51 protein-coding genes and 2 tRNA genes (1 of these 53 cut by a window edge) are annotated in these 57,539 nt (G+C 59.2%); 37 read left to right on the top strand and 16 right to left on the bottom strand.

All coding sequences use genetic code 11. The features are described from left to right. Positions 1–225 precede the first annotated feature (225 nt). From grpE to greA, 7 genes are all read left to right on the top strand, one after another. Positions 226–789, top strand: a complete 564-nt coding sequence (grpE, locus tag ACW55A_RS09380; protein WP_003313642.1) for a nucleotide exchange factor GrpE — start codon at positions 226–228, stop codon at positions 787–789. Between the two features lie 111 nt (positions 790–900). Then, positions 901–2,817, top strand: coding sequence for a molecular chaperone DnaK (gene dnaK / locus ACW55A_RS09375; RefSeq protein WP_003431542.1), 1,917 nt, complete (start codon positions 901–903; stop codon positions 2,815–2,817). A gap of 326 nt (positions 2,818–3,143) precedes the next feature. Next, entirely contained in the window at positions 3,144–4,286 is a 1,143-nt protein-coding gene (dnaJ, locus tag ACW55A_RS09370) for a molecular chaperone DnaJ (protein ID WP_002555138.1), read from the top strand. Between the two features lie 21 nt (positions 4,287–4,307). Then, positions 4,308–5,111, top strand: coding sequence for a 4-hydroxy-tetrahydrodipicolinate reductase (dapB, locus tag ACW55A_RS09365; RefSeq protein WP_003431540.1), 804 nt, complete (start codon positions 4,308–4,310; stop codon positions 5,109–5,111). Positions 5,112–5,327: 216 nt separating this feature from the next. Further along, positions 5,328–6,464 (top strand): glutamine-hydrolyzing carbamoyl-phosphate synthase small subunit, encoded by a 1,137-nt coding sequence (gene carA / locus ACW55A_RS09360; RefSeq protein WP_498810873.1) that lies wholly within the window; start codon positions 5,328–5,330, stop codon positions 6,462–6,464. Between the two features lie 136 nt (positions 6,465–6,600). Beyond that, positions 6,601–9,822, top strand: a complete 3,222-nt coding sequence (gene carB, locus ACW55A_RS09355; RefSeq protein WP_003431538.1) for a carbamoyl-phosphate synthase large subunit — start codon at positions 6,601–6,603, stop codon at positions 9,820–9,822. Further along, positions 9,819–10,295: a transcription elongation factor GreA gene (greA, locus tag ACW55A_RS09350; protein WP_003400161.1), complete on the top strand. Its 477-nt coding sequence runs from the start codon at positions 9,819–9,821 to the stop codon at positions 10,293–10,295. Before carB ends, greA begins: the two co-directional genes overlap by 4 nt. Before the next feature lie 78 nt (positions 10,296–10,373). Here the strand turns inward: greA and ACW55A_RS09345 are convergent, their stop codons facing one another. Further along, positions 10,374–10,685 (bottom strand): YhbY family RNA-binding protein, encoded by a 312-nt coding sequence (locus ACW55A_RS09345; protein ID WP_003340569.1) that lies wholly within the window; start codon positions 10,683–10,685, stop codon positions 10,374–10,376. Positions 10,686–10,788: 103 nt separating this feature from the next. On the opposite strand from ACW55A_RS09345, the gene rlmE reads away from it, so the two are divergent. The 16 genes from rlmE to ACW55A_RS09265 all read left to right on the top strand — a co-directional run bounded on the left by rlmE (position 10,789) and on the right by ACW55A_RS09265 (position 26,801). Beyond that, positions 10,789–11,439 carry a 23S rRNA (uridine(2552)-2'-O)-methyltransferase RlmE gene (gene rlmE, locus ACW55A_RS09340; protein WP_003313635.1) on the top strand — a complete coding sequence of 217 codons (651 nt, stop codon included), beginning with the start codon at positions 10,789–10,791 and terminating at the stop codon, positions 11,437–11,439. Positions 11,440–11,632: 193 nt separating this feature from the next. Then, on the top strand, positions 11,633–13,537 hold the full coding sequence (gene ftsH / locus ACW55A_RS09335) for an ATP-dependent zinc metalloprotease FtsH (RefSeq protein ID WP_003364143.1): 1,905 nt from the start codon (positions 11,633–11,635) through the stop codon (positions 13,535–13,537). A gap of 62 nt (positions 13,538–13,599) precedes the next feature. Next, complete coding sequence (folP, locus tag ACW55A_RS09330) at positions 13,600–14,397, top strand: dihydropteroate synthase (RefSeq protein WP_499140265.1); 798 nt, start codon at positions 13,600–13,602, stop codon at positions 14,395–14,397. 16 nt (positions 14,398–14,413) lie between these two features. Next, on the top strand, positions 14,414–15,757 hold the full coding sequence (gene glmM, locus ACW55A_RS09325; protein WP_003431534.1) for a phosphoglucosamine mutase: 1,344 nt from the start codon (positions 14,414–14,416) through the stop codon (positions 15,755–15,757). Positions 15,758–15,823: 66 nt separating this feature from the next. Then, positions 15,824–16,579, top strand: a complete 756-nt coding sequence (gene tpiA / locus ACW55A_RS09320) for a triose-phosphate isomerase (protein WP_058398017.1) — start codon at positions 15,824–15,826, stop codon at positions 16,577–16,579. A 4-nt stretch (positions 16,580–16,583) separates the two neighbouring features. After that, positions 16,584–16,964, top strand: coding sequence for a preprotein translocase subunit SecG (secG, locus tag ACW55A_RS09315; RefSeq protein ID WP_003313628.1), 381 nt, complete (start codon positions 16,584–16,586; stop codon positions 16,962–16,964). A 46-nt stretch (positions 16,965–17,010) separates the two neighbouring features. Further along, positions 17,011–17,096 (top strand) — tRNA-Leu (locus ACW55A_RS09310). Between the two features lie 96 nt (positions 17,097–17,192). Beyond that, a tRNA-Met gene (locus tag ACW55A_RS09305) sits at positions 17,193–17,269 on the top strand. Positions 17,270–17,399: 130 nt separating this feature from the next. Further along, a complete protein-coding gene (rimP, locus tag ACW55A_RS09300) occupies positions 17,400–17,858 on the top strand; it encodes a ribosome maturation factor RimP (RefSeq protein ID WP_002555126.1) in 459 nt (152 codons plus the stop codon). A 59-nt stretch (positions 17,859–17,917) separates the two neighbouring features. Then, positions 17,918–19,399 (top strand): transcription termination factor NusA, encoded by a 1,482-nt coding sequence (gene nusA, locus ACW55A_RS09295; protein ID WP_003364132.1) that lies wholly within the window; start codon positions 17,918–17,920, stop codon positions 19,397–19,399. Between the two features lie 27 nt (positions 19,400–19,426). Continuing rightward, positions 19,427–21,952: a translation initiation factor IF-2 gene (infB, locus tag ACW55A_RS09290; protein WP_003431531.1), complete on the top strand. Its 2,526-nt coding sequence runs from the start codon at positions 19,427–19,429 to the stop codon at positions 21,950–21,952. A 159-nt stretch (positions 21,953–22,111) separates the two neighbouring features. Beyond that, positions 22,112–22,528, top strand: a complete 417-nt coding sequence (rbfA, locus tag ACW55A_RS09285) for a 30S ribosome-binding factor RbfA (RefSeq protein WP_003364128.1) — start codon at positions 22,112–22,114, stop codon at positions 22,526–22,528. A 3-nt stretch (positions 22,529–22,531) separates the two neighbouring features. Next, entirely contained in the window at positions 22,532–23,449 is a 918-nt protein-coding gene (truB, locus tag ACW55A_RS09280) for a tRNA pseudouridine(55) synthase TruB (RefSeq protein WP_003431529.1), read from the top strand. Between the two features lie 159 nt (positions 23,450–23,608). After that, positions 23,609–23,878 (top strand): 30S ribosomal protein S15, encoded by a 270-nt coding sequence (rpsO, locus tag ACW55A_RS09275; RefSeq protein WP_002555121.1) that lies wholly within the window; start codon positions 23,609–23,611, stop codon positions 23,876–23,878. 175 nt (positions 23,879–24,053) lie between these two features. Beyond that, positions 24,054–26,159, top strand: coding sequence for a polyribonucleotide nucleotidyltransferase (gene pnp / locus ACW55A_RS09270; RefSeq protein ID WP_003431526.1), 2,106 nt, complete (start codon positions 24,054–24,056; stop codon positions 26,157–26,159). A 288-nt stretch (positions 26,160–26,447) separates the two neighbouring features. Then, positions 26,448–26,801: a BON domain-containing protein gene (locus tag ACW55A_RS09265; RefSeq protein ID WP_498810875.1), complete on the top strand. Its 354-nt coding sequence runs from the start codon at positions 26,448–26,450 to the stop codon at positions 26,799–26,801. A gap of 150 nt (positions 26,802–26,951) precedes the next feature. On the opposite strand, the gene ACW55A_RS09260 is transcribed toward ACW55A_RS09265, so the two are convergent. From ACW55A_RS09260 to ACW55A_RS09250, 3 genes are all read right to left on the bottom strand, one after another. Beyond that, entirely contained in the window at positions 26,952–27,290 is a 339-nt protein-coding gene (locus ACW55A_RS09260) for a DUF2845 domain-containing protein (RefSeq protein ID WP_003364124.1), read from the bottom strand. Next, on the bottom strand, positions 27,287–30,316 hold the full coding sequence (locus tag ACW55A_RS09255; RefSeq protein WP_498810876.1) for a DUF748 domain-containing protein: 3,030 nt from the start codon (positions 30,314–30,316) through the stop codon (positions 27,287–27,289). Before ACW55A_RS09255 ends, ACW55A_RS09260 begins: the two co-directional genes overlap by 4 nt. 78 nt (positions 30,317–30,394) lie before the next feature. Then, positions 30,395–31,411 (bottom strand): class I SAM-dependent rRNA methyltransferase, encoded by a 1,017-nt coding sequence (locus ACW55A_RS09250; protein ID WP_003431522.1) that lies wholly within the window; start codon positions 31,409–31,411, stop codon positions 30,395–30,397. A gap of 157 nt (positions 31,412–31,568) precedes the next feature. On the opposite strand from ACW55A_RS09250, the gene ACW55A_RS09245 reads away from it, so the two are divergent. Both ACW55A_RS09245 and ACW55A_RS09240 read left to right on the top strand, forming a co-directional pair. Beyond that, the gene (locus tag ACW55A_RS09245; RefSeq protein ID WP_054082182.1) at positions 31,569–33,152 is read left to right on the top strand and encodes an alkaline phosphatase D family protein; all 1,584 of its coding nucleotides are present in this window, start codon (positions 31,569–31,571) and stop codon (positions 33,150–33,152) included. Positions 33,153–33,259: 107 nt separating this feature from the next. After that, positions 33,260–34,201 (top strand): AEC family transporter, encoded by a 942-nt coding sequence (locus ACW55A_RS09240; protein ID WP_103735816.1) that lies wholly within the window; start codon positions 33,260–33,262, stop codon positions 34,199–34,201. Here the strand turns inward: ACW55A_RS09240 and ACW55A_RS09235 are convergent. From ACW55A_RS09235 to gatC, 6 genes are all read right to left on the bottom strand, one after another. Then, the gene (locus tag ACW55A_RS09235) at positions 34,198–34,581 is read right to left on the bottom strand and encodes a carboxymuconolactone decarboxylase family protein (RefSeq protein WP_455808418.1); all 384 of its coding nucleotides are present in this window, start codon (positions 34,579–34,581) and stop codon (positions 34,198–34,200) included. The genes ACW55A_RS09240 and ACW55A_RS09235 overlap by 4 nt on opposite strands. A 33-nt stretch (positions 34,582–34,614) precedes the next feature. Next, on the bottom strand, positions 34,615–35,646 hold the full coding sequence (locus ACW55A_RS09230) for a calcium/sodium antiporter (protein WP_003431514.1): 1,032 nt from the start codon (positions 35,644–35,646) through the stop codon (positions 34,615–34,617). Between the two features lie 78 nt (positions 35,647–35,724). Then, entirely contained in the window at positions 35,725–36,093 is a 369-nt protein-coding gene (locus ACW55A_RS09225) for a septal ring lytic transglycosylase RlpA family protein (protein WP_003307318.1), read from the bottom strand. 353 nt (positions 36,094–36,446) lie between these two features. After that, positions 36,447–37,892 carry an Asp-tRNA(Asn)/Glu-tRNA(Gln) amidotransferase subunit GatB gene (gene gatB, locus ACW55A_RS09220; protein ID WP_058398014.1) on the bottom strand — a complete coding sequence of 482 codons (1,446 nt, stop codon included), beginning with the start codon at positions 37,890–37,892 and terminating at the stop codon, positions 36,447–36,449. Between the two features lie 10 nt (positions 37,893–37,902). Continuing rightward, positions 37,903–39,354 carry an Asp-tRNA(Asn)/Glu-tRNA(Gln) amidotransferase subunit GatA gene (gene gatA / locus ACW55A_RS09215; RefSeq protein ID WP_004411689.1) on the bottom strand — a complete coding sequence of 484 codons (1,452 nt, stop codon included), beginning with the start codon at positions 39,352–39,354 and terminating at the stop codon, positions 37,903–37,905. A 14-nt stretch (positions 39,355–39,368) separates the two neighbouring features. Then, entirely contained in the window at positions 39,369–39,656 is a 288-nt protein-coding gene (gene gatC / locus ACW55A_RS09210; protein WP_002555109.1) for an Asp-tRNA(Asn)/Glu-tRNA(Gln) amidotransferase subunit GatC, read from the bottom strand. Between the two features lie 205 nt (positions 39,657–39,861). Here gatC and mreB point away from each other — a divergent pair, with 205 nt between their 5' ends. The 8 genes from mreB to tldD all read left to right on the top strand — a co-directional run bounded on the left by mreB (position 39,862) and on the right by tldD (position 51,138). Next, the gene (mreB, locus tag ACW55A_RS09205; RefSeq protein WP_002555108.1) at positions 39,862–40,899 is read left to right on the top strand and encodes a rod shape-determining protein MreB; all 1,038 of its coding nucleotides are present in this window, start codon (positions 39,862–39,864) and stop codon (positions 40,897–40,899) included. A gap of 129 nt (positions 40,900–41,028) precedes the next feature. Further along, on the top strand, positions 41,029–42,198 hold the full coding sequence (gene mreC, locus ACW55A_RS09200; RefSeq protein ID WP_499140268.1) for a rod shape-determining protein MreC: 1,170 nt from the start codon (positions 41,029–41,031) through the stop codon (positions 42,196–42,198). Next, complete coding sequence (mreD, locus tag ACW55A_RS09195; protein ID WP_003364106.1) at positions 42,191–42,682, top strand: rod shape-determining protein MreD; 492 nt, start codon at positions 42,191–42,193, stop codon at positions 42,680–42,682. The genes mreC and mreD overlap by 8 nt, the downstream gene beginning before the upstream one ends. Positions 42,683–42,749: 67 nt before the next feature. Then, positions 42,750–43,352: a Maf family protein gene (locus tag ACW55A_RS09190; RefSeq protein ID WP_455808420.1), complete on the top strand. Its 603-nt coding sequence runs from the start codon at positions 42,750–42,752 to the stop codon at positions 43,350–43,352. Then, positions 43,349–44,806: a ribonuclease G gene (rng, locus tag ACW55A_RS09185; protein ID WP_003364105.1), complete on the top strand. Its 1,458-nt coding sequence runs from the start codon at positions 43,349–43,351 to the stop codon at positions 44,804–44,806. Before ACW55A_RS09190 ends, rng begins: the two co-directional genes overlap by 4 nt. A 180-nt stretch (positions 44,807–44,986) precedes the next feature. Further along, complete coding sequence (locus tag ACW55A_RS09180; protein WP_498810877.1) at positions 44,987–48,802, top strand: YhdP family protein; 3,816 nt, start codon at positions 44,987–44,989, stop codon at positions 48,800–48,802. 48 nt (positions 48,803–48,850) lie between these two features. Continuing rightward, positions 48,851–49,696 (top strand): carbon-nitrogen hydrolase family protein, encoded by an 846-nt coding sequence (locus ACW55A_RS09175; RefSeq protein WP_498810878.1) that lies wholly within the window; start codon positions 48,851–48,853, stop codon positions 49,694–49,696. A gap of 2 nt (positions 49,697–49,698) precedes the next feature. After that, positions 49,699–51,138, top strand: coding sequence for a metalloprotease TldD (gene tldD, locus ACW55A_RS09170; protein ID WP_498810879.1), 1,440 nt, complete (start codon positions 49,699–49,701; stop codon positions 51,136–51,138). A 47-nt stretch (positions 51,139–51,185) separates the two neighbouring features. Here tldD and yjgA read toward each other — a convergent pair whose 3' ends face one another. After that, positions 51,186–51,707 carry a ribosome biogenesis factor YjgA gene (gene yjgA, locus ACW55A_RS09165; protein ID WP_003364101.1) on the bottom strand — a complete coding sequence of 174 codons (522 nt, stop codon included), beginning with the start codon at positions 51,705–51,707 and terminating at the stop codon, positions 51,186–51,188. 107 nt (positions 51,708–51,814) lie between these two features. Here yjgA and pmbA point away from each other — a divergent pair, with 107 nt between their 5' ends. The 4 genes from pmbA to ACW55A_RS09145 all read left to right on the top strand — a co-directional run bounded on the left by pmbA (position 51,815) and on the right by ACW55A_RS09145 (position 54,986). Then, complete coding sequence (pmbA, locus tag ACW55A_RS09160; RefSeq protein ID WP_003364100.1) at positions 51,815–53,161, top strand: metalloprotease PmbA; 1,347 nt, start codon at positions 51,815–51,817, stop codon at positions 53,159–53,161. Positions 53,162–53,749: 588 nt separating this feature from the next. After that, positions 53,750–54,211, top strand: coding sequence for a DUF2753 family protein (locus ACW55A_RS09155; RefSeq protein WP_044309009.1), 462 nt, complete (start codon positions 53,750–53,752; stop codon positions 54,209–54,211). Between the two features lies 1 nt (position 54,212). Beyond that, positions 54,213–54,824 (top strand): superoxide dismutase, encoded by a 612-nt coding sequence (locus ACW55A_RS09150; protein ID WP_003364098.1) that lies wholly within the window; start codon positions 54,213–54,215, stop codon positions 54,822–54,824. A 27-nt stretch (positions 54,825–54,851) separates the two neighbouring features. Next, on the top strand, positions 54,852–54,986 hold the full coding sequence (locus tag ACW55A_RS09145) for a hypothetical protein (protein ID WP_255301235.1): 135 nt from the start codon (positions 54,852–54,854) through the stop codon (positions 54,984–54,986). 24 nt (positions 54,987–55,010) lie between these two features. Here the strand turns inward: ACW55A_RS09145 and ACW55A_RS09140 are convergent, their stop codons facing one another. The 5 genes from ACW55A_RS09140 to ACW55A_RS09120 all read right to left on the bottom strand — a co-directional run. Next, a complete protein-coding gene (locus ACW55A_RS09140) occupies positions 55,011–55,283 on the bottom strand; it encodes an HPr family phosphocarrier protein (RefSeq protein WP_003364097.1) in 273 nt (90 codons plus the stop codon). 15 nt (positions 55,284–55,298) lie between these two features. After that, the gene (gene rapZ, locus ACW55A_RS09135; RefSeq protein ID WP_003364096.1) at positions 55,299–56,156 is read right to left on the bottom strand and encodes an RNase adapter RapZ; all 858 of its coding nucleotides are present in this window, start codon (positions 56,154–56,156) and stop codon (positions 55,299–55,301) included. Positions 56,157–56,158: 2 nt separating this feature from the next. After that, complete coding sequence (ptsN, locus tag ACW55A_RS09130; protein ID WP_003364094.1) at positions 56,159–56,623, bottom strand: PTS IIA-like nitrogen regulatory protein PtsN; 465 nt, start codon at positions 56,621–56,623, stop codon at positions 56,159–56,161. Between the two features lie 10 nt (positions 56,624–56,633). Beyond that, complete coding sequence (gene hpf / locus ACW55A_RS09125; RefSeq protein WP_002555091.1) at positions 56,634–56,942, bottom strand: ribosome hibernation-promoting factor, HPF/YfiA family; 309 nt, start codon at positions 56,940–56,942, stop codon at positions 56,634–56,636. 75 nt (positions 56,943–57,017) lie between these two features. Next, positions 57,018–57,539, bottom strand: the final stretch of a protein-coding gene (locus tag ACW55A_RS09120) for an RNA polymerase factor sigma-54 (protein WP_455808425.1). 972 nt of this gene lie beyond the right edge of the window; the window shows 522 of its 1,494 coding nt (coding positions 973–1,494); the start codon falls outside the window, past its right edge — the gene reads right to left on this strand; the stop codon is at positions 57,018–57,020.

The raw sequence follows: 57,539 nt of genomic DNA, 5'->3' as shown, positions 1-57,539 counted from the left end.
ATTTGTGGCTGACAATGCCCTTGCTTAGCTCGATTTGATCGGTCTGTAGTGGTTTTTAGTCCCTCTTGTGTCAAGTCGCCATTTTTTGTTGGGCTGGAATCCGGATTATTTGTCAGGGAATGCGTATCTCGATCACATGAAACCCTTGAAGCCGGAAAATCCGATCCCATATAGGTGGGCAGAAGCGCGAATCGGGATCGCGGACGTCTTTAGAGGAGAACATGTATGGCTGACGAACAGAATCTGGATGCGCAGGCGCAGGATCAGGCTGCCGAAGCGGGCGCGGGTGATGAACTGACAACTCGCGTGCAGGTGCTCGAAGAGCAACTGGCTGCTGCGCAGGACCAATCCCTTCGCGTGGCTGCGGATCTGCAGAATGTCCGCCGCCGTGCCGAACAGGATGTTGAAAAGGCGCACAAGTTTGCGCTGGAAAAATTTGCCGGTGATCTGTTGCCGATCATCGACAGTCTGGAGCGAGGCCTTGATCTGTCCAGTCCGGACGATGAAAGCATTCGCCCGATGCGTGAAGGCATCGAGCTGACCTTGAAGATGTTCCAGGACACCCTCAAGCGTTATCAGTTGGAAGCCATCGATCCACACGGTCAACCGTTCAGTGCCGACCAGCACCAGGCTATGGCCATGCAGGAAAGTGCCGACGTTGAGCCCAATACGGTGCTCAAGGTATTTCAGAAGGGTTATCAGCTTAATGGTCGCCTGCTGCGCCCGGCCATGGTCGTGGTCAGCAAGGCACCATCGCCTGCAACGCCGTCAATCAACGAGCAGGCTTGAAATCAGCTGTAAGGCCCCCATTTAAAGGTCAAGCGTTTAAGAGCTACCGCACGGTGTAAACGCACTGGCGGCAACCCAATCCAAGTTTTGCAAGTTTCGGGAGAGTCAAAGATGGGCAGAATTATCGGTATCGACCTGGGGACTACCAACTCCTGCGTCTCCATTCTGGAAAACGGTAACGTCAAGGTTATCGAGAACGCCGAAGGTACTCGTACTACACCTTCGATCATTGCTTATGCAAATGATGGTGAGATCCTGGTCGGTCAGTCCGCCAAGCGTCAGGCGGTCACTAACCCGCACAACACCCTCTATGCGGTAAAGCGTCTGATCGGTCGCAAGTTCGAAGAGGAAGTCGTTCAGAAAGACATCCAGATGGTCCCTTACAAGATCGTCAAGGCTGACAACGGTGATGCCTGGGTTGAAGTGAATGGCCAGAAAATGGCGCCTCCTCAGATCTCCGCTGAAATCCTGAAGAAAATGAAGAAGACTGCCGAAGACTATCTCGGTGAAGCGGTTACCGAAGCGGTCATTACCGTTCCGGCCTACTTCAACGACAGTCAGCGTCAGGCTACCAAGGACGCTGGCCGTATCGCCGGTCTGGACGTCAAGCGCATCATCAACGAACCTACCGCAGCTGCACTGGCTTACGGTATGGACAAGGCCAAGGGCGACCACACTGTCATCGTTTATGACCTGGGTGGCGGTACCTTCGACGTTTCGGTCATCGAGATCGCTGAAGTCGATGGCGAGCACCAGTTCGAAGTGTTGGCCACCAACGGCGACACGTTCCTGGGTGGTGAAGACTTCGACATTCGTCTGATCGACTACTTCGTCGACGAATTCAAGAAAGAAAGCGGCATGAACCTCAAGGGTGATCCGCTGGCGATGCAGCGTCTGAAAGAAGCTGCCGAAAAAGCCAAGATCGAGCTGTCTTCCAGCACCCAGACCGAAGTCAATCTGCCGTACATCACTGCAGACGCAACCGGTCCTAAGCACCTGGTAGTGAAGATCTCCCGCTCCAAGCTGGAATCGCTGGTTGAAGACCTGGTTCAGCGCACCATCGAGCCTTGCCGCATGGCGTTGAAAGACGCGGGTATCGATATCAGCAAGATCAACGACGTGATTCTGGTCGGTGGTCAGACGCGTATGCCGCTGGTGCAGAAGCTGGTGACCGAGTTCTTCGGCAAAGAAGCACGTAAAGACGTCAACCCTGACGAAGCCGTTGCCATGGGTGCTGCCATTCAGGGCGCAGTATTGGCCGGTGATGTCAAAGACGTTCTGCTGCTGGACGTCAGCCCGCTGACCCTGGGTATCGAAACCATGGGCGGCGTGATGACTGCGCTGATAGAGAAAAACACCACGATTCCTACCAAGAAATCCCAGGTGTTCTCGACTGCCGATGACAACCAGAACGCGGTAACCATCCACGTCCTGCAGGGCGAGCGTAAGCAAGCCGGTCAGAACAAGTCGCTGGGCAAGTTCGACCTGGCCGAGATTCCACCTGCTCCACGTGGCGTGCCACAGATCGAAGTGACCTTCGACATCGACGCAAACGGCATCCTGCACGTTGGCGCGAAAGACAAGGCCACCGGCAAGCAGCAGTCCATCGTGATCAAGGCCAACTCCGGTCTGTCCGAGGAAGAAATTCAGCAGATGGTTCGCGATGCTGAAGTCAACTCCGAAGAAGATCGCAAGTTCGAAGAGCTGGCCTCTGCCCGTAACCAGGGTGATGCGCTGGTCCACTCGACTCGCAAGATGATTGCTGACGCGGGTGACAAGGTCACTGCTGAAGAGAAGACTGCGGTAGAAGCTGCACTGGTTGCTCTGGAAGCCGCTATCAAAGGCGACGACAAGGCCGCCATTGAAGCCAAGGTTGAAGAGCTGTCCAAGGTTTCCGCGCCAATCGCTCAGAAGATGTACGCCGAGCAGGCTGAAAACCCGGACGCTGCGGCCAAGCCAGCTGAAGAAACTGCCAAGGCTGACGATGTTGTCGACGCCGAGTTTGAAGAAGTAAAAGACCACAAGTAAGCGCAGGCTCACTTGAAAGCCGGTTGACCTCTTTCGAGCGCTGACTGGTAGGATGTCGCCGCGCGGGAGCTTGCTCCCGCGTTGGCGTGTCTGGAACAAGCAAAAATTTCGGCGTGCGGAGTTGCTCCGCAAGCCACGTGGCAAGATCGCGACGCTCCTGCGTGGCGAATCATTCTGCCGCTTTCTCGGCCGGATGCATCTGGCTCTGAACGAAGACCAGGATCGTTGAATCGACGTGAGTTGGGTCCGGGCCTGTATGGGGCTCAACGAGTTTGGTGTGGCTCAGGAGAGCTTTCGCCGAACGTCCTCAAGAGTGCGGAAGAATTATGGCAAAGCGTGATTATTACGAAGTGTTGGGAGTGGAGCGAGGCTCCAGCGAGGCGGACCTGAAGAAGGCTTATCGCCGTCTGGCGATGAAGCATCACCCTGACCGCAACCCTGATGACAAAGCATCGGAAGAGCTGTTCAAAGAGGCCAACGAGGCCTACGAAGTGCTTTCCGACGCCAGCAAGCGCGCGGCCTACGATCAGTATGGCCATGCCGGTGTCGACCCGAGCATGGGTGGCGGCGGTGGTTTTGGTGGCGGTGCCGGTGGCGCCAACTTCTCCGATATCTTCGGCGATGTGTTCAGCGACTTCTTTGGCGGCGGCCGTGGCGGTGGCGGCGGTGGTCGTGGCGGCGCTCAGCGCGGCAGCGACCTGCGCTATACGCTGGAGCTGAATCTGGAGGAGGCAGTTCGCGGTACTAACGTGAATATCCGCGTTCCGACGCTGGTCAACTGCAAGCCATGCGACGGCAGCGGTGCCAAGAAGGGTTCTTCGCCTGTCACATGCCCTACGTGCGGTGGTATTGGTCAGGTGCGCATGCAGCAGGGTTTTTTCTCTGTGCAGCAAACCTGCCCGCGCTGCCACGGCCACGGCAAGATCATTTCCGATCCGTGCGATTCCTGCCATGGCGAAGGCCGCGTCGAAGAGTCCAAGACGCTTTCCGTCAAAGTGCCGCCAGGTGTCGATACCGGTGACCGCATTCGTCTGTCTGGCGAAGGCGAGGCGGGTACCCAGGGTGGCCCTACCGGCGACCTGTATGTCGTGATCAATGTGCGCGAACACGCGATCTTCCAGCGTGACGGCAAGCACCTGTTCTGCGAAGTGCCTATCAGCTTCACCGATGCAGCGCTGGGCGGCGAGCTTGAAGTGCCGACGCTCGACGGTCGCGTCAAACTGAAAATCCCCGAAGGTACCCAGACCGGCAAGCAGTTCCGCTTGCGTGGCAAGGGCGTCGCTCCGGTGCGTGGCGGCGGTGCCGGTGACTTGATGTGCCGTGTTGCAGTCGAAACCCCGGTCAACCTGAGCAAGCGCCAGCGCGAGCTGCTTGAAGAGTTCCGCACCTCGCTTGAAAACGACGAGTCTCACTCTCCGAAAGCCAGTGGCTGGTTTGAGGGTGTGAAGCGTTTCTTCGGCGATCTGTAAGGCTATCAACGGGAGCAGGGCATGCGACGTATTGCTGTAGTAGGCGCCGCCGGGCGTATGGGCAAGACCTTGATCGAGGCGGTTCAGCAGGCGCCGGGCGCCGGCTTGACCGCCGCTATTGATCGTCCTGACAGCACGCTGGTGGGCGCTGATGCGGGCGAACTGGCTGCGCTGGGTCGTATCGGCGTGCCGCTGTCGGGTGATCTGGCAAAGGTGGCGGACGAGTTCGACGTTTTGATCGACTTCACTCATCCTTCGGTGACGCTGAAAAATCTGGCGTTCTGTCGCAAGGCAGGCAAGGCGATGATTATCGGTACCACCGGTTTCAGTGCGGAAGAAAAGCTGCGTCTGGAAGAGGCGGGTAAAGACATTCCGATCGTCTTTGCTGCCAACTTCAGCGTCGGTGTGAATCTGTGCCTGAAGCTGCTCGACACCGCCGCGCGCGTTCTGGGTGATGAGGTTGATATCGAAATCACCGAGGCGCACCATCGGCACAAGGTCGACGCGCCGTCCGGCACCGCCTTGCGTATGGGTGAAGTGGTTGCCAATGCGCTGGGTCGTGATCTGGAAAAGGTTGCGGTCTACGGTCGTGAGGGGCAGACCGGTGCGCGTGATCGCCAGACCATCGGGTTTGCGACCATTCGTGCCGGTGACGTGGTGGGTGATCACACCGTGCTGTTCGCTGCGGACGGTGAGCGGGTCGAGATCACGCACAAGGCATCCAGTCGCATGACCTTCGCCAAGGGTGCCGTTCGGGCTGCAATGTGGCTCGACGGCAAGGCACCTGGGCTTTACGACATGCAGGATGTGTTGGGTCTGCATTGATTTCATACAGGGCCATTCGTGGCCCTGTCGCATTTCCCCGCATTTCAGGCTCATTGGTGGTAGACCAAAATGGGCCTTTTCTGTAAGCTACAGCTTTAGTGTGTCCACTAAAAGCGCGCAGATGATTCCATAAGAAAGCGGGGTGACGTAACTACGTCATTCCGCTTTTTTGCAGCCTGCGATCGCCCTTTCAGGTTTTATTTACGGGAGGTCTTCTTGACTAAGCCAGCCATACTCGCCCTTGCTGATGGCAGCATTTTTCGCGGCGAAGCCATTGGAGCCGACGGTCAGACCGTTGGTGAGGTGGTGTTCAACACCGCAATGACAGGCTATCAGGAAATTCTTACCGATCCTTCCTACGCCCAGCAGATCGTTACCCTGACTTACCCGCATATCGGCAACACCGGCACCACCCCTGAAGACGCAGAGTCGGATCGCGTCTGGTCCGCCGGCCTGGTCATTCGCGACCTGCCTCTGGTAGCCAGCAACTGGCGTAACAAGCTGTCCCTCGGTGATTACCTGAAAGCCAACAACGTCGTTGCCATCGCTGGCATCGATACGCGTCGCCTGACCCGCATCCTGCGTGAGAAAGGCGCCCAGAACGGCTGCATCCTGGCCGGTGATAACATCACCGAAGAGGCGGCCATTGCCGCTGCTCGCAGCTTTCCGGGCCTCAAGGGCATGGATCTGGCCAAGGAAGTCTGCACCAAGGATACCTATGAGTGGCGTTCCAGCGTCTGGGATCTGAAAACCGACAGCCACCCTGAAATCGCCGCGTCCGAGCTGCCTTATCATGTGGTCGCCTACGATTACGGCGTCAAGGTCAACATCCTGCGCATGCTGGTCGAGCGCGGTTGCCGCGTAACCGTGGTGCCTGCACAAATGCCTGCCAGTGAAGTGCTCGCCTACAAACCGGACGGCGTTTTCCTGTCCAACGGCCCAGGTGATCCGGAGCCGTGCGATTACGCCATCAAGGCGATCAGGGAAGTGCTGGAAACCGACATTCCGGTGTTCGGCATCTGCCTGGGCCACCAGTTGCTGGCGCTGGCCGCGGGTGCCAAGACCGTGAAGATGGGCCACGGCCACCACGGTGCCAACCATCCGGTCCAGGATCTGGACACCGGTGTGGTCATGATCACCAGCCAGAACCACGGTTTTGCGGTGGATGAGGCGACCCTGCCGAGCAACGTTCGCGCCATTCACAAGTCGCTGTTCGACGGCACCCTGCAGGGTGTCGAGCTGACCGACAAGAGCGCATTCAGCTTCCAGGGTCACCCTGAAGCGAGCCCGGGCCCGAACGACGTCGCGCCTTTGTTCGATCGCTTTATCGAAGCCATGGCCAAGCGCCGCTGACCGGTTGCCTTGAGACGGTAATACGCAGGTGCCCAGGGCGGCCCCGGACTCAATGTCCGGTCGCTGCCGCCCAGGCCACCTCAGACAAATGTTCAAGACGGCTTGCCGACTGACCTGCGGATTTGAGTGACAACCCATGCCAAAACGTACAGATATTAAAAGCATCCTGATTCTCGGCGCCGGCCCCATCGTGATCGGCCAGGCCTGTGAATTCGACTACTCCGGCGCCCAGGCCTGCAAGGCTCTGCGCGAGGAGGGTTACCGCGTCATCCTGGTGAACTCCAACCCGGCCACCATCATGACTGACCCGGCCATGGCCGACGCCACCTACATCGAGCCGATCAAGTGGCAGACCGTTGCCAAGATCATCGAAAAAGAGCGTCCTGACGCACTGCTGCCAACCATGGGCGGCCAGACGGCTCTGAACTGCGCACTGGATCTGGAGCGCGAAGGCGTTCTGGAGAAGTTCGGTGTCGAAATGATCGGCGCCAACGCCGACACCATCGACAAGGCAGAAGACCGTTCGCGTTTCGACAAGGCGATGAAGTCCATCGGCCTGGCGTGCCCGCGCTCCGGTATTGCGCACAGCATGGAAGAAGCCAACGCGGTGCTTGAAAAGCTCGGCTTCCCTTGCATCATCCGTCCTTCGTTCACCATGGGTGGTACCGGCGGCGGCATCGCTTACAACCGTGAAGAGTTCGAAGAAATCTGCGCCCGTGGTCTGGACCTGTCGCCAACCAAGGAGCTGCTGATCGACGAATCGCTGATCGGCTGGAAAGAGTACGAAATGGAAGTTGTCCGCGACAAAAAGGACAACTGCATCATCGTCTGCTCGATCGAAAACTTCGACCCGATGGGTGTGCACACCGGTGACTCGATCACCGTGGCGCCTGCACAGACCCTGACTGACAAGGAATACCAGATCCTGCGTAATGCCTCGTTGGCAGTGCTGCGCGAGATCGGCGTAGAAACCGGTGGTTCCAACGTTCAGTTCGGCATCTGCCCGAACACCGGCCGTATGGTCGTGATCGAGATGAACCCGCGTGTATCGCGCTCCTCGGCGCTGGCCTCCAAGGCGACCGGCTTCCCGATCGCCCGCGTTGCCGCCAAGCTGGCCGTCGGCTACACCCTCGACGAGCTGTCGAACGAAATCACTGGCGGCAAGACCCCGGCTTCGTTCGAACCGTCGATCGACTACGTCGTCACCAAGCTGCCGCGCTTTGCCTTCGAGAAATTCGCCAAGGCGGACGCGCGTCTGACCACTCAGATGAAGTCGGTCGGTGAAGTGATGGCCATCGGCCGTACCTTCCAGGAATCCCTGCAGAAAGCCCTGCGCGGTCTGGAAGTCGGTGTGTGCGGTCTTGATCCGAAACTGGATCTGAGCCATCCGGAAAGCATGAGCACGCTCAAGCGCGAGCTGACCGTGCCGGGCGCCGAGCGTATCTGGTACGTCGCCGATGCCTTCCGCGCCGGTATGACGGTCGAAGAAATCTTCGCCATGAACATGATCGACCCGTGGTTCCTGGTGCAGATCGAAGACCTGATCAAGGACGAAGAGAAGATCAAGACCCTGGGTCTGTCGGCGATCGACCGCGACCTGATGTTCCGTCTCAAGCGCAAGGGCTTCTCTGACGCGCGTCTGGCCAAGCTGCTGGGCGTTACCGAGAAAAACCTGCGGACTCATCGTCACAAGCTGGAAGTGTTCCCGGTCTACAAGCGCGTCGACACCTGTGCCGCCGAGTTCGCAACCGACACCGCGTACCTCTACTCGACCTACGAGGAAGAGTGCGAAGCCAACCCTTCGACGCGTGACAAGATCATGATCCTGGGTGGCGGCCCGAACCGTATTGGCCAGGGTATCGAGTTCGACTACTGCTGCGTGCACGCCGCGCTGGCACTGCGTGAAGACGGTTACGAGACCATCATGGTCAACTGCAACCCGGAAACCGTCTCCACTGACTACGACACCTCGGACCGTCTGTACTTCGAGCCTGTTACCCTGGAAGACGTGCTGGAAATCGTCCGTGTCGAGAAGCCGAAAGGTGTGATCGTCCAGTACGGTGGCCAGACGCCTCTGAAACTGGCGCGGGCTCTTGAAGCCGCCGGCGTACCGATCATCGGCACCAGCCCTGATGCCATCGACCGTGCCGAAGACCGCGAGCGCTTCCAGCACATGGTTGAGCGTCTGAATCTGCGTCAGCCGCCAAACGCCACGGTGCGCAGCGAAGACGAAGCGATTCGTGCCGCAGCGAAGATCGGTTATCCACTGGTGGTGCGTCCGTCCTATGTACTGGGTGGCCGTGCGATGGAAATCGTTTACCAGGAAGACGAACTCAAGCGTTACCTGCGCGAAGCGGTTCAGGTGTCCAACGACAGCCCTGTGCTGCTGGACCACTTCCTGAACTGCGCAATCGAGATGGACGTCGATGCGGTCTGCGACGGTACTGATGTGGTGATCGGCGCGATCATGCAGCACATCGAGCAGGCGGGCGTTCACTCCGGTGACTCCGCGTGCTCGCTGCCGCCTTACTCGCTGCCGGCTCACATCCAGGACGAAATGCGTGAGCAGGTCAAGAAGATGGCGCTGGAACTGGGCGTTGTCGGCCTGATGAACGTGCAGCTGGCGCTTCAGGGTGAAGACATCTACGTCATTGAAGTCAACCCGCGCGCATCGCGTACCGTGCCGTTCGTTTCCAAGTGCATTGGTGTTTCCCTGGCGATGGTCGCTGCCCGCGTGATGGCAGGCAAAACCCTGAAAGAGCTGAACTTTACCAAGGAAATCATTCCGAACTTCTACAGCGTGAAAGAGGCAGTGTTCCCGTTTGCCAAATTCCCTGGCGTTGACCCGATCCTCGGCCCGGAAATGAAATCGACCGGTGAAGTGATGGGTGTGGGTGATACCTTCGGTGAAGCGTTTGCCAAGGCCCAGATGGGCGCGAGCGAAGTGCTGCCAACTGGCGGTACCGCGTTCATCAGCGTACGTGACGATGACAAGCCTCTGGTTGAAGCGGTCGCTCGTGACCTCATCAATCTCGGTTTCGAGATCGTTGCCACCGCAGGCACTGCCAAGCTGATCGAAGCGGCAGGCCTGAAAGTGCGTCGCGTCAACAAGGTGACCGAAGGCCGTCCGCATGTGGTCGATATGATCAAGAATGACGAAGTCACCCTGATCATCAACACCACCGAAGGTCGCCAGTCGATCGCGGATTCCTACTCCATCCGTCGCAACGCCCTGCAGCACAAGATTTATTGCACCACTACCATTGCAGCAGGCGAAGCGATTTGTGAAGCGCTCAAGTTTGGTCCGGAGAAGACCGTACGTCGCTTGCAGGATCTCCATGCAGGATTGAAGGCATGATCAAATACCCAATGACCGTCCAGGGCGCTCGCGCCCTGGAAGAAGAACTGACCCACCTGACCAAGGTGGTCCGTCCCAAGTTGAGTCAGGACATCGGTACTGCGCGCGAACTGGGCGACCTCAAGGAAAACGCCGAATACCATGCTGCCCGCGAGCAGCAGGGTATGGTCGAGGCGCGTATACGTGATATCGAAGGCCGCATGCAGAACGCTGTGATCATCGACGTCACGACTATTCCGCACACCGGAAAGGTGATTTTCGGCACGACAGTCGAAATCGCTAACGTCGAGACTGACGAAAGCGTGGTCTATCAGATCGTGGGTGAGGACGAAGCGGATATCAAGAAAGGCAAGATTTCAGTGGGCTCGCCCATTGCCCGTGCCTTGATTGCCAAGGAAGAAGGTGATGTCGTCGTGGTGAAAACGCCGAGTGGCGTTATCGAGTACGAAATCATCGAAGTACGTCACATCTGATGCTGGCGCCCGTTTTACGGGCGCTTTCAGCGGCAAAAAAGAGTCAGGGCGCGCTTTTGGCGGCCCTGACTTCTGTTTTTATCCGTGTGCGCGGTGGACGTTGGACAGTTGCTTGTTTACCTTTGGGTTCTTGCGATAGATCAACGCCATTTTGCCGATGACCTGAACCAGGTCGGCAGAACCGGCCTTGCACAGTTCTGCGATGGCACCGAGACGGCTTTCGCGGTCGAGGATGTTGAGCTTGATCTTGATCAGCTCATGATCGCTCAGTGCGCGTTCAAGCTCTGCAAGTACACCTTCAGTCAAACCATTGTCAGCCACGATCAATACCGGTTTCAGATGGTGGCCAATGGATTTGTATTGTTTCTTCTGCTCTGGAGTGAGCGGCATAATCTGACCTCTGCGTCTGATCTTTTAAAAGCGGCGGCCAGTTTACCCGAGCGAGTCCGGGACCGCCCAGTTAATCACGACTCGTTTATTTTTGAGGTGCCCCGTGGCCCGTTCCAAGACAAGCCATAACTGGCTCAAAGAACACTTCGACGACAAGTACGTCAAAATGGCGCAGAAGGACGGTTACCGTTCGCGTGCCAGTTACAAGCTGCTGGAGATCCAGGAAAAGGACAAGCTCATCCGTCCGGGCATGACCGTGATCGACCTCGGCGCAGCGCCGGGAGGCTGGTCACAGGTGACCAGTCGTCTGATCGGCGGTCAAGGTCGTCTGATCGCTTCCGACATCCTTGAAATGGACAGCATCCCCGATGTGACCTTCATTCAGGGGGATTTTACCGAGGATGCGATTCTTGAGCAGATCCTGGAGGCAGTCGGTAATACGCAGGTAGACCTTGTGATTTCCGATATGGCCCCCAATATGAGTGGATTGAGCGCTGTAGATATGCCGCGTGCAATGTTTCTCTGCGAATTGGCGCTCGATCTTGCTGGTCGGGTACTACGTCCCGGTGGCGATTTTCTGATCAAGGTCTTCCAGGGTGAAGGCTTCGATGTCTACCACAAGGATATTCGCAAGCTGTTCGACAAGGTGCAGATGCGCAAACCGTCGTCGTCCCGCGACAGGTCACGCGAGCAATACCTGCTGGCTCGCGGCTTTCGCGGCATTGATGGCGCAGCCAGCATCGAGCGTTTTTGACAAGGCGCGATAGCTTTTTTCAAATGGCGTTGCCGATGCAGCATGACTGAACATTATGTTGTCAAAGTTTCACAAAGGGTTACAGACGGTGTCTGCCGTATCTGTAGGTTCTGTAGTAAGTTAGGCCGGTGAATATCATGCGAGGCACGCTTGCTGCGTGGAGCTTGCTTCAGAGGGTAGCTAATTGAACGATATGGCAAAGAATTTGATCCTGTGGTTGATCATCGCGGCTGTCCTGGTGACGGTGATGAACAACTTCTCCAGCCCTAACGAGCCGCAGAACCTCAACTATTCCGAGTTCATCCAGCAGGTCAAGGATGGCAAGGTCGAGAAGGTTTCTGTCGACGGCTACGTCATTACGGGCAAGCGCAGCGATGGCGACACCTTCAAGACCATCCGCCCGAACATCCCGGACAATGGCCTGATCGGTGATCTGGTCAGCAACAATGTCGTGATCGAAGGCAAGCAGCCTGAGCAGCAGAGCATCTGGACCCAGTTGCTGGTGGCCAGCTTCCCGATACTGGTGATCATCGCGGTGTTCATGTTCTTCATGCGCCAGATGCAAGGCGGGGCGGGCGGCAAGGGCGGTCCGATGAGCTTCGGCAAGAGCAAGGCGCGTCTGCTGTCCGAAGATCAGGTCAAGACCACCCTGGCTGACGTTGCCGGTTGCGACGAGGCCAAGGAAGAAGTCGGCGAGCTGGTCGAATTCCTCCGTGATCCGGGCAAGTTCCAACGCCTGGGCGGTCGAATCCCGCGCGGTGTGCTGATGGTCGGCCCTCCGGGTACCGGTAAAACGCTGATCGCCAAGGCCATTGCTGGCGAAGCGAAGGTTCCGTTCTTTACGATTTCCGGTTCCGACTTTGTCGAGATGTTCGTGGGTGTCGGTGCGAGCCGCGTTCGCGACATGTTCGAGCAAGCCAAGAAACACGCGCCATGCATCATCTTCATCGACGAAATCGACGCAGTCGGTCGCCATCGCGGTGCCGGCATGGGCGGTGGTCACGACGAGCGCGAGCAAACGCTCAACCAGTTGCTGGTCGAGATGGACGGTTTTGAAATGAATGACGGCATCATCGTCATTGCCGCAACCAACCGTCCTGACGTACTGGACCCGGCGCTGCTGCGTCCAGGTCGTTTCGACCGCCAGGTAGTTGTAGGTCTGCCGGACATTCGTGGCCGCGAGCAGATCCTCAAGGTTCACATGCGCAAGGTTCCGATGGGCGAAGACGTCAACGCAGGCGTTATCGCTCGCGGTACGCCGGGCTTCTCCGGTGCGGATCTGGCCAACCTGGTCAACGAAGCGTCGCTGTTCGCTGCTCGCTCCGGCAAGCGCGTTGTAGAAATGAAAGAGTTCGAACTGGCCAAGGACAAGATCATGATGGGCGCCGAGCGCAAATCGATGGTCATGTCCGATAAGGAAAAGCGCAACACGGCTTACCACGAGGCGGGTCACGCTATCGTTGGGCGCCTGGTGCCAGAGCATGATCCGGTCTACAAGGTCTCCATCATCCCGCGTGGTCGTGCGCTGGGTGTGACGATGTTCCTGCCGGAAGAAGACCGTTACAGCCTGTCCAAGCGTGCGTTGATCAGCCAGATCTGCTCGCTGTACGGTGGTCGTATTGCGGAAGAAATGACCCTTGGCTTCGATGGCGTCACAACCGGTGCCTCCAATGACATCATGCGTGCCAGCCAGATTGCCCGGAACATGGTCACCAAGTGGGGGCTGTCTGAAAAACTCGGCCCGCTGATGTACTCGGAAGACGAGGATGCAGGTTACCTGGGGCGCGGCAGCAGCCAGAACTCCAGTGTTTCCGGCGATACTGCCAAGCTCATCGACTCCGAAGTGCGCAGCATCATCGACCACTGTTACGGCACCGCCAAGCAGTTGTTGACGGATAATCGCGACAAACTGGAAGCGATGGCCGACGCGTTGATGAAGTACGAAACGATTGATGCCGACCAGATCGACGACATCATGACCGGTCGTACTCCGCGTGAGCCGCGTGACTGGGGTGGTGGTTCGGGGACCAACGGTACTCCGATCACGCCTGACCCTCGTCCGGAAACTCCGATTGGCGGCCCTGCTGCCGAGCACTAAGGTCTGACATGACATCTGCGCTGTATCCAACCCGGTTGCCTTGCGGCAACCGGGTTCTTGATTTGGCCCATACGCATGTAATGGGTATCCTCAACGCAACCCCAGACTCATTTTCCGATGGTGGCCGCTACAGCCAGCGCGATGCTGCGTTGCGTCATGCCGAGGCAATGGTGCAGGCCGGCGCCACGCTTATCGATGTCGGTGGCGAGTCAACCCGGCCGGGTGCGCGTGCTGTCTCTGCGTCGGAAGAGGTGGAGCGTGTGGCTCCGGTGGTCGAGGTCATCGCGCGCGAGCTGGATGTGATCATCTCTGTGGACACCTCCACGCCTGAGGTCATGCTGGCTACGGCTGGGCTGGGTGCCGGGCTCATCAACGACGTTCGCTCGCTGCAGCGCCCTGGCGCGCTTGAGGCGGCCGCAAGCACCGGTTTGCCGGTCTGTCTCATGCACATGCTCGGCGAGCCCGGAACCATGCAGAATGATCCGCACTACGAAGACCTGGTGGGCGAGGTTTGTGCCTTCCTGGCTGAGCGGATGAAACAATGTGTTGCGGCGGGAATCGGTCAGCAGCAGATCATTCTTGATCCGGGCTTTGGCTTTGCCAAGACACTGGAGCACAATCTGAGCCTGTTCAAGCATATGGAAGCGCTGCATGCGCTCGGCCGCCCTTTGCTGGTGGGTGTTTCGCGCAAGAGCATGATCGGTGCTGTGCTGGGGCGTCCCGTCGACCAGCGTCTGTCCGGCGGGCTCGCCCTGGCGGTTCTGGCGATGGCCAAGGGGGCAAGAATTCTGCGTGTGCATGATGTCGCCGAAACGGCTGACGTGGTGCGCATGATCGCAGCTGTCGAAGCAGCTGAATAACAACAGTGGGGCATCCATGACTACCAGAAAATATTTCGGAACCGACGGCATTCGCGGTCGCGTAGGGCAATTTCCGATCACGCCCGAGTTCATGCTGAAACTGGGCTGGGCGGCAGGCATGGCTTTCCGCAAGATGGGCGCCTGCCGGATTCTCGTCGGCAAAGACACGCGCATCTCCGGCTACATGTTCGAGTCCGCTCTCGAGGCTGGTCTCTCCGCTGCGGGTGCTGACGTTCTCTTGCTGGGGCCGATGCCGACACCGGCCATCGCCTACCTGACACGTACCTTCCATGCCGAGGCTGGCATCGTCATCAGCGCCTCGCATAACCCGCACTACGACAACGGCATCAAGTTCTTCTCCGGTCAGGGCACCAAGCTGCCTGACGAGATCGAGATGATGATCGAAGAGTTACTCGACGCGCCGATGACCGTGGCCGAGTCCGAGAACCTCGGCAAGGTCTCGCGGATCAACGATGCTGCCGGGCGTTACATCGAATTCTGCAAAAGCAGCGTGCCTACCAGCACCGATTTCGCCGGCCTCAAGGTCGTCATCGACTGCGCCCACGGTGCGACCTACAAGGTGGCACCCAACGTATTTCGTGAACTGGGCGCGCAGGTAGTGGTGCTTTCCGCGCAGCCTGACGGGCTCAACATCAACAAGGCCTGTGGCTCCACGCATATGGAAGCCCTGCAGGCGGCCGTGCTTGCCGAGCATGCGGACATGGGCATCGGTTTCGACGGTGATGGCGACCGCGTGTTGATGGTCGATCACACCGGGACCATCGTCGATGGTGATGAATTGCTTTACATCATCGCCCGCGACCTGCACGAGCGGGGACGCTTGCAGGGCGGCGTAGTGGGCACATTGATGAGCAACCTGGGGCTTGAACTGGCCCTGGCTGAACAAGGTATTCCCTTTGTTCGGGCCAATGTCGGTGACCGTTATGTGATCGCCGAGTTGCTCGAGCGCAACTGGCAGATCGGCGGTGAAAACTCCGGTCATATCGTCTGTTTCCAGCACGCCACCACCGGTGATGCGATTATCGCCTCATTGCAGGTGATATTGGCTCTGCGCCGCAGTGGTGTAAGTCTGGCCGAAGCGCGTCTGAAATTGCGCAAATGCCCGCAGATCTTGATCAACGTGCGCTTCGCCGGGTCGGGTGTAGACCCGGTTTCGCATCCGTCGGTCCAGGAAGCCTGCGCCCGCGTCACCGAGCAGATGGCCGGGCGTGGCAGGGTGCTGCTGCGCAAATCGGGTACCGAGCCGCTGGTGCGCGTGATGGTCGAAGGCGAGGACGAAACGCAGGTCAGGGCGTACGCCGAAGAACTCGCAAAACTGGTTACTGAAGTTTGCGCCTGATTTCGGCTTGCCAGTGTCGGAACTGTTGGGTAACATCTGCGCCCACTTTGACCCACGAGGTGTAGCATGCGTCGCCCAATGGTAGCTGGTAACTGGAAAATGCACGGTACCCGCGCCAGCGTCGCTGAGCTGATCGAGGGTTTGTGCAAGCAGTCGTTGCCAGGCAGCGTCGATATCGCCGTGATGCCTGCCAGTCTGTTTACCCATCAGGTGATCGAGGGGCTTAAGGCAACATCGATCATCGTTGGTGCGCAGGATGCAGCCATTCAGGCTGAGCAAGGCGCGCTGACAGGTGAGGTTGCATCGAGTCAGCTGGCTGATGCAGGTTGCAAGCTGGTACTTGTCGGGCACTCCGAGCGTCGTCAGTTGATTGGCGAACGGGATGATGTCTTGAACAAGAAGTTTGCGGCGATCCAGGCGAAAGGTCTGACACCTGTGCTCTGCGTAGGTGAAACGCTTGAAGAGCGCAAGGCGGGGCAAACGCTCGAAGTGGTAGGTCGTCAGCTGGACAGTGTCATCGCCGAGTTTGGTGTCAATGCACTGGTCAATGCTGTCATTGCCTACGAGCCGGTCTGGGCCATTGGCACCGGATTGACTGCTTCGCCTCAGGAAGCGCAGGAAGTGCACGCAGCCATCCGTGCGCAACTGGCAAAAGAGAATGCCGAAGTCGCACAAGGCGTGCGACTTCTCTATGGCGGCAGCGTGAAGGCGGCCAATGCGGTCGAGCTCTTCAGCATGCCGGATATCGATGGGGGGCTCATTGGTGGAGCTTCCCTGAATGCAGATGAGTTCGGTGCGATCTGTCGCGCCGCGGGAAACTGAAAAAATGCTGGAAACAGTCGTAATCGTTTTTCACCTGTTGGGCGCTCTGGGCGTTGTCGCTCTGGTATTGCTGCAGCAGGGTAAAGGTGCTGACGCAGGCGCGTCGTTCGGAGCAGGTGCATCAAATACTGTCTTCGGGGGTCAAGGAACCTCTACCTTTCTCAGTAAGTTTACTGCTATACTCGCCGCATGTTTTTTCATAACCAGCTTGGGGTTAGGTTACTTTGCTAAAGAGAAAGCTCAACAGCTCACTCAAGTAGGTTTGCCAGACCCCGCAGTACTGGAAGTGAAGCAAAAACCGGCAGCAGATGATGTACCGGTTCTCGAAGGGCAAAAGCCAGCCGCTGTTCCAGCTGACGTACCTCAAGCCCCAGAGAAGAAGTAAGAAAGAATTCGGCGATGTTCGTGAGGTCGCCAAAAAGAGTTGTAATGCCGAGGTGGTGGAATTGGTAGACACGCAACCTTGAGGTGGTTGTGCCCATAGGGTGTAGGGGTTCGAGTCCCCTTCTCGGTACCAATTAATCAGGAGAACCCGCACTAGCGGGCTTTCTTGTAGGTGGATGTTGGATTGACCCAGCAATGGATCGGTCGTATACTTCCGCCCCAGCTTTGTCGCGGGGTGGAGCAGTTTGGTAGCTCGTCGGGCTCATAACCCGAAGGTCGTTGGTTCAAATCCAGCCCCCGCAACCAGTTTTAGCGGAGCCCCTTTTAAGGGGCTTTTTGTTAGCTGGACAGTACATGACGTCGATGTTCAGCGGCGTTTTCAGGGATGGGCTTTTGCCCATTTTTTTATTTCTAAAGCATGCACGAGGGGGTTCAGGTGTCGAGCAAGCTAGAACAGTTGCAGGACTTGTTGGCCCCAGTGGTCGTGGCCCTTGGCTATCAGTGCTGGGGAATTGATTTCAGTTCCCAGGGCAAGCATTCGGTGCTGCGCATTTATATCGACAAGGAAGGGGGCGTTCTGGTCGACGACTGCGCAATCGTCAGTCGCCAGATCAGCGGTGTGTTGGACGTAGAAGATCCAATCAGCACCGAGTACACCCTTGAAGTATCTTCTCCTGGCATGGAGCGCCCGCTGTTCACTATTGAGCAGTTTGCTTCGTACGCCGGGGAACAAGTGAAAATAAAGCTGCGTTCACCTTTCGAAGGTCGACGCAACTTTCAAGGCCTTCTCCGCGGGGTGGAGGAGCAGGATGTCGTGGTGCAGGTTGAAGACCATGAGTTCCTGTTGCCGATCGACATGATCGACAAGGCCAACATTATTCCCACGTTTGACTGAGACGTGCCGGTTACTGCGGATCCCGCGGATCCAATGGCTTGCGAAAGGCGAGGCGTACGATGAGCAAAGAAGTACTGCTGGTTGTTGAGTCGGTGTCCAATGAAAAGGGCGTTCCGGCAAGTGTAATTTTTGAAGCGCTGGAGCTGGCTCTTGCCACCGCTACCAAGAAACGTTTTGAAGATGAAGTAGAACTGCGCGTAGAGATCAATCGCCAGACAGGCAACTACGAGACTTTCCGTCGCTGGACAGTTGTCGAAGACGAAGATCTGGACGATCCTGCGCACGAATTTGCTGTGGATCAGGCCCAGGCGAAAAAGCCGGGTGCTGTTGCCGGCGACCTGATCGAAGAAAAAATCGAATCCATCGAATTCGGTCGTATTGCTGCGCAGACCGCCAAGCAAGTCATTGTGCAGAAAGTTCGCGAAGCCGAGCGTGCTCAGGTGGTCGATGCCTACCGTGAGCGTCTGGGTGAAATCATTTCTGGTACTGTTAAAAAGGTTACACGTGACAATGTCATCGTTGACCTGGGTAACAATGCCGAAGCCTTGCTGGCTCGTGAAGACATCATTTCCCGGGAAACTTTCCGGGTCGGTGTTCGCGTCCGTGCTTTGCTGAAGGAAATTCGTACTGAAAACCGTGGTCCTCAGCTGATTCTGTCGCGTACTGCGCCAGAGATGCTGATCGAGCTTTTCCGCATTGAAGTTCCGGAAATTGCCGAAGGTCTCATCGAGGTGATGGCTGCCTCCCGTGACCCGGGTTCTCGTGCGAAAATCGCTGTTCGCTCCAAGGATAAACGAATCGATCCGCAAGGTGCCTGTATCGGCATGCGCGGTTCGCGAGTTCAGGCTGTTTCCGGCGAGCTGGGTGGCGAGCGTGTGGATATCGTTCTTTGGGACGATAACCCGGCGCAGTTCGTGATCAATGCAATGTCTCCTGCAGAAGTAGCGGCAATCATCGTAGATGAAGACGCGCATGCAATGGACATCGCAGTGGGAGCGGACAACCTGGCCCAGGCTATTGGTCGTGGCGGTCAGAACGTGCGTCTGGCGAGCCAGTTGACTGGCTGGACCCTGAACGTAATGACCGAATCGGACATCCAGGCCAAGCAGCAAGCTGAAACCGGTGACATCCTGCGCAATTTCATCGAAGAACTCCAAGTCGAGGAAGAATTGGCGCAGGTGCTGGTTGATGAAGGCTTCACCAGCCTGGAAGAGATTGCCTACGTACCGTTGGAAGAAATGCTCAACATCGACGGCTTTGACGAAGAAATCGTCAACGAGCTTCGCGCTCGTGCCAAGGATTGTTTGTTGACTAAAGCCATCGCTACAGAGGAAAAGCTGGCAGACGCCCATCCGGCCGAAGACCTGCTCTCGCTTGAGGGTATGGACAAGGATTTGGCGATGGAACTGGCGGTGCGCGGCGTAATTACCCGCGAAGACCTGGCCGAGCAGTCTATAGATGACCTGCTCGACATCGACGGCATTGACGATGATCGTGCCGGCAAGTTGATCATGGCCGCCCGAGCCCACTGGTTCGAGTAATTGGGCGCGGCCTGAGGAGAGAAGTGCATGACGCAAGTCACGGTGAAAGAACTGGCCAAAGTGGTCGACACACCGGTAGAGCGCCTGTTACAGCAGATGCGTGAGGCAGGTCTGCCGCACACCGCCGCCGAGCAAGTTGTGACCGATAACGAAAAACAAGCCTTGTTGACGCACCTGAAAAGCGGTCACAAGGCCAAGGTGGAAGAGCCTCGCAAGATTACCTTGCAGCGCAAGACCACCAGCACCCTGCGCGTTGCTGGCAGCAAGAGCATCAGCGTTGAAGTGCGCAAGAAGAAAGTCTTTGTGCAGCGTAGCCCGGAAGAGATCGAAGCCGAGCGCAAGCGCGAGATGGACGAACGCCGTGCGGTAGAAAATGCCGCTCGTCAAAAGGCTGAAGAAGAAGCCAAGCGTCGCGCTGAAGAAGATGCGCGCAATCAGCCTGCTGCAAGCCAGCCCGCTTCGGCTGCTGCCGAGCCTGTTGTTGCCGCCGAGCCTGTGCGTGAAGCATCGCCAGCCGCTGCTCCGGCACCGGCCAGCGCAGCGCCTTCTGCCGATGCTCGCAAGCGTGACGAACAACGTCGCCCTGACAAGCCTCGTGCTGACGACCGCAACGCCCGTGGCGGCGACGGCGAGCGTAAAAACGCTCCGCATCGCGCTTCGGTCAAGGAGAAGGCTCCGGCCCCTCGCGTTGCTCCTCGCACTACCGACGAAGAAAGCGACAGCTTCCGTCGCGGTGGCCGTGGCAAGTCCAAGCTGAAGAAGCGCAATGCTCACGGTTTCCAGAGCCCTACCGGCCCGGTCATCCGTGACGTTGCCATTGGCGAGACCATCACTGTCGGCGAATTGTCGGCACAGATGTCGGTCAAGGCTGCGGAAGTCATCAAGTTCATGTTCAAGATGGGCACCCCGGTGACCATCAATCAGGTACTGGATCAGGAAACTGCCCAGTTGATCGCCGAAGAGCTGGGCCACAAGGTCACGCTGGTCAGCGACAACGCCCTGGAAGATTCCCTGGCCGAATCGCTGAAGTTCGAAGGTGAGTCGTTCTCCCGTGCACCGGTTGTGACCGTAATGGGCCACGTCGACCACGGTAAGACCTCGCTGCTCGACTACATCCGTCGCGCCAAGGTTGCAGCTGGCGAAGCCGGCGGCATCACCCAGCACATCGGTGCCTACCACGTTGAAACCGAACGCGGTATGGTCACGTTCCTCGACACCCCTGGTCACGCCGCGTTTACCGCCATGCGTGCTCGTGGTGCCAAGGCAACGGATATCGTGATTCTGGTGGTTGCAGCTGACGACGGCGTGATGCCTCAGACCATCGAAGCTGTTCAGCATGCTGTTGCGGCTGGCGTTCCGCTGGTTGTTGCGGTGAACAAGATCGACAAGCCTGGTGCTGACCTTGATCGTATCCGCAGCGAGCTGTCGGTCCATGGCGTGACGTCCGAAGAGTGGGGCGGTGATACGCCTTTCGTTTCGGTCTCCGCGAAGATGGGTACTGGCGTCGACGAGCTGCTGGAAGCTGTTCTGCTGCAGGCCGAAGTCCTGGAACTCAAGGCAACCCCGTCGGCTCCAGGTCGTGGTGTTGTTGTCGAGTCCCGTCTGGACAAGGGCCGTGGTCCGGTCGCTACTGTTCTGGTTCAGGACGGTACGCTGCGTCAGGGCGACATGGTGCTGGTCGGTTCGAACTTCGGCCGCATCCGCGCCATGCTCGACGAGAACGGCAAGCCGGTCAAAGAAGCAGGTCCTTCGATTCCGGTCGAAATCCTTGGTCTTGACGGTACTCCGGATGCTGGCGACGAAATGTCGGTGCTGGCTGACGAGAAGAAAGCCCGTGAAGTCGCACTGTTCCGCCAGGGCAAGTTCCGCGAGGTCAAACTGGCTCGCGCTCATGCCGGCAAGCTGGAGAACATTTTCGAGAACATGGGTCAGGAAGAGAAGAAGACGCTTAACATCGTCCTCAAGTCCGACGTCCGCGGTTCTCTGGAAGCATTGCAGGGCGCCCTTGGCGGCCTGGGTAACGACGAAGTGCAAGTGCGCGTAGTGGGTGGCGGTGTCGGTGGTATCACCGAGAGCGACGCCAACCTGGCACTGGCCTCCAACGCTGTACTGTTTGGCTTCAACGTGCGTGCCGATGCTGGCGCGCGCAAGATCGTCGAGCAGGAAGGTCTGGACATGCGTTACTACAACGTGATCTACGACATCATCGAAGACGTCAAGAAAGCCCTTACCGGCATGCTTGGCAGCGACGTCCGGGAGAATATCCTGGGTATCGCCGAAGTCCGCGATGTGTTCCGTTCGCCGAAATTCGGCGCGATCGCAGGGTGTATGGTTCTGGAAGGCACTGTCTACCGTAACCGTCCGATTCGTGTTCTGCGCGAAGACATCGTTATCTTTGAAGGCGAGCTGGAATCCCTGCGCCGCTTCAAGGACGACGCTGCCGAAGTACGTGCAGGCATGGAATGCGGTATCGGCGTCAAGAGCTACAACGACGTCAAGGTTGGTGACAAGATCGAAGTCTTCGAGAAGGTCCAAGTGGCTCGCAGCCTCTAAATCGCGAGCTTCAGGAGTCATGGTGGGAGCCTCGCATGCAAATGCCCTGCTTTCCCCATGGGCTCTAAACGCAACGCCCGGTCTGGCAATTGTCAGGCCGGGCGTTTGCCGCTTTCAGACTGTCAGGGTTTGGTCCCGGATCAGTAACAGGTAACAAGCATGGCAAAAGAATACAGCCGTACCCAACGTATCGGCGATCAGATGCAGCGCGAACTGGCGCAGCTGATCCGTCGCGAAATCAAGGACCCGCGTGTGGGTCTGGTCACCATCACCGCCGTAGACGTCAGCCGTGACGTGGGTCATGCGAAGATTTTCATGACCGTCATGGGCCAGGACAGCGCGGAAGAAATCGCGCAGACCATCAAGGTGCTCAACGCTGCCGCAGGCTTCCTGCGGATGCAGTTGGCCCGCGAAATGAAGCTGCGCAGCGTACCGCAACTGCACTTCCACTATGACGAAAGCGTCGTGCGTGGCGCGCATCTCTCGGCACTGATCGAGCGTGCCGTTGCAGAAGACGGTCAGCATCAGGAAGGTCCCGCATCGACGGATGCAAAGCCTGAAAGTACCGAGGAATAAAGAGTGGCTCAGGTCAAGCGTATACGCCGCAATGTCAGCGGGATCATCCTGCTCGACAAGCCACTGGGTTTCACGTCCAACGCCGCTCTGCAAAAGGTTCGCTGGCTGCTCAATGCCGAGAAAGCCGGGCATACCGGCAGCCTTGATCCTCTGGCAACGGGTGTTCTGCCGTTGTGTTTTGGTGAAGCGACCAAGTTCTCTCAGTACCTGCTCGATTCGGACAAGTCCTACGAGACCCTGGCGCAACTGGGCAAGACCACGACCACTGCCGATTCTGAAGGCGAGGTTTTGCTCACGCGTCCGGTGACCGTTGGTCGCGACGATATCGAAGCGGCTCTGCCGCATTTTCGGGGACAAATCAGCCAGATACCTCCCATGTACTCGGCCCTCAAGCGCGATGGCCAGCCACTTTACAAGCTGGCGCGTGCAGGGGAAGTAGTGGAGCGCGAGCCCCGTTCTGTTACTATTACGCGCCTGGAATTACTTGATTGCGAAGGCGACACAGCACGTCTGTCCGTCGATTGCAGCAAAGGCACCTATATTCGCACGCTGGTCGAGGATATTGGTGAGAAGCTCGGTTGTGGTGCTTATGTCGCAGAATTGCGCCGTACCCAGGCCGGGCCTTTTACGCTGGCTCAGACAGTGACGCTGGAAGAGCTCGAGCAGGTGCATGCCGATGGCGGCAATGAAGCGGTCGACCGTTTCCTGATGCCATCGGACAGCGGTCTGCTGGACTGGCCGCTGTTGAAGTTTTCGGAACACAGTTCGTTTTACTGGTTGCATGGTCAGCCAGTACGCGCGCCGGACGCACCGAAATTCGGTATGGTTCGCGTGCAGGATCACGAAGGTCGCTTCATCGGTATCGGTGAAGTCGCCGAAGACGGGCGCATTGCGCCGCGTCGCTTGATTCGGTCAGAGTGACCGAAACCAGCCCAGGCGTCGGCTTGCCGGCGAGTGGGGTGGAACGAGGATGGCTGTCAACAGGCACGGTCATACCTCATTTTTTAATACGAGGATCTGTCCTCGGCCTGTTGGAAACGTTTCTCCGGAAGCGCTTCCTTGCACAAAAGGATTGCCCACATGGCACTCAGCGTTGAAGAAAAAGCTCAGATCGTAACCGACTACCAGCAAGCTGTTGGTGACACTGGTTCGCCAGAAGTGCAAGTTGCACTGCTGACCGCCAACATCAACAAACTGCAAGGCCACTTCAAGGCCAACGGTAAGGACCACCACTCGCGTCGTGGTCTGATCCGTATGGTAAACCAGCGTCGCAAGCTGCTGGATTACCTGAAAGGTAAGGACGTTAGCCGTTACAGCGCCCTGATCGGTCGTCTGGGTCTGCGTCGCTAATAACGACGTTGCTAGAGGTTGGTTGTCTGTCACGATCCGTCGGGTTTGCCCGGTGGTTCTGGCAGGCTCCCAGCCTCAAGTTTTATCTGGGCTGTGGAAGGGGCCGATTCCCCACGCTGCCCAAGAATTCGCAAGAAACCAGTTCCCCAAGAGCCACAAAGAAAGGTAGGAAACCGTGAACCCGGTAATCAAAAAGTTTCAGTTCGGTCAATCGACCGTAACCCTCGAGACAGGCCGTATCGCCCGTCAAGCCTCTGGTGCAGTATTGGTCACCGTTGACGACGACGTCAGCGTACTCGTGACTGTGGTCGGCGCCAAACAGGCTGACGCTGGCAAAGGCTTCTTCCCTCTGTCCGTGCACTATCAGGAAAAAACCTACGCTGCCGGCAAGATCCCTGGCGGTTTCTTCAAGCGTGAAGGCCGTCCTTCCGAGAAAGAAACCCTGACTTCGCGCCTGATCGACCGCCCGATCCGCCCGTTGTTTCCAGAAGGCTTCATGAACGAAGTGCAGGTTGTCTGCACCGTCGTCTCCACCAGCAAGAAAACCGATCCGGACATCGCTGCGATGATCGGTACTTCGGCTGCCCTGGCCATCTCCGGCATCCCGTTTGACGGTCCGGTTGGTGCTGCCCGCGTTGCTTTCCACGAAAGCACCGGCTACCTGTTGAACCCGACTTACGAGCAACTGCAGGCTTCGAGCCTGGACATGGTCGTTGCCGGTACTTCCGAAGCCGTCCTGATGGTTGAATCGGAAGCCAAAGAGCTGACCGAAGACCAGATGCTGGGCGCTGTGCTGTTCGCGCATGACGAGTTCCAGGTCGTGATCAACGCCATCAAGGAACTTGCAGCCGAAGCCGCCAAGCCTACCTGGGCCTGGCAGCCTAAGCCTGAAGCGACTGAACTGCTGAGCGCTATCCGCTCCGAGTTCGGCGAAGCGATCTCCCAGGCTTACACCATCACCGTCAAAGCCGACCGTTATGCGCGTCTGGGCGAGCTGAAAGATCAGATTGTTGCCAAACTGGCTGTGGAAGAAGGCAGCCCGTCTGCCAGCGAAGTCAAAGCCGCTTTCGGTGAAATCGAATACCGCACCGTTCGCGAAAACATCGTTAACGGCAAGCCGCGTATCGATGGCCGTGACACGCGCACCGTACGTCCTCTGAACATCGAAGTCGGTGTTCTGCCAAAGACCCACGGTTCGGCACTGTTCACCCGTGGCGAAACTCAGGCGCTGGTTGTTGCCACGCTGGGTACTGCCCGTGACGCACAGCTGCTCGATACGCTCGAAGGCGAGAAAAAAGACCCCTTCATGCTGCACTACAACTTCCCTCCGTTCTCGGTGGGCGAGTGTGGCCGCATGGGCGGCGCAGGTCGTCGTGAAATCGGTCACGGCCGTCTGGCCCGTCGCAGTGTCCAGGCCATGCTGCCAGGCGCAGACGTGTTCCCGTACACCATCCGTGTTGTGTCGGAAATCACCGAGTCCAACGGCTCCAGCTCCATGGCTTCGGTCTGTGGTGCTTCCCTGGCTCTGATGGACGCTGGTGTGCCGATGAAGGCGCCGGTTGCCGGTATCGCCATGGGCCTGGTCAAGGAAGGCGAGAAGTTCGCCATTCTGACCGACATCCTGGGTGACGAAGACCACCTGGGCGACATGGACTTCAAGGTAGCCGGTACCTCCAAAGGTGTTACCGCGCTGCAGATGGACATCAAGATCAAAGGCATCACCGAAGAAATCATGGAGATCGCCCTGGGCCAGGCCCTGGAAGCTCGCCTGAACATCCTCGGTCAGATGAACCAGATCATCGGTCAGTCGCGTAACGAACTGTCGGCCAACGCTCCGACGATGATCGCGATGAAGATCGACACCGACAAGATCCGTGACGTGATCGGCAAGGGTGGCGCAACCATCCGTGCCATCTGCGAAGAGACCAAGGCTTCGATCGACATCGAAGACGACGGCTCGATCAAGATCTTCGGCGAGTCCAAGGAAGCGGCTGAGGCAGCACGTCAGCGCGTTCTGGGTATCACCGCAGAAGCGGAAATCGGCAAGATCTACGTCGGTAAGGTTGAGCGCATCGTCGATTTCGGCGCATTCGTCAACATCCTGCCGGGCAAGGATGGTCTGGTTCACATCTCGATGCTGAGCGATGCTCGCGTAGAGAAAGTGACCGATATCCTCAAGGAAGGTCAGGAAGTCGAAGTACTGGTACTGGACGTGGATAACCGCGGCCGTATCAAGCTGTCGATCAAGGACGTAGCCGCAGCGAAAGCGTCGGGCGTCTGATTGATCTGAGTAGCAGATGAAAAAGGACTCTTCGGAGTCCTTTTTTTATGAGCGCAATTAGAGGCTTACACATGGAGCATGCAAACTGCTCGGTACAAACATGCATCTTGCAAGCCCGGGTTTGGGCGAACGGGCAATCTGCACGACTCAGCAAAATAAAGAAAAACATAAGTAATTGATTTTAAAGGTTATTTTGCCTGTCTCATTTTTGGCACACCGCTTGCGATATACCTGTTAACCCTGCCACCACATGCTGGTGCAGATTTTGAGAAAAACAGGAGTTATCGTATGAAGAAGTTCGCTATTGCCGCTGCTACCGCTACTGCCCTGACTCTGACCATGGCCAACGCTGCTTTCGCACAGACCTCGGCTCAAGCGCCAATGGTTCTGGCAGCTAACACCACTACTCAAGAAGTCAAAGAAGACACTTCTGACACCTGGATCACCACCAAAGTCAAAGCTGATCTGCTGACTGAAAAAGGCATCCCAGGTTCGGACATCAAGGTTGAGACCAACAAAGGTGTGGTTTCCCTGTCCTCCATGGTAAAAGTTACCGAAGCTCAGAAAAACACTGCCGTCGCTATCACCAAGAAAATCAAAGGTGTTAAAGACGTATCGGCTGCTGGCCTGAAATCCGAGTAATCGAATACTGCTCATGAACACCCGCAGTCATTGATTGATGGAAGGTTCATGCGAGGCTACAAGGATGTAGCCATTAAAGGCCCCGACTGAAGAGTCGGGGCCTTTTCTATGGGCGCTACGAAACACATGAAGGGAGGGGGAGCCGGGGGATCAGTTGCGGCGTTTGCTCTCGATGCCTACCAGGCGACCGCCTTCAAAGCGCAGGTACTGATACATGCCGTTATCAGGACCGTAGATCCATTCCTCGATCTTCACGGCTTCTGACCTTCGATAATTACTACTAAAGGTTTCCCGAGTGCCGAGTACTTCCTGGCTGACCGGTTCGCCGCATTTCTGCTGGACCTCGAACGTCCGGTCGCCGGTGCTGACCAGCTGGCTGCCGCAACGCAGGGTCGAGGTGGCATACGCTGATGCGACAACTGACCCGGCCATGGCGGCGAGGGTCAGGTTGATCAGCCGTTTGATTCGGGTGTGTGCCAATGGCTTCATTCGCTGTCAAGGTGGAGGGGGCTGATGACTTTACCATCCGGTTGGGCCTGACCCAGTTGCGCGTCGACGAAGTACACGCGAGCGTCTTCTAGCTTGCCCTTGTCCACCAGGTAATCCTTGATGCTGCTGGCTCTGCTCTTGCCCAGTTCGCGCAGCAGCACCTCATTGCTGCTCCAGAACTTGAGTACGGCGGCACGCATCTGGGCAGCACGTTGCTCCTTGCCCAGACTGGCCCACTCAGCGGGTGGTTGCTGTTTCAGGCGTGTCCTGTAGATACCTTCGAGCATAGGCGCCTTTTCCTCTTCCGGGACCTCTATCAAACCGGCCCTGGCTGGAACCTTGTCGCCGCGCCGCTGGAGGATCTTGTAGTACGTATACTGGTATTCGCGTTCCAGTCTTTGCTGAGCGATCAATGGACCGTCACTGCTGGCGGCGCTGGTGCCTTCGATCTCCAGCTTCAGGTCCGGACGTTCCTTGAGCGCCACCGAGAGCTTGTCCAGGGCCTTTTGCGCCTCTGCCGACAAGTCACTGGAGCCTGGCGCGAAACTTACGCTGCCGAGGTCCTCGGAGCTTCCACCGGCAACCAGCCCGCCGAGCATCTTGAACGGGGCCTGTGCTGCACGCAGCACCAGGTTACGCAGGGTCTGCCAGACAATCGGCATGACGCTGAACTGCGGGTTGTTCAAGTCGCCTTCGATGGGCAGCTCCAGGGAAATGCGCCCCTGGGTATCCTTGAGCAGCGCGACCGCCAGACGAATAGGCAGGTCCAGCGCATCCGGGCTGTCGACCCGTTCACCCAGCTGTAGCTGCTCCACCAGCACCTTGTTCTGGGCCTTGAGCTGGCCCTTGGTAATCAGGTAGTGCAGGTCGAGATTGAGCCGGCCCTTGCGGATCCGGAAACCTGCGAACTTGCCGGAGTAGGGGGTGAGGTTGGTCAGCTCGACGCGCTTGAAGCTGGTGGTGATATCCAGACTGGCCATCGGGTCGAACGGGGTGAGGCTGCCCTTGATGGTGACCGGCGCATAGCGATCGACCTTGCCCTCGATATTCACGGGGGCCGGTGTAGGCTTGCGATTGTCGATGGTGCCGATACGACCGTTGAGCTGCTGCACCGCGGTGGCGAAGTTGGGGGTCAGGGTCATGTCGGCAAAGTTTGCCGAGCCATCGTTGATATTCACTTCACCCACGTAGATCGCCAGCGGGTTTTCCTTCTTGCCTGCCGCTTGCGTTCTGGCTGCCTTTGGCTGGCTGTCGGTCTTGCCGGCAGCCGCATCGGCTGGTTGCGGGATCAAGAGATCATCGATGTTGGTGGTCCGGTCCTCATTGATCATGAAGCGCGCGTAGGGCTGATCCATGTTCACTTTGGCAATCGACAGGCCCTTGCCGTGCTGGTAGTCCAACCCCTCCAGCGCCAATTGCTGCCACTTCAGGAAGTCGCGCTGCTTGAGCGTATCCAGCGTGTGCAACTGATTGACCTGTGCTTTACCGGTGACGCTGAACGCCAGTGGCTCGGTGCTTTTCAGGTCGACCGCCAGATCGCTGCCGAGCATGCCACTGCGCAGCTCCAGACGAATGAACGGGCTGATGTAGGCCTGAGCGAGGCGCAGGTCGATGTCGCGGGTGGTTACGTTGAGTCGTGCGCTGACCGGGTTGAGGTTCACGTCACCGGCGGCAGTGAGATTGCCCTGTTTGCCCAGCCCGGTATCCAGCTTGAGCGTGAAGGGCGCCTTGTTCAGGCTGTCGAAGTTCTGGATGTCCAGATTCAGTGGGCCAACGTCCAGCGCGACCGGCTCTTGAGGTACGCGATCTGCCAGATGGACCATGTAGTTGCGCAACTGCACATCCCGCAACAGGACTTGCCAGGGTTTGCTCTGCGCCACGGGTTGATCGCTGGCTTTGGCTGAGGCCTCGGTGGCAGGCGCCTGCTCGGCGGCTTTTTCGTCCACCGCTGGCGTGTGCGTTGCTGCGGGCTCGCCAGGTTGGCTGGCAAACAGCTTTTGCCAGTCCAGTTGCCCGTCGGTTTCACGTGCGGCCCAGGTTTCCAGCTTCTGGCTGCGGACCTTGCCTACGGTAACCAGCTGCTTTGCGAGGTCGACCGATGTTTCGCTGACGTCCAGGCGTTGCAGGCGTACCAACGGGCGACCGTCGGGAGCGTTGAGCGCGAAAGGCGCGATACTGGCCGAGACGTTGGTCAACTTGAGCTCGGTCTTCTTGGACAGGTTCAGTGTGTAGGCCGTGCTGAAATTCAGCACGCCGTCCTCAAGCGCCAGCGGCAAGGCATCACGTACGTAAGGCCACCATAGTTTCATCTTGCTGTCGGTGACCTTCAGCGTGCCTTCGGAGGTGATCGGGATCAGGCTGATGCGGCCGACCCAGTCGATCTGCCCACCGTCCGGACCCGCCGCGACCAGGGTCATGTCGGCATTGTCTTCAGGCAGTGTGCTGAGGTTCTTGAGCTCGAAATCCAGCGCGTCGTAGAGAAACTCGATGGGTTGGCTGGGGCGCAGGTCCTGGAAGTGAACGTAGCCTCCCGCCAGTTTGATTTCGTCGATACGCAGCGGGAATGGCTTGGTGGCGGGTTCGTCCTGTGTCGGTTCGCTGGCGGGCAGCTTGAACAGCTGTGCCAGATTGAGCTTGCCCTGTTTGTCGAACAGCAACTCGGTGCGTGGTTTGATCAGCTCGACGCGTTGCAGATGCAGGGCCCGCGTCCAAAGGCTGTTGATTTGCAGATTGGCATAAAGCTTTTCAAACGCCACCTGCTCCTTGCCTGGCGTGCCGATGTTCAGGCCCCAGAGCGTCAGCTCCAGCGTGAAGGGGTTGAATTCCAGGCGTTCGAGCTTTGCCGGCACTGTGGCGTAATTGGCCAGTTGCTGGTTCGCGATCCGCAGAGCGACGCCGGGAAGAATGAAAAAACCCAGCAAACTGTAGAGCGCGATCACAGCCAGCAGGGAGCCAAGTGTGCGTTTCAATCCTCTGGACATGGGCAGCGGCGTCTCTCTCTTTTGGAAGCCCTTGGAGTATGGCATGCCTGTTCGGTTCCGAAGGCACTGCCGTCGCGGCTTGTAGGAACTTTCCGGTTGTACGTTAGGCTATCAAGCGCCGGATCAGAGTTGCAGAATCAGCGTTTTCAGCGGCGGTTGATTGTCCTGAGACGGGAAGTCTGCAGCGGGACGCATCTCCTGGCAGTCGCGCACCGGACGCCCGGCCTTGGTGGCACAGCGCAGTACCTGTTCACGCCAGTCCTGCATGCTGACTTTCGCCAGATTGTTGCAGCAGATCAGCACGCCATCGTCTGCCGTGGTCAACAGCGCAGGTTTGAGCAGGCTTTGATAGTCGCGCAGCAGGTCAACGGTGCCGAACGCGCTCTTGGCCCAGGCGGGTGGATCAAGCAGGACCAGATCATATTGGCGCTGTTGCAGTTTCACGTAGCTGGGCAATTGCTGGCTGCGGCGTGCGGCAATGGGCAGCCCGGCCAACTGACGGATTGCCGGAAAATAATCCGACTGGATGAATTGCATCGGCGGCAGTTGCGGATTGAGCGCGCCATTCTCGCGACCCACCGCCAGATTGCCTTCGGCGAAATCCAGATTGCACACTTCACTCGCGCCACCGGCCGCAGCACTGAGGCCGACGCCGCAGGTGTAGGCGAACAGATTCAGCACGCTTTTCCCGGCGCTGTGCTGCTTGACCCAGCCGCGGGCGTTGCGCAGGTCGAGAAACAACAGCGGGTCCTGGCCTGCATGCCGGCCGCGGACCCGGTAATTGAGCCCCCATTCGTGGCCGACATGATCGGCCAGAGCCGCTTCTTCAGCCTTGTACACGGTGTCATGGCGATCCACGCGCGAGTTGCCTTGCGAGCGATCGTTATAGACCAGCAGGGTATCCAGGCCCAGACGCGTGTTGGCCTGTTCATGCAGCGCCAGCAGGGCATCGCGATCCAGGCGGGTATGAAAGCTCTGCACCAGCAATTGCGGGCCGTAGCGGTCGATGGTCAGCCCGCTGGCGCCCTCCTGGCTGCCGTGAAACAGTCGATAGCAGTCCGTCCCCTGCCCATGCAATTGGTCAAGCAACGCCTGGCGATTATCGAGGGCGACGCTGAGCGCCTGATTCAAGGAAGACATGCTGAGCGCCTCGGGCTGGAATAAGGCGCGGGAGTTTACCAGTTACCGGACGCCGGGGGTTTTTGAAGTCTGCCGTGCGCTTGATCTCCTGCGTTGTCATACAGCGCCAATATTCCCCTGCTACGGTGCTTTTTTGCCTGTCAGCGAGGGGATAACCGTGAGCCAGTTCGATCTCAAGCGTCGCCGTGTCATCCAGGCCGTTGGAACGGTAGGTGCCGGTCTGCTGTTACCGGGTGTTGCACCGGCGGTCATCGCCTCGGTGCAGGATCGTCCGAAGATGATGGATGGCGTGCAGTCCGGCGATGTGTTCGGCGACAAGGCGATCGTCTGGAGCCGAAGCGACCGGCCTTCGCGCATGGTCGTCGAGTGGGACACGCGCAGCATGTTCACCCAGCCACGCCGCGTGGTGTCGGCGCTGGCCGATCAGCGTAGCGACTTTACCGCGCGGGTCGAGTTGAGCGGGCTGCCGGTCGATCAGGCGATTTTCTACCGGGTGTCTTTCGAGGATGCGCAGAGCGGTGTCGTCAGTGAACCGTGGTTCGGCCATTTGCGCAGCACACCGCAGCAGCGCCGCGACATCCGCTTCGTCTGGAGCGGCGACACGGTCGGGCAGGGCTTTGGCATCAACCCCGATATTGGCGGCATGCGTATTTATGAAGCCATGCGTTTGCGCTTGCCGGACTTTTTTATCCACAGCGGTGACACCATCTACGCCGACAGCCCGGTGCCGGAGCAGCTCACCACGGAGGACGGGCGTATCTGGCGCAACATCACCACCGAGGCGAAGAGCAAGGTGGCGGAGACCCTCGACGAATACCGGGGCAATTACCGCTACAACCTGATGGATGAAAACCTGCGTCGCTTCAACGCCGAAGTACCGCAGATCTGGCAGTGGGATGATCACGAAGTCACCAACAACTGGTCGCCCAGCAAACAGCTCGATGATCGCTACAAGGTCAAGGACATCAGCCTGCTGTCCTCGCGTGCCCGCCAGGCTTATCTGGAATACGCGCCATTACGCTTGCAGGAAGCCGACAACGGCGGACGCATTTATCGCAAGATCCCTTACGGTCCGATGCTCGACGTCTTCGTCCTCGACATGCGCAGCTATCGCGCCGGCAACGATGCCAACCTGGCTGACAAACCGGGTCCGACCACTGCGTTTCTGGGCCGTGAGCAACTGGACTGGCTCAAGCGCGAGCTCAATGCGTCGCGCGCGCAGTGGAAAGTCATCGCGGCGGACATGCCCATCGGCCTGGGCGTTCCGGATGGTGAGGTCAGCCCCGGCGTACAGCGTTGGGAGGCCATCGCCAACGGCAATGACGGGCCGGCGTCGGGGCGCGAGCTGGAGGTCGCCGAATTGCTGGCGTACCTGCGCGCGCAGAAGATTCGCGATTGTGTCTGGCTGACGGCCGACGTGCATTACTGCGCTGCGCATCATTACCAGCCGGATCTGGCCGTGTTTCAGGACTTCGACCCGTTTTGGGAGTTCGTCGCAGGGCCGTTGAATGCCGGTAGCTATGGTCCCAATGTGCTGGACAAGACCTTTGGCCCCGAGCTGGTGTTCCAGAAGGCGCCTCCTGCGCAGAACACCTCGCCATTTGCGGGTTTTCAGTTCTTTGGTGAAGTGAATATCGACGGACAGACCGGTGAGATGACCGTGACGCTGCGCGATCTCGACGGGGTCTCGGTCTTCGAGCGCAGGCTCCAGCCTGAGAAGGCAGTCAGCCGCATCGTCTGATAAACAACCGCTGTGGCGGGTTGATCAGGGCTTCGGAAATTCCGTGCAACATGCTTGTCGTCGGTGGCCTATCATGAGCTACCTAACGACGGGACCGGATGCGTTGCATGCTGGCTATTTTTCTCGAAACCCTGAACATCACCGCCCCGGTGTTTGCCATGCTGTTTCTGGGCGTGTTCCTCCGGCGTATCGGCGCGATCAATGATGGTTTCATCGTTGCGGCTTCCGGGCTGGTGTTCAACGTCACCATGCCTGCGCTGCTGTTTCTGGGCATTATTCACGCCGACCTGCGCACCGCATTGCAGCCCAAACTGCTGATTTTTTTCAGCGTTGCGACGCTCCTGAGTTTCGCGTTCGCCTGGGGATGGGCGATCTGGCGTTGCCCGTACGAAGAGCGCGGGATCTACGTCCAGGGCGCGTTCCGTGGCAATAACGGGGTCATCGGTCTGGCCCTGGCGGCCAGCATGTACGGGCCTGATGGCATTTCACTGGGCGCGATTCTCGCCGCACTGGTCATTGTCTTTTACAACACGTTATCGACGGTGGTATTGGCGGTTTACAGCCCGGTGATCAAGTCCGACCCCTGGAGCATCTTCAAAAGCGTGCTGGCCAACCCGCTGATCATCAGTGTGATCATCGCCTCGCCCTTCGCTTACTTCGCCATCGGCTTGCCCAAATGGCTGGAAACCTCCGGCAGCTATCTTGCCCAGATGACCCTGCCGCTGGCACTGATCTGCATCGGTGGCACGCTGTCGCTGGCGTCGTTGCGCAAGAGTGGAAAACTGGCTGTCAGCGCCAGCGTCATGAAGATGATCACGCTGCCAGTGCTGTGCACGCTGGCCGCCTGGCTGGCCGGTTTTCGCGGCGCTGAACTGGGGATTCTGTTCCTGTATTTCGGCAGCCCGACAGCGGCTGCCAGCTACATCATGGCGCGCACGGCCAACGGCAATTACGAGCTGGCCGCTGCGATCATCGTCATCACCACGCTGGCTGCCGCGGTCACGACCAACGTGGGGGTTTTCATCCTGCAATGGGGCGGCTGGATCTAATCGGTTTTGACGTAGCTGTCGATCACTTCCTGGGCCGCCCGAAACGCATCGATGGCCGCTGGCACGCCGGCGTACACCGCGCAGTGCAGCAGGGCTTCGCGAATCTCCTCGACCGTGCAGCGATTGTTCAGTGCGCCACGAACGTGGCCCTTCAGTTCTTGCGGGCATTTCAGGGCGGTGAGGGCGGCCAGGGTGATCAGGCTGCGGGTTTTCAGCGGCAGACCTTCGCGACTCCAGACGCTGCCCCACGCGTGCTCGTTGACGAAATCCTGCAGCGGCTGGCTGAAATCGGTGGCGTTCCCCAGCGCACGGTCGACGAAGACATCGCCCATCACCTGGCGACGGATCTGTTCGCCATCGCTGATCGTTTTGTCTGTCATGGCCTTGCTCCTTGTATCGATGCGGGTTGGAGGTCAGTGCTGGCGTCGCCACGCGCGGATCGTGCCCCAGACAACCACGGCACCCAGCACAGGCAACACCAGCGTGAGCATTTTGCTTTCAAGCCGTTCGGCCAGCGCCATGCCGGTGCTGATCGACAGGATATGCAGCCCGTAGGTCAGGTACAACGACAGCAGAAACAGGCCTTCCAGACGGTCTATCCGGTATCCGGAATAGAACAGCGGCACGCACAACAGCGAGACGCCGAGCATGATCGGCAGGTCGAACACCAGCGCATTTGGCGAGATCGTCAGCGGCACCGGGGCGATCAGTGCGGTCAGCCCCAGTACGCCCAGCAGGTTGAACAGGTTGCTGCCGATGACGTTACCCACGGCAATATCGCGTTCACCACGGAACGCTGCGATCAGCGAGGTCATCAGTGCCGGCAATGATGTACCGATGGCAATGATGGTCAGGCCGACGATGCGCTCGGAAAGCCCCAGGTGGATGGCAATCACCACTGAAGCGTCGACCAGCAGGTGTCCGCCAGCGGTCAGCAGCAGCAAGCCCGTGGCAAGCATGAGCATGCGTGTGAAGGTACGAGGTTTTTCGGCTGTCTCGGCATGCCCGTGGCGCGGCGCATGACCACCCTGACGGATGATGATAATCAGGCAGGCCAGCAACCCGGCAAGCAGCAGTGCGCCGTCCAGTTTGCTGAATTCGCCGTTCCACGAAAGACCGATAGCCAGCAGACAGGCACCGATCATCAACGGAATATCGATGTGCAGTACCTGACGGGCAACGCGTAGCGGAATGATCAGCGCGCAGAGGCCAAGGATCACCAGTACATTGAAAATGTTGCCGCCGATGACACTGCCCACGGCGATGTCGGTGTTATCGGCAAACGCGGCTTGCAGGCTGACTGCCATCTGCGGCGCACTGGTGCCCATCGCCACGACGGTCAGACCGACGATCAGTGGCCGGACCTTGAAAATCGCCGCCAGATGTACCGCTGCACGCACTGACAGTTCCGCCCCGATCAGCAGCAATAACAAGCCACTAAGCATTTGGATAAGCGCGGGGGCGGGCAGGGCCGATAGCTGGAGAATACGAGTGTCCTTGTCGGAGGTGATCGGAGGTTGGGGTTAATCCAGGGCCTGCACGCGGACTGGCGCTGTCCCGCTGCGCAGCATACCCAGTTGTTCGGCCGCTTCGCGAGAGACATCGATCAGACGGCCGCGCGTGTGAGGGCCGCGATCGTTGACGCGTACGACTACCGACCTGTCGTTGTCCAGATTGGTGACCTTGACGCGCGTGCCGAAAGGCAGTTGTCGGTGCGCAGCGGTCAGCGCATTCTGATTGAACGGTTCGCCGCTGGCAGTGCGGTTGCCATGATGGCGGGCGCCGTAATAGGCGGCGGTGCCAGTCTCGTCGTAACCATGGGGGTCGATGATGTGATTGGCGCACCCTGCCAGTAAGGTCAGCAGGCTGCAGGCAAAAATAAGGCGGCGCATGGGGTGGGTTCCTGAGTGCCGGAGTAGTTGTGGTTGACGCTCGTGCCAATCCTCCATGCTGGCATGCGTTTCGTGACGTTCCGCGTACTCAACAGCGGACGCAGAGCGTCCGGAACTGCATTCCCACGCGGAGCGCTCAGCGTTATACATAAGTCATGAAGAGCCCAGAAGGCGGGGTCTTTGACCGCAATCGCGGTGAATAAAGATCTCCGTGGGAGTGAGCTTGCTCACGAAGACCTTGGTCCAAACGCCCTGTCTCTAGAGGCTGTACCGGCCTATTCGCGAGTAAGCTCGCTCCCACAAGACTCGTGTATAACGCTGATCGCATAGCATGGGAACGTGAGTGACGAGGATCAGCCCTCCAGCTTGGTCTTCAGCAGTTCGTTGACCTGCTGCGGGTTGGCTTTGCCTTTGGAAGCTTTCATCGCCTGACCAACGAAGAAACCGAACATCTTGCCGCGCTTGGCTTCATCGGCGGCGCGATATTGTTCGACCTGCTCCGCGTTGGCTGCCAGCACCTCGTCGAGCATCGATTCAATGGCACCGCTGTCGGTGACCTGCTTCAGGCCGCGCTTTTCGATGATTTCATCGGCGCTGCCTTCACCATTGGCCATCGCCTCGAAGACCATTTTCGCGATCTTGCCGGAAATGGTGTTGTCGGTGATGCGCTTGAGCATGCCGCCCAACTGCTCGGCACTGACCGGCGACTGGTCGATCTCCAGGCCCTGCTTGTTGAGCAGGCTGCCCAGCTCGACCATGACCCAGTTGGCTGCCAGTTTGGCGTCACCACTGATGCTCACCACTTGTTCGAAGTAGTCAGCCTGCTCACGGCTCGAAGCCAGCACGCTGGCGTCGTAGGTCGAGAGGCCGAACTGGCTCTGGAAGCGTTCGCGTTTCTGTGGTGGCAGCTCCGGCAAGGTGGCGCGGGTTTCTTCGAGGAAAGAATCCTCGATGATCACCGGCAACAGATCCGGGTCGGGGAAGTAACGGTAGTCGTTGGCTTCCTCCTTGCTGCGCATGGCGCGGGTTTCGTTGGTGTTCGGGTCATACAGGCGCGTTTGCTGGATAACCTTGCCACCGTCTTCGATCAGATCGATCTGGCGCTGAATCTCGCTGTTGATCGCCTTTTCTATAAAGCGGAACGAGTTGACGTTCTTGATCTCGCAGCGCGTGCCGAACTCGACCTGGCCCTTCGGACGAATCGATACGTTGCAGTCGCAGCGCAGCGAACCTTCGGCCATGTTGCCATCACAGATGCCCAGGTAGCGCACGATCGCGTGGATGGCCTTGACGTAAGCCACGGCTTCCTTGGCGCTGCGCATGTCCGGCTCGGAAACGATCTCCAGCAGCGGCGTGCCAGCACGGTTCAGGTCGATACCGGTCATGCCCTGGAAGTCTTCGTGCAGGCTCTTGCCTGCATCCTCTTCCAGGTGCGCACGGGTGATGCCGATGCGCTTGACCGTGCCGTCTTCAAGGGGGATGTCCAGGTGGCCCTTGCCGACGATCGGCAGCTCCATCTGGCTGATCTGATAGCCCTTGGGCAGGTCCGGGTAGAAGTAGTTCTTGCGGGCGAACACGTTGTGCTGGCCGATTTCGGCGTTGACGGCCAGGCCGAACTTGACGGCCATGCGCACGGCTTCCTTGTTCAGCACCGGCAATACGCCAGGCATGCCCAGATCGACGAGGCTGGCCTGCGTGTTGGGCTCGGAGCCGAACGTGGTCGCGCTACCGGAAAAAATCTTTGATTGGGTCGAAAGCTGGGTATGAATCTCCAGCCCGATGACGACTTCCCATTGCATGTGTTTCTCCTCAGAAGCCTTCAGGTGCGCGAGTGTGCCAGTCGGTGACTTGCTGATACTGATGCGCCACATTCAAGAGACGGCCTTCCTGGAAATACGGAGCGAGCAGCTGCACGCCGACCGGTAGACCGTCGACGAAGCCTGCAGGCATGGACAAGCCGGGCAGGCCCGCCAGGTTGGCGGTGATGGTGTAGAAGTCTTCCAGGTATTCGGCAATCGGATCGTTGGTCTTGGCGCCGATCTTCCAGGCCGGGTTGGGCGTGGTCGGACCGAGAATCACGTCGACATCGGCGAACGCGCTCATGAAGTCGTTCTTGATCAGGCGACGGATTTTCTGCGCCTGCAGGTAATAGGCGTCGTAGTAACCCGCCGACAGCGCGTAGGCGCCGACCATGATGCGTCGCTGGACTTCCGGGCCGAAGCCTTCGGCGCGCGAGCGCTTGTACAGGTCGGTCAGGTCTTTCGGGTCTTCGCAGCGATAGCCGAAACGCACACCGTCAAAGCGCGACAGGTTGGACGAGGCTTCAGCCGGGGCGATGACGTAGTAGGCCGGGATCGCGTGCTGAAGGTTCGGCAGGCTGATTTCCTTGACGATCGCGCCGAGCTTTTCCAGCTCCTTAACGCTTTCATGCACCAGCTGCGCGATGCGCGGGTCCAGACCTGCGCTGAAATACTCTTTCGGCACACCGATACGCAGGCCCTTGAGCGAGGTATTGAGGCTGGCGGAGTAGTCCGGAACCGGCTCGTCGATACTGGTCGAGTCCTGCGGATCGAAACCGGCCATGCCTTGCAGCAGCAGTGCGCAGTCTTCGGCCGTGCGTGCCATCGGACCCGCCTGATCGAGGCTGGAGGCGTAGGCAATCATGCCCCAGCGCGATACGCGGCCGTAGGTCGGCTTGAGGCCCGTGAGGTTGGTCAGTGCCGCAGGCTGGCGAATCGAGCCGCCCGTGTCGGTGCCGGTCGCGGCGGGCAACAGGCGTGCAGCGACAGCGGCTGCCGAACCACCCGAAGAACCGCCAGGGACGCATTCCAGGTTCCACGGGTTTTTCACCGCGCCGTAATGGCTGGATTCGTTGGCCGAACCCATGGCGAATTCGTCCATGTTGGTCTTGCCCAGTGTCACAGTACCGGCCGATGCCAGACGCGAAACAACCGTGGCGTCGTACGGTGCCTTGAAATTGTCGAGCATCAGCGAGCCGCAACTGGTGCGGATGCCCTGGGTGCAGAACAGGTCCTTGTGCGCCAGCGGAGCGCCGAGCAGCGGGCCGTTTTCACCAGCGGCGCGGCGCGCGTCTGCCGCCTGCGCCTGGGTGATGGCCAAGTCTTCGGTGAGGCTGATGAAGCTGTTGAGCTGCGGGTCGAGCGTCGCGATGCGCGACAGCAGAACGCGAGTCAGCTCTTCGGAAGAAAACTTTTTATCGGCGAGTCCGCGAGCGATCTCGGCCAGAGTCATTTGATGCATGCAGGCGCTTTCCCTTACTCGATGACTTTCGGAACCAGATAGAGGCCGTCTTGGACCGCTGGTGCGATGGCTTGGTAAGTGTCACGACGATTTCGCTCGGTGACGGCGTCTTCGCGCAGGCGCTGGGTGGCTTCCAGCGGGTGAGCCAGCGGCTCGATGCCAGTGGTGTCGACTGCTTGCATCTGATCGACCAGCCCAAGAATGCTGTTAAGTGCTTCGGTGGTACGCGGGATATCGGCGTCATTGAGACCCAGTCGGGCCAGATGAGCGATCTTTTCCACGTCGGAGCGTTCAAGCGCCATGGGGTATCTCCAGTGGAATGCTTATGGATTTGCTTTGTTGCCAATTGCGGAACACTATCGCGTTATTACTGTCTCAAGCCGCTAACGTCGAGGGTGGTGTTCGGAAAACCGCCAATTTAGCATATTGGCTCCTTGCCCAAAATCCCTGTCGTTGTTAGAGTTTGCCGCACTTTTTTTACCACGCGTTCCCTAGGGTCCCTTTCCCATGTTCAAGAAACTGCGTGGCATGTTTTCCAGTGATCTATCCATCGACCTGGGCACTGCCAACACCCTTATTTACGTGCGTGAGCGCGGTATCGTTCTGAATGAACCCTCTGTCGTTGCCATTCGTACTCACGGCAACCAGAAGAGTGTCGTGGCCGTCGGTACCGAAGCCAAGCGCATGCTGGGCCGTACTCCAGGCAACATCGCAGCCATTCGTCCAATGAAAGACGGCGTTATCGCCGACTTCAGCGTCTGCGAAAAAATGTTGCAGTACTTCATCAACAAGGTTCATGAAAACAGCTTTCTGCAGCCCAGCCCTCGTGTGCTGATCTGCGTTCCGTGCAAATCCACCCAGGTTGAGCGTCGCGCGATTCGCGAGTCGGCCCTGGGTGCAGGCGCACGCGAAGTCTTCCTGATCGAAGAGCCGATGGCCGCAGCAATCGGTGCCGGTCTGCCGGTGGAAGAAGCTCGCGGCTCGATGGTTGTCGACATCGGCGGCGGCACCACCGAAATCGCCCTGATCTCCCTGAACGGTGTGGTGTATGCCGAATCCGTACGGGTTGGCGGTGACCGTTTCGACGAAGCGATCATCACCTATGTGCGCCGCAACTACGGCAGCCTGATCGGCGAATCCACTGCCGAGCGCATCAAGCAGGAAATCGGTACTGCCTATCCGGGCGGTGAAGTGCGTGAAGTCGACGTCCGTGGCCGTAACCTGGCTGAAGGCGTTCCGCGTGCGTTCACGCTGAACTCCAACGAAGTTCTCGAAGCACTGCAGGAGTCGCTGGCGACCATCGTTCAGGCGGTCAAGAGCGCTCTGGAGCAATCGCCTCCGGAACTGGCCTCGGACATCGCCGAGCGTGGTCTGGTCCTGACCGGTGGTGGTGCGTTGCTGCGTGATCTGGACAAGTTGCTGGCGCAGGAAACCGGCCTGCCGGTCATCGTTGCCGAAGATCCGCTGACCTGTGTAGCGCGTGGCGGTGGCCGTGCGCTGGAAATGATGGATAAGCACACCATGGATCTGCTCTCCAGCGAATAATTCGCCGGGGTGCCTTTCACGGAGTCTTTTGTATGCAGGTAGCGGATATGCTACCTGTATGCTTCAGGCTGACGCCGAAACAGGGTGCCTATCTCTTTCATTTGTCCGGGCCGGTTACATACCGCATGAATAATTGCCAATCGAAGTTCGATCCAACGATCGCATGCCCCGGAGGAGCGGCCCATTAAACCGCTTTTCTCAAAAGGCCCTTCGCTGGGCGTACGTCTGCTGGTGCTCGCCGTTCTGTCGGTTGCGTTGATGGTTGTCGACGCCCGCTTTACGATCCTCAAGCCCGTGCGCAGCCAGATGTCGATGGTGCTCATGCAGTCCTACTGGATCGTCGACCTGCCACAGCGTCTGTATCAAGGCGTCGCCAGTCAGTTCGGCAGCCGCACAGAGCTGATCGCCGAAAACGAAAAACTCAAGACCGAAGCCCTGCTCCTGCAAGGTCGCCTGCAAAAGCTGGCGGCACTGACCGAGCAGAACGTCCGGCTGCGTGAGTTGCTGAACTCCTCGGCGCTGGTCAACGAAAAGGTCGAGGTCGCCGAGCTGATCGGCATGGACCCGAACCCCTTCACCCATCGCATCATCATCAACAAGGGCGAGCGCGACGGCGTGGTGCTCGGTCAGCCTGTGCTCGATGCACGCGGCCTGATGGGGCAGGTGGTCGAGTTGATGCCCTATACCTCACGCGTCTTGTTGCTGACCGACACCACCCACAGCATCCCGGTGCAGGTCAACCGCAACGGTCTGCGTGCCATCGCCAGCGGCACCGGTAATCCGGAACGTCTGGAGCTTCGGCATGTGGCGGACACCGCAGACATCAAGGAAGGCGACCTGCTGGTTAGCTCGGGCCTTGGCCAGCGATTCCCGGCCGGCTACCCGGTGGCAACGGTCAAGGAAGTGATTCACGACTCCGGCCAGCCGTTCGCGATCGTTCGGGCAGTGCCCACCGCTGCGTTGAATCGCAGTCGCTATCTGTTGCTGGTGTTCTCTGACGGCCGCTCGCCGGAAGAACGCGCTGCCGATGCGGCGCAAGCGCAGGAATCCCTCGACAAGGGCATCGAGCCTTCCGTGATGGCGACGTTGCCTCCGCCGACACCCGCCTTCCCGATGTGGCCACAGGCAGTCGTTCCGGTCTTTCCGGGCAGTACGCTGACGCACAAGCCGGCGGCGCAATCGACAACCCCTGCACCGGCGGCAACGCCTGCGACACCGGCAAGACCTGCCTCCCGGCCTGCGGCGTCACAGCCGCCTGCCTCAAGACCTTCCACCGCTCGGGAGCCTATCGATGGTTAGTCATGTTTCCGGGCGCAATGGCTGGGTGGTCTGGCTGACGTTTGCGATCGGTCTGTTGCTGAGCGTTTCGCCGCTGCCGCAATTCATGGAAATTTTCCGCCCGCTGTGGCTGGCCCTGCTGCTGACCTTCTGGGTTCTGGCGCTGCCGCACAAATACGGCATGACCACCGCGTGGATACTGGGCCTGATGGAGGATGTGCTGTACGGCACACTGCTCGGCCAGAATGCCCTGATCCTCAGCCTGATTACCTTTCTGGTGATGTCCCTGCAGCAGCGCCTGCGCATGTTTCCCATGTGGCAACAGTGCCTGGTGCTGTTGGTGGTATTCGGTCTGGCGCAGCTTGCGCAACTCTGGCTGAGCGCATTGACCGGCAACCGTCAGCCTACGCTGGCGCTGGTGCTGCCCGCGTTGGTCAGCGCTCTGTTGTGGCCCTGGATCAGTTATGGCCTGCGTGGATTGCGCAAACGTTTGAAAATCAATTAAGCGCAAGGTGAGCGCGACGCCCCGCTGCGTCCCTCGCGCTCACCCGCACAGACACGGAGATGTCCTTATGCCCTCGCTTTATCTGGCTTCTGGCTCGCCGCGCCGCCGCGAACTTCTGACTCAGATCGGTGTGCCGTTTACCGTACTGAGCGCTCAGATCGACGAAACCCCCTTTGACCATGAAACCCCCGCTACCTATGTTGAGCGTCTTGCGCTGGGCAAGGCTCAGGCCGGGCTGTCCGTGCTGCCAGCCGAACAACAGGCCTGCGTGATGGGGGCCGACACGGCGGTGGTGCTCGATGGACGCATTCTTGGCAAGCCGGTCGATGAAGCGGATGCCTTGGCGATGTTGATGGCCCTGTCCGGGCGCGAGCATGACGTGCTGACGGCTGTCGCGCTCAGTGATCGGCAACGCAGCGAAACCCGTATTGTTACCAGTCGTGTGCGCTTTCGCCCGATTCAAACCCATGAAGCCCAGGCCTACTGGACCAGTGGCGAGCCCGCCGACAAGGCCGGCGGCTATGCCATCCAGGGGTTGGCAGCGATTTTCGTCGAGGGTCTGCAAGGCAGCTATTCTGGGGTGGTGGGGCTGCCCCTGTGCGAAACCGCAGAACTGCTCGGCCATTTCGGCATACCCTGCTGGCAATGCCTGGAAGGTGACAAGTCATGAGTGAAGAGATTCTGATCAACATCACGCCGATGGAATCGCGCGTGGCAGTGGTGGAAAACGGGGTTCTGCAAGAGGTGCACGTCGAGCGCACCCAGCGTCGCGGCATTGTCGGCAATATCTACAAAGGCAAGGTTGTGCGGGTGCTTCCCGGCATGCAGGCGGCGTTCATCGACATTGGTCTGGACCGCGCGGCGTTCATTCATGCGTCGGAAATCTCCATGCGGGAAGGGCCAGCGGTCGAGAGCATTGCGTCGCTGGTACATGATGGCCAGAGCCTTGTCGTGCAAGTCACCAAAGACCCGATCGGCAGCAAGGGCGCACGGCTGACCACGCAACTCTCCATTCCGTCACGTTATCTGGTGTACATGCCGCGCACTGCGCATGTGGGCATCTCGCTGAAAATCGAGGACGAAGCCGAGCGCGAACGACTCAAGAAAGTGGTCAGCGATTGTGTTGCCCAGGAAGGTATCAAGGAAGCCGGAGGTTTCATTCTGCGCACTGCTGCGGAAGGCGCCGGTGCCGACGAAATCCTCATGGACATCCGCTATCTGCGCAGGCTCTGGGATCAGATCGGCGAGCAGATCAAGACCGTCAGTCCACCCACGGTGATTTACGAAGACCTGGGCCTGGCGCTGCGCACCTTGCGCGATCTGGTCAGCCCGCGCATCGAGAAGATCCGTATCGACTCGCGGGAGACCTTTCAGAAAACCACCCAGTTCGTGGCCGAGCTGATGCCGGAAATTGCCGACAGGCTCGAGCACTATCCGGGCGAGCGGCCGATCTTCGACCTCTATGGGGTCGAGGACGAAATCCAGAAGGCCCTCGAGCGCAAGGTGCCGCTCAAGTCGGGTGGCTATCTGGTAATCGACCCGGCCGAAGCGATGAGCACCATCGACGTCAATACCGGCGCGTTCGTGGGGCATCGCAACCTCGAAGAAACCATCTTCAAGACCAATCTGGAAGCCGCCACGGCCATCGCCCGGCAGCTGCGCCTGCGCAATCTGGGCGGCATCATCATCATCGATTTCATCGACATGGAAGACGGTGAGCATCAGCGTCAGGTGCTGCGCACGCTGGAGAAACAACTGGAACGCGATCACGCCAAGACCAACATCATCGGTATCACCGAGCTGGGTCTGGTGCAGATGACGCGCAAGCGCACCCGCGAAAGCCTCGAGCAGGTGCTGTGCGAACCGTGTCATTGCTGCGCAGGGCGGGGCAAGCTGAAGACCCCCGAGACCATCTGCTACGAAATCTTCCGGGAAATCCTGCGCGAGGCCAGGGCCTATCAGGCAGTGGGCTATCGCGTTCTGGCCAATCAGCGCGTGGTGGATCGCCTGCTCGACGAAGAGTCCGGCAACGTGGCTGAGCTGGAGAGCTTTATTGGCCGCACTATCCGTTTTCAGGTAGAAACCATGTACTCGCAGGAACAATACGACGTGGTGCTGCTCTGAGGGTGCTGATCGTTTGAAATATATGAAAAGTGCCCTACGGGTTTCTGGCAGGTATGCCGTTTTATCGAGAATGATGCGTGGCGAATGAGCAAAACCTGTACCTGACCGCACCTGCACCTCCGAGCCGGAATCCGTTCGCCGATTCCGCTCCTCGCACCTCGCAGTGGAGGGCCTCCTGAGATGGGACGTCTTCCTCGCCTTGTCGCAACCCTGACCCGCTGGGGGCTGAGCCTGTGCGCACTGATGCTGGTGCTTGCGGCGCTGTACGTGAGTCTCGGCCGTCAATTGACGCCGCTGGTTGCCGAATACCGTGTCGATGTGGAAACCCGTGCCAGCAGCGCGTTGGGTATACCGTTGAGCATCGGCAGCCTGGAAGGCAGCTGGAGCCGCTTTGCTCCGGTATTGCTGGCCAACGATGTGATGGTCGGCGAGGGCACCAGTGCCCTGCGTCTGGATCGCGTAAGGGTTGTTCCCGACCTTTGGGAAAGCCTGCTGGCGCGTGACGTGCGCATCGCTCATATTGAAGTGGACGGCCTGCAGTTCAGTCTCAGGCAGGACAAGGACGGCGCATGGTCGGTTCAGGGCTTGCCGGTGCACAACGACAGCCCCTTCGACCCCGAGCAGGTGCTCAGGCAGATGCAGATGGTCGCGCATTTGTCGCTGCTCGACAGCCAGGTTACGGTGCAACCGTTTGACGCCGCGCCGCTGACCCTCACCTATGTAAACCTCAGCCTGGACACCGGCAGCTATGCCCAGCGACTTGACGCACGCCTGACCCTGCCGGATGGTCAGCCGGTCGCGCTCAACGTGCGCTCGCGCATTCAGGCCAGTCAGTGGAAGGACGGCGAGGCCGATGTCTACGCCAGCCTGCCGCAAAGCGACTGGGCCAAGTGGCTGCCGAAAAGTCTCACGCGCGAATGGACACTGTCGAAGCTGCAGGCCGGGGGCGAGGTCTGGTTGAATTGGGGCAAGGGCACCGTGCAAAGCGCGACGACGCGCCTCAATGCACCGCAGGTCAAAGGCGTTTATGCCGGTCGAAAACCGGCGACGATCGATAATCTCGCGCTGAACGCATGGTTTGCACGGACTGAAACAGGTTTCGACCTGAACCTCGATTCACTGGCGATGAGCCTTGGCGACACGCGCTGGGAAAGCCGTGTGCAACTGACGCAAACCGCCGCGACGCCCGACAGCGAAGAGCTCTGGCACGTACAGGCTGATCGTCTGGACCTGACTCCCGTCACGCCGCTGATCGACTCCCTCGCGCCCCTGCCTGACAAGGCCATGGCAGTGGTCGACGGCCTCAAGGTGACAGGCGGGCTGCACAACGTGCTGCTCGACTACCGGCCGCAGGCAGTGGGCGACAAGCGCCTGAGCTTTGCCGCCAATCTGGACAAGGTGGGTTTCAACGCGTATCGCGGGGCCCCGGCGGCCGGAAATGTCACCGGTGCCATCAGCGGGGATCTGGGGCAGGGCGAGCTGCGCCTCGACACCGATGATTTCATGCTGCACCTGGACCCGATCTTCGCCAAACCCTGGCGTTACCAGAAGGCCAATGCCCGTCTGACCTGGAAACTGGATGATCAGGCGTTCACGCTGATCGCCCCGTATATCAAGGTGCTTGGCGACGAAGGCAAGATTGCGGCGGACTTTCTGATCAAGATTCATCTCAGTCATGATCAGGAAGATTACATGGACCTGCGGGTCGGCATGGTTGACGGCGATGGCCGTTACACCAGCAAGTACCTGCCGACAGCGCTCAGTCCGGAGCTTGATCACTGGTTGCGCACCGCGGTGGTAAGTGGCGCGGTCAAGCAGGGGTTCTTCCAGTATCAAGGGTCGCTGAACAAGAATTCGCCCGATACGGCGCGTGTCATCAGCCTGTTCTTCGATGTCAGTAACGCAACGCTGGCGTTCCAGCCGGGCTGGCCTTCGCTGACCGGGGTGGATGGCAAGGTCTACGTCGAAAACAGCGGTGTACGTGTCAAGGCAAGCAAAGGCCAGTTGCTCGATACCAAGGTCAGCAACGTGCTGGTCAATATTCCTCATGTGCCGTCAGGTCAGGACAGTCACCTGCTGGTGGACGGTAATTTCTCCGGAAACCTGATCGACGGCCTGAAGATTCTCCAGCAGGCGCCCATTGGCACGGGCAGCACATTTGCGGGATGGCAGGGCGAAGGTCCGCTGGACGGCAAACTGAAGCTGGATATCCCGCTGGCCAAGGGCGTCGAGCCAAAGGTCGTGGTGGATTTCAGCACCGACAATGCGCGTCTGAAACTGGCTGACCCGGTGCTGGAGCTGACTCGCCTGAAGGGCGATTTCCGTTTCGACAGCGCCAGTGGCCTGAGTGGCAAGGGCATCAAGGCCCAGGCATTTGATCGTCCTGTGACCGCAGAAATCGCCGCCGAGGGCAAGCCAGGCGACAACGTGACACGCATTGTGGCGAACGGGCAAATCACCGTGAAGCGGCTGACCGACTGGCTGAACGTGACCCAGCCGCTGCCGGTCTCCGGTGACCTGCCGTATCAGTTGCAGTTGATTCTGGACAGCAAGGACAGCCCGCTGGTAATCAACTCCACGCTCAAGGGCGTGGCGATCGATTTGCCCGCACCGTTTGGCAAAACCGCCGAACAGGAGCGTCCCAGCGAGTTCCGCATGACTCTGCAAGGCGCGGAGCGCAGGCTCGGCGCGGCGTATAACGATCAGGCCAACTTTGCTTTCGCTGCACCGAATGGCAAGTTTGCCGAAGGTCGAGGCGAACTCTATCTGGGGCGCGGCGGGGCGATCGTGCCGGACGCCAAAGGCTTGCGGATCCGTGGCGAGTTGTCCGAGCTGGATATAGCGCCCTGGCAGGAACTGGCCGCGCGGTACGCCGGGAATGATCCGGGCGGCAACGCGAAGCAACTGCTTAACAGCGTCGATCTGCAGATCGGCAAGCTGACCGCGATGGGCACCACACTCAATGACGTGCGTGTTCAATTGCAGCGCAACGCGGCAGCCTGGGCCCTGTCGCTGGACAGCGCGCTGGCCAAGGGCACGGCAACGCTGCCCGACGCCAAGTCTGTCCCGATCGGCATCAACATGCTCTACGTTCGACTGCCTGCATCCGATCCGACAGCGACCGTGGTGGAAAATGCACCCGACCCTCTGGCGGATATCGACCCGCACAATATCCCTGCGCTGGACGTGAAGATCTCCCAACTGTTTCAGGGCGATCAGTTGCTGGGGGCCTGGGCGTTGAAATCCCGGCCGACGCCTGCCGGCATGCGCATGTCGGACATGAGCCTGGGGCTCAAAGGCATCCTGCTGGAGGGTGACGCTACCTGGGAGGGCACGCCCGGGTCCAGCAGCAGTTCGTTCAAAGGCCGCCTGGCGGGCAAGAACCTCGCGGATGTGCTCAAGGCGTGGAACTTCGCACCCACCGTCACCAGTGAACGCTTCGAGATGAACGTGGACGGACGCTGGCCGGGTTCGCCTGCCTGGGTCGGTCTGAAGCGCTATTCCGGCAGTCTGGATGCCACGCTCAACAGAGGCCAGTTTGTCGAAGTCGAGGGCGGTGCTCAGGCGTTGCGGGTATTCGGGCTGTTGAACTTCAACTCCATCGGCCGGCGTCTGCGCCTGGACTTCTCCGACCTGCTGGGCAAAGGCCTGAGCTACGACCGGGTCAAAGGGCTGCTGGTCGCCAGCGACGGTGTCTATGTGACGCGCAACCCGATCACCCTGACCGGGCCTTCGAGTAATCTGGAGCTCAACGGTACCCTGGACATGGTTCGTGATCGCGTCGATGCGAAGCTGCTGGTGACCTTGCCGGTCACCAACAACCTGCCTATCGCTGCGTTGATTGTCGGCGCACCCGCCATTGGCGGGGCGCTGTTTCTGGTCGACAAGCTGCTGGGCGACCGGGTTGCGCGTTTCGCCAGCGTTCAATACAAGGTCGAAGGGCCTTGGAAAGAGCCGAAGATCACGTTCGACAAGCCATTTGAAAAGCCCCAATAGCGTCTCATGGAGTACAGTGGTGGCCATGTCATTCAGGAGCGGGTTGCCATGTCTTTCGCGGTGATTCAGATGGTCAGCCAAAGCGATGTCCTGGCTAATCTGGGCAGTGCTCGGCGTTTGCTGGAACAGGCGGCTGAAGGTGGCGCGCGGTTGGCGGTACTGCCCGAAAACTTCGTCGCGATGGGGCGCCGTGACGTTGCTGATATCGGTCGTGCCGAGGCTCAGGGGCACGGACCGATCCTGCCATGGTTGAAACTGGCCGCTCGCGACCTCAAGTTATGGATTGTTGCCGGAACCTTGCCACTGCCGCCGGATGATCGGCCGGATGGCAAGGTGACGGCGTGTTCGCTGTTGATCGACGAGCACGGTGAGCAGGTGGCCCGTTATGACAAACTGCATCTGTTCGATGTAGACGTCGCTGACAACCGTGGCCGCTATCGTGAATCGGATGACTATGCTCATGGGAGCAGCGTGGTGGTAGCCGATACGCCCGTGGGGCGTCTGGGGCTGACCGTCTGCTACGACCTGCGCTTTCCCGAGCTGTACACCGCGCTGCGTGAAGCCGGTGCTGAACTGATTACCGCGCCGTCAGCGTTCACTGCGGTAACGGGGGCTGCGCACTGGGACATTCTGATCCGCGCGCGTGCCATCGAAACCCAGTGTTACGTGCTGGCGGGAGCACAGGGCGGGGTCCATCCGGGGCCTCGCGAGACTTACGGACACGCGGCCATCGTTGATCCATGGGGACGCGTACTGGCCGAGCAGGCACAGGGTGAAGCGGTGCTGCTGGCCACACGAGACAGTCAAGAACAGGCGTCCATACGGGCGCGGATGCCGGTGTCCAGTCACCGGCGCTTTTTTTCGCAGGACGCCATGCGGCCTGCTTCGGAGTGAATATGAGTGATCTGTCCTCAGTCAGCGAACACCTTCTGGCACCCGGCGGCCTGAACCTCGACAGCCTGCAGTCCGTGCTGGGCGATCTGGCCGGGCCAGGAATCGACGCGGCCGATCTGTATTTTCAGGGCATGATCTCCGAGTCCTGGTCGCTCGAAGACGGGATCGTCAAGGAAGGCAGTTTCAATCTCGATCAAGGCGTGGGCGTGCGTGCCCAGTCGGGTGAGAAAACCGGCTTTGCGTACAGCAACGCGATCACCGCCGAGGCACTGCGCACCGCCGCGCAGGCCGCGCGTTCCATCTCCCGCGCTGGCCAGAATGGTCGCGTGCAGGCTTTCACCTCGCAGGACTTGGCGCAGTTGTACGCCCCGGATAACCCGCTGGAAGTGTTGAGCCGCGCCGAGAAGGTCGAGTTGCTCAAGCGCATCGACGTTGCGACGCGTGCGCTGGACTCGCGTATCCAGCAGGTTTCGGTGAGCATGGCCGGCGTCTGGGAGCGCATTCTGGTGGCCGCCGCGGATGGCAGCCTTGCCGCCGATGTGCGCCCGCTGGTGCGCTTCAATGTCAGTGTCATCGTCGAGCAGAATGGCCGTCGCGAGCGGGGCGGGCATGGCGGCGGCGGGCGTACCGACTACCGTTATTTCCTGACCGACGATCGCGCCATGGGCTATGCCCGTGAGGCCCTGCGTCAGGCGCTGGTCAACCTGGAAGCGATTCCCGCCCCGGCAGGCACCTTGCCGGTAGTACTTGGCTCTGGTTGGTCTGGCGTGCTGCTGCACGAAGCAGTGGGTCACGGCCTTGAGGGCGACTTCAACCGCAAGGGCAGTTCGGCCTACAGCGGGCGCATGGGCGAGATGGTTGCGTCGAAACTCTGCACCATCGTCGACGACGGCACCCTGGCGGGGCGTCGTGGCTCGCTGAGTGTCGATGACGAGGGCACACCGACCGAATGCACCACGCTGATCGAGAATGGCGTGCTCAAGGGCTACATGCAGGACAAGCTCAATGCGCGCCTGATGGGCGTGGCACGTACCGGCAACGGCCGTCGCGAGTCCTATGCCCACCTGCCGATGCCGCGCATGACCAACACCTACATGCTGGGCGGGCAGAGCGATCCGCAGGAAATCATCGCCTCAGTGAAGCGCGGCATCTACTGCGCCAACCTGGGCGGTGGCCAGGTGGATATCACCAGCGGCAAGTTCGTGTTTTCAACCAGTGAGGCCTATCTGATCGAAGACGGCAAGATCACCGCGCCGGTCAAAGGCGCGACCTTGATCGGTAACGGGCCGGAAGCCATGAGCAGGGTGTCGATGGTGGGTAACGATCTGTCGCTGGACAGCGGCGTCGGTACATGCGGGAAAGATGGCCAGTCGCTGCCGGTCGGTGTGGGTCAGCCTACGCTGAAAATCGACGCGATCACCGTGGGTGGCACCGGTAGCTGAATGTGAGTCGGGGCCGGCTGCCTCTGCTGCCGGCCCCGAGGGCGAAATCAACGCAGACCGCGTTGAAGTTCGTCCAGCTCACGGATGTATTTGAAGATTTTGCGGCTGGTGGCCGGCGGTTTGTTGCGTGCAACTTCGTGTTGCGCCTGACGGATCAGCGAACGCAGCTGCTGACGGTCGGCATCGGGGTATTCGACAACGAATTTCTCGAGGTCGGCGTCATCGCCCGCAATCAGGCGATCACGCCAGCGCTCCAGATTGTGGAAACGTTCATTGTATTGGCGAGTGGAGGCATCGAGTTGGTCCAGCAACACCAGAATGGCTTCCTGGTCCTGATCGCGCATCAGCTTGCCGATGAACAGAATGTGCCGCTTTCGCGCGATGTTCGCCGTGTGCTTGGGCGCTTCGGCCAGGGCCTTGCGCAAAGCGTCGGTCAGCGGCAGCTTGGCCAGCACATCGGCTTTGAGTGTTGTCAGTCGCTCGCCGAGGTCGACCAGAGCATGCAGCTCTCGTTTGACCTGGGTTTTGCTTTTCTCCCCGTCGAGGGAGTCGTCGTAAGAATCAACCATGGGGGCAGTCCGCAAAGAAACGCCGCCATGATAACCAGTCGTGGGCCGCTTGTCCGGCCCGGTCGGTATTCGGCCTGTGCTGAAAGAAGAATTTGATGGAGAAAGTCATGAGTGCAACCCAAAGCGTCGGCCCACAAGCCTTGCCCGAACTGCAGGAACAGGTCGAGCAGATCATCGCCGAAGCCCGGCGTCAGGGTGCCAGCGCCTGCGAAGTCGCGGTGTCGGTGGACCAGGGGCTGTCGACATCGGTCCGTCAGCGTGAAGTCGAAACCGTCGAGTTCAACCGCGATCAGGGCTTTGGTATCACCCTGTATGTCGGGCAGCGCAAGGGCTCGGCCAGCACGTCGGCAACCGGCGCCGATGCGATTCGTGAAACGGTCGCCGCTGCACTGGCGATTGCCGAGCACACCTCCGAGGATGAAAGCTCCGGGCTGGCCGACGCTGCGCTGATGGCCAAAGAGGTCATGGATTTTGACCTTTATCACACCTGGGACATCACGCCCGAGCAGGCCATCGAGAAAGCGCTGATCTGCGAAGCGGCGGCCTTCGATGCCGACAGCCGCATCAAGAACGCCGATGGCACTACGCTCAATACCCATCAGGGCTGCCGCGTGTATGGCAACAGCAATGGCTTCATCGGTGGCTATGCCTCAACGCGTCACAGCCTCAGCTGTGTGATGATTGCCGAGGGTGAAGGCCAGATGCAGCGTGATTACTGGTATGACGTCAACCGCCAGGGCGAGCTGCTGGCCGATGCGCAGAGTATTGGCCGCAAGGCCGCGTTGCGTGCGGCAAGCCGTCTGGGTGCGCGTCCGGTGCCGACCTGTGAAGTGCCAGTGCTGTTTGCTGCGGAGCTGGCGGGCGGCCTGTTCGGCAGCTTTCTCGGCGCCATTTCCGGTGGCACGCTGTACCGCAAATCGTCGTTCCTCGAAGGCGCGCTGGGTCAGCGCCTGTTCCCTGAGTGGATGACCATCGATGAGCGCCCGCACCTGAAGCATGCGATGGGTAGTTCGGCGTTCGACAGCGACGGTCTGGCGACCTTCGCCAAGCCATTCGTGGCAGGTGGGGATCTGGTTTCCTATGTGCTGAGCACGTATTCCGGCCGCAAGCTGGGCATGCCGAGCACCGCCAACGCGGGCGGTGTACATAACCTGTTCGTCACCCATGGTTCGGACGACCAGGCTGCGCTGATTCGGCGCATGGGGCGCGGCTTGCTGGTCACCGAGCTCATGGGCAGCGGTTTGAACATGGTCACCGGCGACTATTCGCGTGGCGCGGCAGGCTTCTGGGTCGAGAATGGCGAGATTCAGTTCCCGGTTCAGGAAGTGACCATTGCCGGCAACATGCGCGACATGTTCAAGCAGATCGTCGCCGTTGGCAGCGATCTTGAGCTGCGCAGCAACATCCGCACCGGCTCGGTACTGATTGAGCGAATGACCGTAGCGGGTAGCTGACAGGCCCCCGATTCCGGCTATCGTGCCCATAAATGCAGAGCGTGGGCACGATAGTTGCGATCATCGTTCCCTACGCTCCAGCGTGGGAATGCAGTTCACGACGCTCTGCGTCGTCAAAAGGACGCAGAGCGTCCGGAACGGCATGCGACGCGGAGCGCCGCACGATAGTTGAGGTTATCGCTCCCTACGCTTCAGCATTGGGAATGCATTTCGTGACGCTCTGCGTCACCCATCCGCTTGCGGCTTTGACCGCCAATAACTTCCCTCCGAACCCGCGTTTTACGTTTCCCTCAAAGCATGTTCACGCTCACCGGCGCAAGGCGGTGAAGCGATCGGGCTTGTGTTGATTCTCTATCTCATTTAATAATGAATATCATTTATAAAATGAACTGCGATCATGGGGTCTGCTTTGAACGAGTTGCCTTAGCTGGAAACCAGCGTGGCTTGAGTCTGCGGATTCGTTGTGCGCTTTAAACCGACGAGCCTCTGCTGATCGAGCATTACCTCGTCAAGAGGCGTTCCTGACGCGGTTGACCGCCACGCCCTGGCCCATGGTCGCTGCCTAGCCAACGTTCCTGGAGGTATGTCATGCAGCATTGGAAACGCACCATCGAGCAGGCCAATCGCTGTTTCAATCTCGGCGAGTGGGTCGAGGCCCGCGAGTTGTACCTTCAGGCGCTGGCGTTGGCGCAAGTCCTGTTCGAACGCTGGGCGGATGCCGACGAAGCGGTTGCGGCCTGTGTGATTTCTCACCATAACCTGGCGGATCTGCACCTGAGTCTGGGCCAGCCGGAGGAGAGCGCCGAGTACCTGTGTGCCATCCACCAGCACCTGTTGCGGACCCTGCAGGATCAGCGCCTCCCGCCCGCCCTGCGCGAGGCGGCCTTGCGTCATAGCAGCAAAACCTACGCCGAGCTGCTGAGTTTCATCAGCGAACATGGCGAATACCCGCGCACCCATCGGTTGCTGAACAGCAGCGGCGAGCATACGCGCTCAGCGCTGCAACGCCATTCGGCAGCCCCTTCCGGACTTTTCTACGGAGCACACTGACATGCCATACACCTTGCCCGCACTGCCTTACGCATACGATGCCCTTGAACCGCATATCGATGCGCAAACCATGGAAATCCACTACACCAAGCATCACCAGACGTACATCAACAACCTCAATGCAGCGGTCGAAGGCACGGAGTTTGCGGACTGGTCTGTCGAGAAACTCGTCGCCAGTGTCCAGCAATTGCCTGAAAACCTGCGTCCAGCGGTGATCAATCAGGGTGGCGGCCATGCCAATCATTCGTTGTTCTGGGAAGTCATGGTGCCGGGCGGGGGAGGCTTGCCCACAGGCGCTGTCGCGTTGGCGATTGACGAACAACTGGGCGGCTACGAAAGCTTCAAGGAAGCGTTCACCAAGGCCGCGTTGACCCGATTCGGCAGTGGCTGGGCATGGCTGAGCGTCACGCCTGACAAGAAGCTGGTGGTGGAAAGCAGCGGTAATCAGGACAGCCCGCTGATGAACGGCAACACGCCGATTCTAGGGCTGGACGTGTGGGAGCACGCTTACTACCTGCGCTATCAGAACCGTCGTCCCGAATACATCAACGCGTTCTACAACGTGATCAACTGGGATGAGGTGTCCCGCCGTTATCAGGCCGCCCTGGCCTGAGCCTGGCACCCGGACCCAAGGCAACCCATGCGCTTCGGATTCCTTACGCTCAGTACTGCGCGGTTATTTCGGCTGGTAGTGGGTAGCGTGCTGTTGTTGGCGGGTATGGCGCTACTGGTTGCCCATGGGCTGAGCTGGATGCACTTGCAAGGCTGGTGGTGACGTATACCGCGTTTGTCCGAGGGCTTATTCGCCCTCATCAAACCGGTTGTTGATCAGCTCGACCAGGCCATCGAGCGCTTCCTGTTCGAATTCGCCTTCAGTGTGCAGGTGGATCTCGGTGCCCTTGCCGGCAGCCAGCATCATCACGGCCATGATGCTTTTGCCGTCGACCATGCTCTCCGGAGTGCGGCCGACCCTGATCTTGCAGGGGAACTTGCCTGCGACGCCGACGAATTTGGCGGCAGCGCGGGCATGCAGGCCCAGTTTGTTGATGATGGTGATTTGACGAGCGGGCATCGCAGTGAAAATCCTTCAGCTGAGGTCGCGGTGGCGGACCTGAACGTTCTTGAGTGATTGTTGCAAAACCTGACCAAGCCGCTCGGTCAGGTAGACCGAACGGTGGTGTCCGCCGGTGCAGCCGATGGCAATGGTAACGTAGGAACGGTTACTGGCTGCAAACCGGGGTAGCCATTTGTTCAGGTAGGCAAAGATGTCCTGAAACATTTCTTCGACATCAGGCTGCACCGACAGGTAGTCGATAACAGGCTGTTCAAGCCCTGAATGGTCGCGCAGTTCTGGCTTCCAGTAGGGATTGGGCAGGCAGCGCACATCGAATACCAGGTCTGCATCGATGGGCATGCCACGCTTGAAACCAAATGACTCGATCAGAAACGCCGTGCCTGGCTCGGGCTTGTTCAGCAGGCGAAGCTTGAGCGCGTCGCGCAACTGATAGAGGTTCAGGTGGGTGGTGTTGATCTTCAGGTCGGCCAGATCGATGATCGGGCCAAGCAGTGCGGTCTCGTCGCGTATCGCTTCAGCCAGCGAACGATCGGCCGTGCTCAGGGGGTGGCGGCGCCGGGTTTCCGAGAAGCGCTTGAGCAGGGTGGCTTCGTCTGCATCCAGGTAGAGCACGTCGCACTGAATATTGCGCGCGCGTACTTCATTCAGCATCTGCGGAAAACGGGTCAGATGGCTGGGCAGGTTGCGCGCATCTATCGAAACCGCCAGCAACGGTTCGGCGAGTTCGGTGTTGATCAGAGCGCGTTCCGCCAGCTCCGGCAGCAGACCTGCCGGCAGGTTATCGACACAGTAAAAACCGTTGTCTTCCAGCACGTCGAGCGCCGTACTCTTGCCTGAGCCGGAGCGACCGCTGACGATGATCATGCGCATGGTCAGTTTCCGTTCTGCACGTCCAGCACCACTTGATAAAGCGCCTGAGCGCTTTCGGCACTGCGCAGGCGCTTACGCACATCTTTGTCGTCGAGCATGCTGGCGATCTGGCGCAGCAGCTCCAGGTGCTCATCGGTAGCGGCTTGCGGGACCAGCAGGACGAACAGCAGGTCAACCGGCGCGCCATCGATGGCGTCGAAATCCACGGGTGTAGCGAGGTGAATGACTGCACTGACAGGCTCGCTGCAGTCAGCAAGGCGGCAGTGGGGAATGGCAATACCGTTGCCAAAACCGGTCGAGCCCAGTTTTTCCCGGGCAACGAGGCTTGCGAATACTGTATCCGAAACCATGCCCGGCACTTCACGGCCGATCAGGTTGGCAATTTCTTCGAGTACACGCTTTTTGCTGCCACCCGGCACGTTCACGAGGGAGCGGCCGGGGGTCAGGATATTTTCGATTCGGATCATTAAATGGGCGTTAGCGAGCGGCCGCACCTTTGAGGATGCTTTGCTGCTTTTCCTTATGCTTGAGCAATTGTCGGTCTAGCTTGTCAGTGAGCAGGTCGATGGCAGCGTACATGTCATCATGTTCAGCATTGGCAACGACCTCTCCACCATGGATGTGCAACGTGGCTTCGATCTTCTGCTTGAGCTTTTCGACCGTCATCGTGACCTGCACGTTGGTAATCTTGTCAAAATGCCCTTCGAGCTTCTTGAGCTTGAGCTCAACGTATTCACGAAGGGGTTTGGTCACTTCCAGTTGGTGTCCACTGATGTTGACTTGCATACAGCTTTCTCCTTTGCCAGTGCATAAAGAGGCAGGCATGGCGCCTGCCACTGGGACGCTGTGGCTCGGCCTGCATCACATCAGTCGCTTACGCTCACTGGAAGGGGCGATCCCGAGAGACTCACGGTACTTGGCGACTGTGCGACGGGCTACTTGAATGCCTTGTGCCTCCAGTAAACCAGCGATCTTGCTATCACTCAACGGCTTTTTCTGATTTTCCGCCGCAACCAGTTTTTTGATGATTGCGCGAATTGCCGTGGACGAGCATTCGCCGCCCTCGGAGGTGCTCACATGGCTTGAGAAGAAGTATTTCAGCTCGTAAATGCCGCGTGGGGTGTGCATGAATTTCTGCGTGGTCACCCGCGAGATGGTCGATTCGTGCATGCCCACTGCCTCGGCAATGTCGTGCAGGACGAGCGGCTTCATGGCCTCGTCGCCGTACTCGAGGAAACCGCGCTGGTGTTCGACGATCTGCGTGGCGACCTTCATCAGTGTTTCGTTGCGGCTTTGCAGGCTTTTGATGAACCAGCGCGCTTCCTGCAACTGATTGCGCATGAAGGTGTTGTCTGCGCTGGTGTCAGCGCGCCGCACGAAGCC

This window comes from Plantibacter cousiniae (nom. nud.), from assembly GCF_977070315.1.
The sequence above is the reverse complement of the archived record's forward strand: the minus strand, read 5'-3'. Positions and strand labels throughout refer to the sequence as shown.

What these genes read in the sequence shown, in the direction of transcription:
- mreD (WP_003364106.1), top strand. Translation starts at nt 42,191, where the DNA reads ATGGTTAGTCATGTTTCCGGGCGCAATGGCTGGGTGGTCTGGCTGACG.
- ACW55A_RS09345 (WP_003340569.1), bottom strand. Translation starts at nt 10,685, where the DNA reads ATGCCGCTCACTCCAGAGCAGAAGAAACAATACAAATCCATTGGCCAC.
- ACW55A_RS09180 (WP_498810877.1), top strand. Translation starts at nt 44,987, where the DNA reads ATGGGACGTCTTCCTCGCCTTGTCGCAACCCTGACCCGCTGGGGGCTG.
- nusA (WP_003364132.1), top strand. Translation starts at nt 17,918, where the DNA reads ATGAGCAAAGAAGTACTGCTGGTTGTTGAGTCGGTGTCCAATGAAAAG.
- greA (WP_003400161.1), top strand. Translation starts at nt 9,819, where the DNA reads ATGATCAAATACCCAATGACCGTCCAGGGCGCTCGCGCCCTGGAAGAA.
- rpsO (WP_002555121.1), top strand. Translation starts at nt 23,609, where the DNA reads ATGGCACTCAGCGTTGAAGAAAAAGCTCAGATCGTAACCGACTACCAG.
- dnaJ (WP_002555138.1), top strand. Translation starts at nt 3,144, where the DNA reads ATGGCAAAGCGTGATTATTACGAAGTGTTGGGAGTGGAGCGAGGCTCC.
- secG (WP_003313628.1), top strand. Translation starts at nt 16,584, where the DNA reads ATGCTGGAAACAGTCGTAATCGTTTTTCACCTGTTGGGCGCTCTGGGC.
- tpiA (WP_058398017.1), top strand. Translation starts at nt 15,824, where the DNA reads ATGCGTCGCCCAATGGTAGCTGGTAACTGGAAAATGCACGGTACCCGC.
- ACW55A_RS09260 (WP_003364124.1), bottom strand. Translation starts at nt 27,290, where the DNA reads ATGAAGCCATTGGCACACACCCGAATCAAACGGCTGATCAACCTGACC.
- ACW55A_RS09265 (WP_498810875.1), top strand. Translation starts at nt 26,448, where the DNA reads ATGAAGAAGTTCGCTATTGCCGCTGCTACCGCTACTGCCCTGACTCTG.
- grpE (WP_003313642.1), top strand. Translation starts at nt 226, where the DNA reads ATGGCTGACGAACAGAATCTGGATGCGCAGGCGCAGGATCAGGCTGCC.
- tldD (WP_498810879.1), top strand. Translation starts at nt 49,699, where the DNA reads ATGAGTGATCTGTCCTCAGTCAGCGAACACCTTCTGGCACCCGGCGGC.
- ACW55A_RS09150 (WP_003364098.1), top strand. Translation starts at nt 54,213, where the DNA reads ATGCCATACACCTTGCCCGCACTGCCTTACGCATACGATGCCCTTGAA.
- rng (WP_003364105.1), top strand. Translation starts at nt 43,349, where the DNA reads ATGAGTGAAGAGATTCTGATCAACATCACGCCGATGGAATCGCGCGTG.
- ACW55A_RS09190 (WP_455808420.1), top strand. Translation starts at nt 42,750, where the DNA reads ATGCCCTCGCTTTATCTGGCTTCTGGCTCGCCGCGCCGCCGCGAACTT.
- gatB (WP_058398014.1), bottom strand. Translation starts at nt 37,892, where the DNA reads ATGCAATGGGAAGTCGTCATCGGGCTGGAGATTCATACCCAGCTTTCG.
- ftsH (WP_003364143.1), top strand. Translation starts at nt 11,633, where the DNA reads ATGGCAAAGAATTTGATCCTGTGGTTGATCATCGCGGCTGTCCTGGTG.
- ACW55A_RS09155 (WP_044309009.1), top strand. Translation starts at nt 53,750, where the DNA reads ATGCAGCATTGGAAACGCACCATCGAGCAGGCCAATCGCTGTTTCAAT.
- ACW55A_RS09235 (WP_455808418.1), bottom strand. Translation starts at nt 34,581, where the DNA reads ATGACAGACAAAACGATCAGCGATGGCGAACAGATCCGTCGCCAGGTG.
- gatC (WP_002555109.1), bottom strand. Translation starts at nt 39,656, where the DNA reads ATGGCGCTTGAACGCTCCGACGTGGAAAAGATCGCTCATCTGGCCCGA.
- ptsN (WP_003364094.1), bottom strand. Translation starts at nt 56,623, where the DNA reads ATGATCCGAATCGAAAATATCCTGACCCCCGGCCGCTCCCTCGTGAAC.
- ACW55A_RS09175 (WP_498810878.1), top strand. Translation starts at nt 48,851, where the DNA reads ATGTCTTTCGCGGTGATTCAGATGGTCAGCCAAAGCGATGTCCTGGCT.
- ACW55A_RS09140 (WP_003364097.1), bottom strand. Translation starts at nt 55,283, where the DNA reads ATGCCCGCTCGTCAAATCACCATCATCAACAAACTGGGCCTGCATGCC.
- gatA (WP_004411689.1), bottom strand. Translation starts at nt 39,354, where the DNA reads ATGCATCAAATGACTCTGGCCGAGATCGCTCGCGGACTCGCCGATAAA.
- ACW55A_RS09255 (WP_498810876.1), bottom strand. Translation starts at nt 30,316, where the DNA reads ATGCCATACTCCAAGGGCTTCCAAAAGAGAGAGACGCCGCTGCCCATG.
- ACW55A_RS09225 (WP_003307318.1), bottom strand. Translation starts at nt 36,093, where the DNA reads ATGCGCCGCCTTATTTTTGCCTGCAGCCTGCTGACCTTACTGGCAGGG.
- mreB (WP_002555108.1), top strand. Translation starts at nt 39,862, where the DNA reads ATGTTCAAGAAACTGCGTGGCATGTTTTCCAGTGATCTATCCATCGAC.
- yjgA (WP_003364101.1), bottom strand. Translation starts at nt 51,707, where the DNA reads ATGGTTGATTCTTACGACGACTCCCTCGACGGGGAGAAAAGCAAAACC.
- rbfA (WP_003364128.1), top strand. Translation starts at nt 22,112, where the DNA reads ATGGCAAAAGAATACAGCCGTACCCAACGTATCGGCGATCAGATGCAG.
- hpf (WP_002555091.1), bottom strand. Translation starts at nt 56,942, where the DNA reads ATGCAAGTCAACATCAGTGGACACCAACTGGAAGTGACCAAACCCCTT.
- ACW55A_RS09240 (WP_103735816.1), top strand. Translation starts at nt 33,260, where the DNA reads ATGCTGGCTATTTTTCTCGAAACCCTGAACATCACCGCCCCGGTGTTT.
- dnaK (WP_003431542.1), top strand. Translation starts at nt 901, where the DNA reads ATGGGCAGAATTATCGGTATCGACCTGGGGACTACCAACTCCTGCGTC.
- infB (WP_003431531.1), top strand. Translation starts at nt 19,427, where the DNA reads ATGACGCAAGTCACGGTGAAAGAACTGGCCAAAGTGGTCGACACACCG.
- ACW55A_RS09230 (WP_003431514.1), bottom strand. Translation starts at nt 35,646, where the DNA reads ATGCTTAGTGGCTTGTTATTGCTGCTGATCGGGGCGGAACTGTCAGTG.
- ACW55A_RS09145 (WP_255301235.1), top strand. Translation starts at nt 54,852, where the DNA reads ATGCGCTTCGGATTCCTTACGCTCAGTACTGCGCGGTTATTTCGGCTG.
- ACW55A_RS09250 (WP_003431522.1), bottom strand. Translation starts at nt 31,411, where the DNA reads ATGTCTTCCTTGAATCAGGCGCTCAGCGTCGCCCTCGATAATCGCCAG.
- rapZ (WP_003364096.1), bottom strand. Translation starts at nt 56,156, where the DNA reads ATGCGCATGATCATCGTCAGCGGTCGCTCCGGCTCAGGCAAGAGTACG.
- carB (WP_003431538.1), top strand. Translation starts at nt 6,601, where the DNA reads ATGCCAAAACGTACAGATATTAAAAGCATCCTGATTCTCGGCGCCGGC.
- glmM (WP_003431534.1), top strand. Translation starts at nt 14,414, where the DNA reads ATGACTACCAGAAAATATTTCGGAACCGACGGCATTCGCGGTCGCGTA.
- dapB (WP_003431540.1), top strand. Translation starts at nt 4,308, where the DNA reads ATGCGACGTATTGCTGTAGTAGGCGCCGCCGGGCGTATGGGCAAGACC.
- pmbA (WP_003364100.1), top strand. Translation starts at nt 51,815, where the DNA reads ATGAGTGCAACCCAAAGCGTCGGCCCACAAGCCTTGCCCGAACTGCAG.